Annotated in this window: 54 protein-coding genes and 1 riboswitch (1 of these 55 only partly in view); of the genes, 41 read left to right on the top strand and 13 right to left on the bottom strand. The window is 52.8% G+C overall.

What is annotated here, in order from left to right:
* Window positions 1–74 precede the first annotated feature (74 nt).
* From HRQ63_RS23380 to cyoD, 5 genes are all read left to right on the top strand, one after another.
* A complete protein-coding gene (locus HRQ63_RS23380) occupies window positions 75–1,424 on the top strand; it encodes a GH1 family beta-glucosidase (protein ID WP_172247567.1) in 1,350 nt (449 codons plus the stop codon).
* Window positions 1,425–2,144: 720 nt separating this feature from the next.
* On the top strand, window positions 2,145–3,113 hold the full coding sequence (gene cyoA, locus HRQ63_RS23385) for a ubiquinol oxidase subunit II (RefSeq protein ID WP_172247568.1): 969 nt from the start codon (window positions 2,145–2,147) through the stop codon (window positions 3,111–3,113).
* 62 nt (window positions 3,114–3,175) lie between these two features.
* Complete coding sequence (locus tag HRQ63_RS23390) at window positions 3,176–5,149, top strand: cbb3-type cytochrome c oxidase subunit I (RefSeq protein WP_172247569.1); 1,974 nt, start codon at window positions 3,176–3,178, stop codon at window positions 5,147–5,149.
* Complete coding sequence (locus HRQ63_RS23395; protein ID WP_172247570.1) at window positions 5,149–5,766, top strand: cytochrome (ubi)quinol oxidase subunit III; 618 nt, start codon at window positions 5,149–5,151, stop codon at window positions 5,764–5,766. The genes HRQ63_RS23390 and HRQ63_RS23395 overlap by 1 nt, the downstream gene beginning before the upstream one ends.
* Window position 5,767: 1 nt before the next feature.
* A complete protein-coding gene (gene cyoD / locus HRQ63_RS23400) occupies window positions 5,768–6,112 on the top strand; it encodes a cytochrome o ubiquinol oxidase subunit IV (protein ID WP_172247571.1) in 345 nt (114 codons plus the stop codon).
* A 339-nt stretch (window positions 6,113–6,451) separates the two neighbouring features.
* On the opposite strand, the gene HRQ63_RS23405 is transcribed toward cyoD, so the two are convergent.
* Window positions 6,452–7,951 (bottom strand): glycoside hydrolase family 43 protein, encoded by a 1,500-nt coding sequence (locus HRQ63_RS23405; protein ID WP_172247572.1) that lies wholly within the window; start codon window positions 7,949–7,951, stop codon window positions 6,452–6,454.
* A 173-nt stretch (window positions 7,952–8,124) separates the two neighbouring features.
* Here HRQ63_RS23405 and HRQ63_RS23410 point away from each other — a divergent pair, with 173 nt between their 5' ends.
* Window positions 8,125–9,063, top strand: a complete 939-nt coding sequence (locus HRQ63_RS23410) for an ArsR/SmtB family transcription factor (RefSeq protein WP_172247573.1) — start codon at window positions 8,125–8,127, stop codon at window positions 9,061–9,063.
* The gene (locus HRQ63_RS23415; RefSeq protein WP_172247574.1) at window positions 9,060–10,157 is read left to right on the top strand and encodes an SGNH/GDSL hydrolase family protein; all 1,098 of its coding nucleotides are present in this window, start codon (window positions 9,060–9,062) and stop codon (window positions 10,155–10,157) included. The genes HRQ63_RS23410 and HRQ63_RS23415 overlap by 4 nt, the downstream gene beginning before the upstream one ends.
* A 152-nt stretch (window positions 10,158–10,309) precedes the next feature.
* Here the strand turns inward: HRQ63_RS23415 and HRQ63_RS23420 are convergent, their stop codons facing one another.
* Together HRQ63_RS23420 and HRQ63_RS23425 are read right to left on the bottom strand one after the other, a co-directional pair.
* Window positions 10,310–10,699: a GtrA family protein gene (locus HRQ63_RS23420; RefSeq protein ID WP_172247575.1), complete on the bottom strand. Its 390-nt coding sequence runs from the start codon at window positions 10,697–10,699 to the stop codon at window positions 10,310–10,312.
* 4 nt (window positions 10,700–10,703) lie between these two features.
* A complete protein-coding gene (locus tag HRQ63_RS23425; protein ID WP_172247576.1) occupies window positions 10,704–12,722 on the bottom strand; it encodes a glycosyltransferase family 39 protein in 2,019 nt (672 codons plus the stop codon).
* Between the two features lie 321 nt (window positions 12,723–13,043).
* Between HRQ63_RS23425 and kduI the strand changes: the two genes are divergently transcribed.
* The 8 genes from kduI to HRQ63_RS23465 all read left to right on the top strand — a co-directional run bounded on the left by kduI (window position 13,044) and on the right by HRQ63_RS23465 (window position 20,743).
* A complete protein-coding gene (kduI, locus tag HRQ63_RS23430) occupies window positions 13,044–13,877 on the top strand; it encodes a 5-dehydro-4-deoxy-D-glucuronate isomerase (RefSeq protein ID WP_172247577.1) in 834 nt (277 codons plus the stop codon).
* Between the two features lie 41 nt (window positions 13,878–13,918).
* Window positions 13,919–14,698, top strand: a complete 780-nt coding sequence (locus HRQ63_RS23435; RefSeq protein WP_172247578.1) for a DeoR/GlpR family DNA-binding transcription regulator — start codon at window positions 13,919–13,921, stop codon at window positions 14,696–14,698.
* A gap of 42 nt (window positions 14,699–14,740) precedes the next feature.
* Window positions 14,741–15,493 carry a 2-dehydro-3-deoxy-D-gluconate 5-dehydrogenase KduD gene (kduD, locus tag HRQ63_RS23440; protein ID WP_172247579.1) on the top strand — a complete coding sequence of 251 codons (753 nt, stop codon included), beginning with the start codon at window positions 14,741–14,743 and terminating at the stop codon, window positions 15,491–15,493.
* A 121-nt stretch (window positions 15,494–15,614) separates the two neighbouring features.
* The gene (locus tag HRQ63_RS23445; protein WP_172247580.1) at window positions 15,615–16,475 is read left to right on the top strand and encodes a sugar phosphate isomerase/epimerase family protein; all 861 of its coding nucleotides are present in this window, start codon (window positions 15,615–15,617) and stop codon (window positions 16,473–16,475) included.
* Between the two features lie 132 nt (window positions 16,476–16,607).
* The gene (locus HRQ63_RS23450; RefSeq protein ID WP_172247581.1) at window positions 16,608–17,441 is read left to right on the top strand and encodes an SDR family NAD(P)-dependent oxidoreductase; all 834 of its coding nucleotides are present in this window, start codon (window positions 16,608–16,610) and stop codon (window positions 17,439–17,441) included.
* Between the two features lie 451 nt (window positions 17,442–17,892).
* Entirely contained in the window at window positions 17,893–19,188 is a 1,296-nt protein-coding gene (locus HRQ63_RS23455) for a homocysteine synthase (protein WP_172247582.1), read from the top strand.
* Between the two features lie 263 nt (window positions 19,189–19,451).
* The gene (trxB, locus tag HRQ63_RS23460) at window positions 19,452–20,405 is read left to right on the top strand and encodes a thioredoxin-disulfide reductase (protein WP_172247583.1); all 954 of its coding nucleotides are present in this window, start codon (window positions 19,452–19,454) and stop codon (window positions 20,403–20,405) included.
* A 107-nt stretch (window positions 20,406–20,512) separates the two neighbouring features.
* On the top strand, window positions 20,513–20,743 hold the full coding sequence (locus HRQ63_RS23465) for a glutaredoxin family protein (RefSeq protein WP_037291402.1): 231 nt from the start codon (window positions 20,513–20,515) through the stop codon (window positions 20,741–20,743).
* Between the two features lie 58 nt (window positions 20,744–20,801).
* On the opposite strand, the gene HRQ63_RS23470 is transcribed toward HRQ63_RS23465, so the two are convergent.
* Window positions 20,802–22,043 (bottom strand): ROK family transcriptional regulator, encoded by a 1,242-nt coding sequence (locus HRQ63_RS23470; protein WP_172247584.1) that lies wholly within the window; start codon window positions 22,041–22,043, stop codon window positions 20,802–20,804.
* 703 nt (window positions 22,044–22,746) lie between these two features.
* Between HRQ63_RS23470 and xylA the strand changes: the two genes are divergently transcribed.
* The 3 genes from xylA to HRQ63_RS23485 all read left to right on the top strand — a co-directional run bounded on the left by xylA (window position 22,747) and on the right by HRQ63_RS23485 (window position 27,231).
* The gene (xylA, locus tag HRQ63_RS23475; RefSeq protein WP_172247585.1) at window positions 22,747–24,060 is read left to right on the top strand and encodes a xylose isomerase; all 1,314 of its coding nucleotides are present in this window, start codon (window positions 22,747–22,749) and stop codon (window positions 24,058–24,060) included.
* 286 nt (window positions 24,061–24,346) lie between these two features.
* Window positions 24,347–25,852: a xylulokinase gene (gene xylB, locus HRQ63_RS23480; protein WP_172247586.1), complete on the top strand. Its 1,506-nt coding sequence runs from the start codon at window positions 24,347–24,349 to the stop codon at window positions 25,850–25,852.
* A 257-nt stretch (window positions 25,853–26,109) separates the two neighbouring features.
* Window positions 26,110–27,231 carry a transglutaminase domain-containing protein gene (locus tag HRQ63_RS23485; protein WP_172247587.1) on the top strand — a complete coding sequence of 374 codons (1,122 nt, stop codon included), beginning with the start codon at window positions 26,110–26,112 and terminating at the stop codon, window positions 27,229–27,231.
* Between the two features lie 72 nt (window positions 27,232–27,303).
* Here the strand turns inward: HRQ63_RS23485 and HRQ63_RS23490 are convergent, their stop codons facing one another.
* Entirely contained in the window at window positions 27,304–28,773 is a 1,470-nt protein-coding gene (locus tag HRQ63_RS23490) for an amino acid permease (RefSeq protein WP_172247588.1), read from the bottom strand.
* Between the two features lie 116 nt (window positions 28,774–28,889).
* Window positions 28,890–29,076: riboswitch (Lysine riboswitch) on the bottom strand.
* 178 nt (window positions 29,077–29,254) lie between these two features.
* The gene (locus tag HRQ63_RS23495) at window positions 29,255–30,403 is read right to left on the bottom strand and encodes a conserved virulence factor C family protein (protein ID WP_172247589.1); all 1,149 of its coding nucleotides are present in this window, start codon (window positions 30,401–30,403) and stop codon (window positions 29,255–29,257) included.
* A 320-nt stretch (window positions 30,404–30,723) separates the two neighbouring features.
* Between HRQ63_RS23495 and HRQ63_RS23500 the strand changes: the two genes are divergently transcribed.
* Both HRQ63_RS23500 and HRQ63_RS23505 read left to right on the top strand, forming a co-directional pair.
* Entirely contained in the window at window positions 30,724–31,830 is a 1,107-nt protein-coding gene (locus HRQ63_RS23500) for an MBL fold metallo-hydrolase (protein ID WP_172247590.1), read from the top strand.
* A 224-nt stretch (window positions 31,831–32,054) separates the two neighbouring features.
* Window positions 32,055–33,680 carry an ABC-F family ATP-binding cassette domain-containing protein gene (locus HRQ63_RS23505; RefSeq protein WP_037291390.1) on the top strand — a complete coding sequence of 542 codons (1,626 nt, stop codon included), beginning with the start codon at window positions 32,055–32,057 and terminating at the stop codon, window positions 33,678–33,680.
* Between the two features lie 207 nt (window positions 33,681–33,887).
* On the opposite strand, the gene HRQ63_RS23510 is transcribed toward HRQ63_RS23505, so the two are convergent.
* From HRQ63_RS23510 to HRQ63_RS23520, 3 genes are all read right to left on the bottom strand, one after another.
* A complete protein-coding gene (locus HRQ63_RS23510; protein WP_172247591.1) occupies window positions 33,888–34,070 on the bottom strand; it encodes a hypothetical protein in 183 nt (60 codons plus the stop codon).
* Between the two features lie 174 nt (window positions 34,071–34,244).
* Complete coding sequence (locus HRQ63_RS23515) at window positions 34,245–35,033, bottom strand: hypothetical protein (RefSeq protein WP_172247592.1); 789 nt, start codon at window positions 35,031–35,033, stop codon at window positions 34,245–34,247.
* Between the two features lie 297 nt (window positions 35,034–35,330).
* A complete protein-coding gene (locus tag HRQ63_RS23520; RefSeq protein ID WP_172247593.1) occupies window positions 35,331–35,498 on the bottom strand; it encodes a DUF1328 domain-containing protein in 168 nt (55 codons plus the stop codon).
* A gap of 382 nt (window positions 35,499–35,880) precedes the next feature.
* On the opposite strand from HRQ63_RS23520, the gene HRQ63_RS23525 reads away from it, so the two are divergent.
* The 10 genes from HRQ63_RS23525 to HRQ63_RS23570 all read left to right on the top strand — a co-directional run bounded on the left by HRQ63_RS23525 (window position 35,881) and on the right by HRQ63_RS23570 (window position 46,837).
* Window positions 35,881–36,402 carry a DUF948 domain-containing protein gene (locus HRQ63_RS23525; protein ID WP_172247594.1) on the top strand — a complete coding sequence of 174 codons (522 nt, stop codon included), beginning with the start codon at window positions 35,881–35,883 and terminating at the stop codon, window positions 36,400–36,402.
* Window positions 36,403–36,510: 108 nt separating this feature from the next.
* Entirely contained in the window at window positions 36,511–37,044 is a 534-nt protein-coding gene (locus HRQ63_RS23530) for a hypothetical protein (RefSeq protein ID WP_172247595.1), read from the top strand.
* A gap of 80 nt (window positions 37,045–37,124) precedes the next feature.
* Window positions 37,125–37,472, top strand: coding sequence for a YflT domain-containing protein (locus tag HRQ63_RS23535; protein ID WP_172247596.1), 348 nt, complete (start codon window positions 37,125–37,127; stop codon window positions 37,470–37,472).
* 187 nt (window positions 37,473–37,659) lie between these two features.
* A complete protein-coding gene (locus tag HRQ63_RS23540) occupies window positions 37,660–38,823 on the top strand; it encodes a PP2C family protein-serine/threonine phosphatase (protein ID WP_172247597.1) in 1,164 nt (387 codons plus the stop codon).
* The gene (locus HRQ63_RS23545) at window positions 38,824–42,516 is read left to right on the top strand and encodes a response regulator (RefSeq protein ID WP_172247598.1); all 3,693 of its coding nucleotides are present in this window, start codon (window positions 38,824–38,826) and stop codon (window positions 42,514–42,516) included. It begins immediately after the preceding gene.
* Between the two features lie 74 nt (window positions 42,517–42,590).
* Window positions 42,591–43,460 carry a CheR family methyltransferase gene (locus tag HRQ63_RS23550; protein ID WP_172247599.1) on the top strand — a complete coding sequence of 290 codons (870 nt, stop codon included), beginning with the start codon at window positions 42,591–42,593 and terminating at the stop codon, window positions 43,458–43,460.
* Window positions 43,461–43,478: 18 nt separating this feature from the next.
* Window positions 43,479–45,137 (top strand): response regulator, encoded by a 1,659-nt coding sequence (locus HRQ63_RS23555; RefSeq protein WP_172247600.1) that lies wholly within the window; start codon window positions 43,479–43,481, stop codon window positions 45,135–45,137.
* A 117-nt stretch (window positions 45,138–45,254) separates the two neighbouring features.
* On the top strand, window positions 45,255–45,593 hold the full coding sequence (locus tag HRQ63_RS23560) for an STAS domain-containing protein (protein ID WP_172247601.1): 339 nt from the start codon (window positions 45,255–45,257) through the stop codon (window positions 45,591–45,593).
* Between the two features lie 18 nt (window positions 45,594–45,611).
* On the top strand, window positions 45,612–46,067 hold the full coding sequence (rsbW, locus tag HRQ63_RS23565) for an anti-sigma B factor RsbW (RefSeq protein WP_172247602.1): 456 nt from the start codon (window positions 45,612–45,614) through the stop codon (window positions 46,065–46,067).
* Complete coding sequence (locus tag HRQ63_RS23570; RefSeq protein ID WP_037291373.1) at window positions 46,064–46,837, top strand: sigma-70 family RNA polymerase sigma factor; 774 nt, start codon at window positions 46,064–46,066, stop codon at window positions 46,835–46,837. The genes rsbW and HRQ63_RS23570 overlap by 4 nt, the downstream gene beginning before the upstream one ends.
* Before the next feature lie 93 nt (window positions 46,838–46,930).
* Here the strand turns inward: HRQ63_RS23570 and HRQ63_RS23575 are convergent, their stop codons facing one another.
* From HRQ63_RS23575 to HRQ63_RS23590, 4 genes are all read right to left on the bottom strand, one after another.
* Window positions 46,931–47,350, bottom strand: coding sequence for a DUF5665 domain-containing protein (locus HRQ63_RS23575; RefSeq protein ID WP_229714343.1), 420 nt, complete (start codon window positions 47,348–47,350; stop codon window positions 46,931–46,933).
* Window positions 47,351–47,490: 140 nt separating this feature from the next.
* Window positions 47,491–48,060: a YtxH domain-containing protein gene (locus HRQ63_RS23580; protein WP_172247603.1), complete on the bottom strand. Its 570-nt coding sequence runs from the start codon at window positions 48,058–48,060 to the stop codon at window positions 47,491–47,493.
* Window positions 48,061–48,161: 101 nt separating this feature from the next.
* On the bottom strand, window positions 48,162–48,419 hold the full coding sequence (locus HRQ63_RS23585) for a GlsB/YeaQ/YmgE family stress response membrane protein (RefSeq protein ID WP_172247604.1): 258 nt from the start codon (window positions 48,417–48,419) through the stop codon (window positions 48,162–48,164).
* Window positions 48,420–48,672: 253 nt separating this feature from the next.
* Window positions 48,673–48,897, bottom strand: coding sequence for a DUF1128 domain-containing protein (locus HRQ63_RS23590; protein WP_172247605.1), 225 nt, complete (start codon window positions 48,895–48,897; stop codon window positions 48,673–48,675).
* Window positions 48,898–49,115: 218 nt separating this feature from the next.
* Here HRQ63_RS23590 and yyaC point away from each other — a divergent pair, with 218 nt between their 5' ends.
* The 11 genes from yyaC to gatA all read left to right on the top strand — a co-directional run.
* Window positions 49,116–49,676, top strand: coding sequence for a spore protease YyaC (yyaC, locus tag HRQ63_RS23595; protein ID WP_172247606.1), 561 nt, complete (start codon window positions 49,116–49,118; stop codon window positions 49,674–49,676).
* Window positions 49,677–49,708: 32 nt separating this feature from the next.
* Window positions 49,709–50,494 carry an alpha/beta fold hydrolase gene (locus HRQ63_RS23600; RefSeq protein ID WP_172247607.1) on the top strand — a complete coding sequence of 262 codons (786 nt, stop codon included), beginning with the start codon at window positions 49,709–49,711 and terminating at the stop codon, window positions 50,492–50,494.
* A gap of 30 nt (window positions 50,495–50,524) precedes the next feature.
* The gene (locus HRQ63_RS23605) at window positions 50,525–51,181 is read left to right on the top strand and encodes a DUF6483 family protein (protein ID WP_172247608.1); all 657 of its coding nucleotides are present in this window, start codon (window positions 50,525–50,527) and stop codon (window positions 51,179–51,181) included.
* Window positions 51,182–51,256: 75 nt separating this feature from the next.
* Window positions 51,257–52,435 carry a class I SAM-dependent methyltransferase gene (locus tag HRQ63_RS23610; protein WP_172247609.1) on the top strand — a complete coding sequence of 393 codons (1,179 nt, stop codon included), beginning with the start codon at window positions 51,257–51,259 and terminating at the stop codon, window positions 52,433–52,435.
* Window positions 52,436–52,523: 88 nt separating this feature from the next.
* The gene (gene uptA / locus HRQ63_RS23615) at window positions 52,524–53,138 is read left to right on the top strand and encodes an undecaprenyl phosphate transporter UptA (RefSeq protein ID WP_172247610.1); all 615 of its coding nucleotides are present in this window, start codon (window positions 52,524–52,526) and stop codon (window positions 53,136–53,138) included.
* 48 nt (window positions 53,139–53,186) lie between these two features.
* Window positions 53,187–53,756, top strand: coding sequence for a thioredoxin family protein (locus tag HRQ63_RS23620; protein WP_172247611.1), 570 nt, complete (start codon window positions 53,187–53,189; stop codon window positions 53,754–53,756).
* A gap of 1 nt (window position 53,757) precedes the next feature.
* Window positions 53,758–54,390, top strand: coding sequence for an MBL fold metallo-hydrolase (locus HRQ63_RS23625; RefSeq protein WP_172247612.1), 633 nt, complete (start codon window positions 53,758–53,760; stop codon window positions 54,388–54,390).
* 354 nt (window positions 54,391–54,744) lie between these two features.
* Complete coding sequence (locus tag HRQ63_RS23630) at window positions 54,745–55,005, top strand: hypothetical protein (protein ID WP_172247613.1); 261 nt, start codon at window positions 54,745–54,747, stop codon at window positions 55,003–55,005.
* 200 nt (window positions 55,006–55,205) lie between these two features.
* Window positions 55,206–55,598, top strand: a complete 393-nt coding sequence (locus HRQ63_RS23635) for an ATPase (protein ID WP_172247614.1) — start codon at window positions 55,206–55,208, stop codon at window positions 55,596–55,598.
* A 752-nt stretch (window positions 55,599–56,350) separates the two neighbouring features.
* A complete protein-coding gene (gene gatC, locus HRQ63_RS23640) occupies window positions 56,351–56,638 on the top strand; it encodes an Asp-tRNA(Asn)/Glu-tRNA(Gln) amidotransferase subunit GatC (protein ID WP_172247615.1) in 288 nt (95 codons plus the stop codon).
* 44 nt (window positions 56,639–56,682) lie between these two features.
* Window positions 56,683–57,671 carry the 5' portion of an Asp-tRNA(Asn)/Glu-tRNA(Gln) amidotransferase subunit GatA gene (gatA, locus tag HRQ63_RS23645; protein WP_172247616.1) on the top strand. The gene runs 469 nt beyond the window's last position, so only the first 989 of its 1,458 coding nucleotides appear in the window; its start codon is at window positions 56,683–56,685; its stop codon lies off the right edge, out of view.

Consider the following 57,671-nt stretch of genomic DNA (forward strand, 5'->3'; position numbering starts at 1 on the left):
TAAGCTGGCGAAACTTTCCCGGAGCACCCAGCCGACGGTTTAATAAAACCTAACAAGCCTATGGAGGAACAAACATGACGATTTTTCAATTTCCGAACGACTTCAAATGGGGCACGGCCACGGCTGCCTATCAAATCGAAGGAGCCGCACGGGAAGGCGGACGCGGTCCTTCCATCTGGGATACGTTCTCCCATACGCCCGGCCGGGTCTTTAACGGAGACAACGGCGACGTCGCTTGCGACAGCTACCACCGCTATGAAGAAGACGTAGAGCTGATGAAAGAACTCGGCATCAACACTTACCGTTTCTCTATTTCTTGGTCCCGCATCATTCCGGACGGCGACGGCGAGATCAACCAAGAAGGTCTGGACTATTACCACCGTTTCGTCGATAAGCTGCTGGAAGCAGGCATAGAGCCGTTCTGCACGTTGTATCATTGGGATCTGCCGCAAGCCCTCCAAGATGTAGGAGGCTGGGAAAACCGTCGCAGCATCGACGCTTTCGTTAAGTTCTCCGAAGTCATGTATCGTGAATTCAACGGCAAAATCAGATACTGGCTGACGTTTAACGAGCCTTGGTGCATTGCCTTCCTGTCGAACGTGATCGGCGTGCATGCTCCGGGCAAACAGGATCTGCAAGCCGGGCTGGACGTTGCGCATAACCTGCTCGTGGCGCACGGCAAATCGGTATCCAAGTTCCGCGAAATCGGCGTAGACGGCAAGATCGGCATCGCTCCGAACGTGGCTTGGGCGGTTCCGTATTCCAAAAACGAAGCGGATCAAGGCGCGGCCGACCGCAACATCCAGGTCTTTTCCGACTGGTTCCTTGATCCGATCTATAAAGGAAGCTACCCGCAATCGCTCTACTCGTGGTTCGAGCAATCCGGCCATGTGCCTCCGATCCACGAAGGCGACATGGAAGCGATCGCGCAGCCGATCGACCATATCGGAATCAACTATTACGCGATGAGCGTCAACCGATTCAATCCGGACGGCGGCTATCTGCAAATGGAAGAAGTCGACATGGGTCTGGTCAAGACCGATATCGGCTGGCCGGTGGAATCGAGAGGCCTGTACGAAGTGATCCATTACCTGCAAAAATACGGAAACATCGATATCTACATCACCGAAAACGGCGCTTGCATCAACGACGACATCGTGAACGGCAAAGTGAACGACGTACGCCGCATCTCGTACCTTCAACAGCATATCGCCCAGGTTCACCGCGTGATCCAGGACGGCATCAACCTCAAAGGCTACATGGCCTGGTCGCTGATGGACAACTTCGAGTGGGCAGAAGGCTACCGCATGCGCTTCGGCCTCGTGCACGTCGACTACCGCTCCCTGAAGCGCACGCCGAAAGAAAGCTTTTACTGGTACCAAAACGTAGTAAAAAACGGTTGGATGGAAACCCGCAAGGAGTAGTGAAGCAGCGAAGCGCGGATGGCTTGCGGGAGACCCGCAAGGAATAGTGTAGCTGCGAAGCGCGAACGTTTGCGGGAGACCCGCAAGGAGTAGTGTAGCTGCGAAGCGCGAACGTTTGCATGTGACAAGCAAGGAAGAGCGAAGCCGCGAAACACAGAGAGCTCGCGAGTAATCGGCAAGCGTAATCCGGAGACGATGTCTTGTAAGGGATCGACATGGCGGTCAGAACCTCGATAAAGCTCGAAAAAGAGCCGATCGAGGTTTTTTTGCGAAATCGGAACTCCATCTATGATAAATGTCACAAAAATGTCGGATAAAATGCCAGCTGTATAGGATGTTAACCGGTGCCGTATCCGATAAGATAATAAAGTCATATGAAGGAGGGAAAGTGCGCATAAAAATGTTTAGCAAGGGACCGGAAGACGTTAAAAGCTAGTAGAGCGTATATAGAGGAAGGGAAAATTAAAATTTGAAATAAAGTGAGGGGGCAGTAGAAGATTAGTCGCTTATCGAAGGAAAGCAACTTCATTGCAGGAAGGGTTTTTCAAGGCCCAATATCACTAAACGAAGCCGATAGTTTGACATCTTTGTTAACAAAGTCAAAACTTTTCGAAAAAGCTGTTCATTTCTGGTATCTTTAAGTGTAGAATCAAAGTTGCGTTTTAATGTGTGAAATGCTTATCGAATGACTTGAGCGTTCAACAAGGAGAGGGGATCTACATGAGCAAAAAACCAAGATCGCTCGTTCGTGCAGCTTTCTCGGCCGTTACTCTTGTTATGACGATGCTGCTGCTCTCGGGATGCGGGAACTACATGGTTCTCGATCCGAAAGGACCGATTGCGGAAAAGCAGCTGGACCTGATCATCATCACGGTTATCCTGTGCTCGATTATCATCGTGCCCGTGCTGATCATCACGTTCATTATCGTATGGCGCTACCGTGCCACTAACAAGAAAGCCGATTATAAGCCGGAATGGGCGCACAGCAACCTGCTAGAGACGATCTGGTGGGGAATTCCGATTGTCATCATTATCGTGTTGGCCGTTATCACCGTGCGTTACACGCATGAGCTCGAGCCGGCCAAAGCTCTCGCTTCCGATAAGGAAGAGGTCACCGTCCAGGTCGTGTCTTTGAACTGGAAATGGCTGTTCCTGTATCCGGAAGAAGGAATCGCGACCGTCAATACCCTCACGATTCCGGAAGACCGTCCGGTCCGCTTCGAGATCACGGCGGATTCGCCGATGAACTCGTTCTGGATTCCTGAACTGGGCGGACAGATTTATGCCATGTCCGGCATGTCGATGGCGCTGCATTTGCAGGCCGACGAGCCGGGAACGTACTTCGGTACGGCGGCCAACTTCACGGGCGAACACTTCGAAAACATGAACTTCCAAGTTAATGCGACGAGCGACGCCGAGTACGAGCAGTGGATCCAGGAGGCGAAAAGCTCGCCGAACACGATCACCGACGAATCGTACGAAGAAATGTCGAAGCCGACGGAAAAAGAAGAACCTACGCTGTACTCTTCGTTCCCTGAAGGCATCTACGAGCGCATCGTGACCAAGTACATGCACGACGGCGCCGAGCTTCACCAACACGGAAGCGCGTCTGCCGACGAAACGGACGCGGCGGCAGACACCGCAAACGCGAACTCGGAAGAAGACTCTTCCGCGCACAAAGGCCATTAAGTTCCGGTTCGAACCGGACTTGAAAAAGCCCGAACAATCAATGCAATGAAAGGAGCTCCCTAATGCTCGATAATATCAAAGAGTTCGCATCCGAGTTTTTTGTAACGGGCGATCCGCTGATCTACGGCGCGGACGTGTCCATCGTTCTGGCGACGCTCGGGATCGTGTTCGTACTGACGTACTTCAAAAAATGGGGTTGGCTCTGGAGAGACTGGCTTACGACCGTCGACCATAAAAAAATCGGGATCATGTATATCCTGGCCGCGATCGTAATGCTGTTCCGCGGCGGCGTCGATGCCGTCATGATGCGGACGCAGTTAGCCTTCCCGGATCTGAACTTCCTGGAAGCCGATCACTATAACCAAATCTTCACGACGCACGGCGTCGTCATGATCTTCTTCATGGCCATGCCGCTCATGTTCGGTCTGTTCAACATCGTCGTGCCGCTTCAGATCGGCGCGCGCGACGTCGCATTCCCTTTCCTGAACTCGCTGAGCTTCTGGCTGTTCTTCGCCGGCGCGATGCTGTTCAACCTGTCGTTCGTCATCGGCGGTTCGCCTGACGCCGGATGGCTTGCTTACCCGCCGCTCTCCGGTACGCAGTTCAACCCGGGCGTCGGACAGAACTTCTACATCTGGGGTATCCAGATCTCCGGTATCGGTTCCCTCGCGTCCGGTATCAACTTTATCGTCACGATCCTCAAAATGCGCGCTCCGGGCATGACGATGATGAAAATGCCGATGTTCACTTGGTCGGTATTCGCCGCTTCGACGACGATCATCTTCGCTTTCCCGATCCTGACGATCACGATGCTGCTGTTGTTCCTGGACCGCTTCTTCGGCGCCCACTTCTTCACGCTCGACGGCGGCGGCAACCCGATGATGTACATCAACCTCATCTGGATGTGGGGTCACCCGGAAGTATATATCGTCGTTCTGCCGGCCTTCGGCGTATTCTCCGAAACGGTTGCGACCTTCGCGAGAAAACGGCTGTTCGGTTACGCTTCGATGGTATTCGCCATGGTTATCATCAGTATCATCTCGTTCTTCACTTGGGCTCACCACTTCTTCACGATGGGCTCCGGCGCGAACGTTAACGCCTTCTTCGCGGTCACCACGATGATTATCGCGATTCCGACCGGGGTCAAGATCTTCAACTGGCTGTTCACGATGTATAAAGGCAGGATCACCTTCCCGACTCCTATGATGTGGACGATCGCGTTCATACCGGCATTCGTCGTCGGCGGGATGACGGGGGTCATGCTGTCGGTCGCACCGGCCGACTTCCAGTTCCACAACAGTTACTTCCTGATCGCCCACTTCCACCAAGTGTTGATCGGCGGCGTCGTATTCGGTTACTTCGCGGGCCTTTACTACTGGTGGCCGAAGATGTTCGGCTTCAAGCTCAACGAATACCTCGGCAAATGGGCATTCTGGCTCTGGAATATCGGTTTCTATGTCTGCTTCATGCCGCAATACCTCGTCGGTCTCGACGGCATGACGCGCCGGATCAGCGTATTCAGCGATCCGGATTGGCAAGGGCTGAACGTGGCTTCCACGATCGGCGCTTACATCATGGGCCTCGCGTTCTTGTTCCAAGTGGCGCAGATCGGTTACAGTATCTTCCGTCATGAAAAAGACACGACGGGCGATATCTGGGACGCGCGCACGCTGGAGTTCTCGATTCCTTCGCCGGCGCCGGAATACAACTTCGCGGTTATCCCGCAAGTTCACAGCCGCGACGAGTGGTGGGAAGAGAAAGAACGCCGCGCGAGAGGCGAGAAGCCTTGGCAGCTCGGACCGATCGAACCGATCCATATGCCGAAAAACTCGGCGATCGGACCGATCATGGGAGCTTTCTGGTTCATCGCAGGTTTCGGTCTCGTCTTCCACTGGTTGTGGATGGCTATTCCTGGCCTTCTCGGCGTATTCGTTTGCATGTTTGCTCGTTCGTTCAGCGCTCATAAAGCGGAATACTATATTCCGGTCGAGGAAATCGAACGAACTGAAGCTAAGTTAAGAGGAGGCGCGGTATAATGGCACAGTCTCCGGCACACGGCTCGGACCATCATGATCATCACGCTGCGGGTCATCACGATCCGCAGGATCTGAAACTGCTCGGTTTCTGGATTTTCCTTGTAACCGACGTTATCATGTTCGCGACACTGTTTGCGACATTCATCGTTCTTCGCGGCAATACGGACGGTAGCGTTACCGGCGCCGAACTGTTGGAAATGAACGGGATCATCATTTCGACGTTCCTGCTTTTGACCAGCAGCTTCACGAGCGGCGTGGCCGTCCTGGCCATGCACCAACACAAAATCAAACAGATGATTATCTGGTTGGTGATCACCGGACTGCTCGGTGCAGGCTTCCTGTACCTGGAAGTCAACGAGTTCCTGCACTTGATCCACGAAGGCGCGACGCTGCAAACGAGCGCGTACTGGTCGGCGTTCTTCACGCTGGTCGGCACGCACGGCGTGCACGTTACCGTCGGTCTGTTCTGGATGATCGCGATTATTATCCAGATCGTTCGCCGCGGTCTTACGGACGATACCAAAGGCAAAGTTACGGTATTCAGCTTGTACTGGCACTTCTTGGACGCGGTCTGGATCTTCCTGCTCTCGATCGTGTACCTGATGGAGGTGATGTAAGATGGCGGATCACAATAACGCGCATAACAGCCACGGTGGGGAACGTCACGAGCACGGCTCGCTTAAGTCCTACATCATCGGTTATATTATTTCGATCGTATTGACGATCATCCCGCTGGTCGTTGTATTGAACGACATGATGGGACGTACGGCAACGATCGCGGTCATCATGGTTACCGCGACGCTGCAATTCCTGGTTCAGCTGATCTTCTTCATGCACGTGCGTGACGGAGAACAGCCTCGTTGGAACCTGATCACGCTGATCTTCGGAGTTCTGATCCTGTTGACCGTCGTTATCGGTTCGATCTGGATCATGGGCAACAACCAGATCGGTATGAAAATGTAGTTGGGAAAGGGCTCGCTTCGGCGGGCTCTTTTTTTGTTGGGGTGGTTTTGATTCGGGGCTGGAGCGGGGAGACGCTGCGGGAGAAATTCGGTTCGAACGCTGTCTCACCCGGAAAGCGGCGGGAAGAGAATTCAAGGAGCAGCTTTCCGGGTTCAAAGGCGTTCGGACCTGAATTTCTCCCTCCGCTCCGCTTCAGCCGGAATTTAACCACCCCAACGCAAGAGTCCGGCGAAGCGGGCTGGGAGAAATAGAAGAAAAAGAAAAAGAAAAAGAGGCTGTCCTAAGCTGAATTAGCTTACGGACAGCTCTTTTTTGGTAAAGGGAATAAAGGCTACACTTTTAAAGATACTCGCATTTAAAATTCGTGAATTCGGCTTCCGCGTTTTCGCCGACGGCGTAAAGGCCGATAACGACGCCGGTGAAGCCGCCTGCGACTTCGGAAGAAAGGTAGCGGGTTTGGGCGGTGCCGAGTGCGATTTCTTCGTTGTCTTGGACAAGGAAGAAATGATACCGTTCGTGTCCGGAACGGATCAGAAGTTTGGCTGGGTTTTCGGGATTGATCGGGATTGCTTTTTCGATTGATTTCACGTCGCCGATGTTCAAGCGTTCGACGACTTTGATTGAGCCGTCTTGATCGTTGCGGACGGCGAGGTCATAACGATGGTTTTCGTCCATGTATAACGTGATTCCGGCTTCGCCCTGTTCGCCGGAAAGTTGAACTTCGCAGGAGAGAATTGCATCGAAGTCTTTTTGTCGGATACCGATGAATGTAGGGGAAGCCGGAGCATCCAGAGTGATATCGGTACCTCGTAGTACGGCGCGATCGGTTTCCAGCTTATAATTCTCTGTCGACGGATGACGCAGGTAGCACCAATCCAGGTTCCAGTCGGTATTTTCAAAGGTTACGACCTTTTGTTCTTGCTGCACGACATGATCCGGGATGCGGCCCGTGGTGAAGCTGGTCAGCGTGATGCCGTCATGTCCTGCGGTAAACCAGCCGTCTTCGTCGAACGTGACCGGGGTCAGGAATACTTCGCGGCCCAGATGGTGATAGGTCAGCCAACGTCCGATTTGACGGAAGCCCAGATGCAGCATCCACCAGTTGCCGCCGCCGTCTTGAATCAGATCGCCGTGGCCTACGCCTTGAAGCTCGTAGCCGCCTAGATTCCGGTTGGTGAGCACGGGGTTGGCCGCATACGATTCGAACGGACCCGAAAGCGATTCGCTCCGCGCGTAAATGACCATATGGCCGTATTCGGTTCCGCCTTCGGCGGCCATGAGATAGTAGCGCCCGTCGATTTTGTACATATGCGGACTTTCCAGATATCGGCCGCCCGTGCCTTTCCAGATCGAACGGCTCGGCGAAAGCTTCGCTCCGGTCTCGATGTTCAGTTCGCACTGCACCACGCCGCCTACGCCTTGATCGTCCGTGCCGTTGCTCATGAAGAAAGCCCGTCCGTTTTCGAAATACAAATCCGGATCGATGCCGCCTTGATCCACGAAGACGGGTTCCGACCATTCGCCGTAAATATCGTCCGTCCATACATAGAAGTTTTGGCGTGTCGTATCGTTGGTCGTGGTCATATAAAAACGGCCCTCGTAATGGCGGATCGTCGGAGCGAATACGCCGCCGGAGCTGTTGACGCGACTCAGCTGTACCTGGCTCTCGCGAGTCAGGCAGTGACCGATTTGCGTCCAATTAATCAGATCCTTGCTCTCGAACAGCGGGACGCCGGGGAAGAATTGAAAAGAGCTGCATACCAGATAATACGTGTCGCCTACTTTGCAAACACTGGGATCGGGATAGAAGCCTTTGATAACGGGATTGTTGTATTTCATGCCGCACCTCTTCTTGAATTCACATCGTTGCGAATTGCGTATTTTATTGAATCTAAGCAAATTAAACCGTATTCCGATACCGCTTACAATATGATAGAGTAAGGCGCAGAGATAAAATCTATTCAATGAACATAAATATGATTTCAACATGAGCAAAAGTAGGTGGGGAGTAAATGATCAAAGCGAACGGCGAAGAAAGGTTTATCCCGCTATACGAAGCCTTGGCGAGCGAAGTAAGATGGAAGATGCTGAGATTGCTGGCCGATGCCGAGATGAACGTCAAAGATCTGGCGGCGCAGCTCCATTTGAGCCCTTCCATCGTCACGATGCATATTCGAAAACTGGAGGAAGCCGGGTTAATCGGAAGCCGCAGAGTACGGTTGAACGGCGGCACGCACAAAATCTGTTTTATCAAGGAAAGCAGGGTCGAAATCTTTTTGCCGCAGGCGAGCGAGGAAGCGCGGATTCGGGAACAGTCGATCGCCATCGGCCATTATACGGCTTTCGACGTCTATCCGACTTGCGGCCTCGGCACCTTGGAAAAAGAAATCGGCGTTTGGGACGACCCGCGTTATTTTCTTGATCCGGAACGAGTGCAGGCAGCTATTTTGTGGATGGGACGAGGCTTTGTCGAGTACAAAACGCCGAATTACCTGCTTCCCGAACAGACCGCGGAAGCGATCGAACTTTCGATGGAATTGGCTTCGGAAGCACCGGGGCTTCGCGATGATTGGCCTTCCGATATCGGTTTCGTTTTTAACGGTATTTACTTGGGCAGCTGGACCAGTCCGGCAGACTTCGGTCGCGCCGCAAGAGGGAAATACACGCCGTCTTGGTGGCACCGCAACGTGAACCAGTACGGGCTGCTCAAAACGATTCGAATCGACGCTTCAGGGACTTCCGTTGACGGAGAGCGCATGTCGGACGTGACGATCGAAGACTTACGCTTGGAAGAACCGTTCTGGACGCTGCGTTTTCAAGTAGATGAACAGGCCGAGCATGTAGGGGGCTTAACGCTTTACGGAGCAGGGTTCGGCAACCATGATCAAGATATCGTGATTCGCGTGCATATCGGCGATCGCCAAAACAAAGGGGAAGAGGATGGACAATGAACGAATTCAGAGCGACAGGCCATGAAGTAAAAAAGCTGGGCAGAACGCATGCACATAACGAAACGTTGTGGCTGGCGTTGTCGGGCAGCGGAATCGAGTTTTCGTTTACCGGGAAAAAGGCAGAGGTTACGTTTCGGGGCGATAGTACGGCGCAAGGAACGAATAATTGGGCGCGCGTCGGAATCTGGGTGAACGGAACGCGCGTGGCGGATGCGCAAATCGATCAGGCGAGAAAAACGTATACGGCGTTCGAAAGCGAAACCGACGAGACGGTAGTCGTGCGCATCGTCAAGCTCTCGGAAGCCGCGATGTCGACAGTCGGGGTCGAGCGGATTGCCGTGGACGCCGAAACGGGCATTCAGCCTACTCCGGCAAAGAAACATAAGATCGAGATTATCGGCGATTCGATCACTTGCGGATATGGCATCGACGACGAGCATGCCGAGCATTCCTTTTCCACCGCGACGGAAGACGTGACGAAAGCTTATTCGTATCAAACGGTTCAAGCGCTAGACGCCGACTACAGCATCGTGTCGTACAGCGGCTACGGAATCATTTCGGGTTACACGGATAACGATACCAAGCTGCTCACCCATCTGATCCCGGACTATTATGAAAAATGGGCCAAATCCGAAGGCAGACCGGACGGGACGCTTGATCCTTTATCGGTCGATTGGGATTTTACGCAATTCGTTCCGGATTTGATCGTCGTCAATCTGGGCACCAACGACGACTCGTATACGCAGGATAATCCCGGTAGACAGACGGAGTTCGCCGCGCAATATACCGAGTTTTTGAAAACGGTTCGACGCCGAAATCCGCATGCCGTTATCCTGTGCGCGTTGGGTATTATGGGGGATCGGTTATATCCGTTCGTGGAGCAGGCTGTAAGTCGATATATCGAAGCAACGGGCGACTTCAAAGCGACGACTCTGAAATTCGATGTTCAGCGGGCAGAAGACGGCTACGCCGCCGACTATCACCCGTCTCGAAAAACGCATCGTCAGGCCGCTGAACAGCTGGTCCGACATATTCAGAAGCTGCTGCCCGAATTCAGCGAGAAACCCGCGACCTCTTACCTTGTCAACTCTTAATCAGAGGTTATGTTCGACTGAAATGTACACGCTTTAGGTGCGTTTCCGTTGGAGACTTCGTACACGGGTTAGGTACGAAATCTCAGTCGAACATAACCTTACTTTTAGCGTTGACAAGGTACTCTGTTCCGTCCGTGAATTGAAGATACGCATTAACGATTCGGCGTTTCGGGGCGGAACACCCAGACTTTGCTCAGCATATAATTCAGCGCCATGCCGGGCACGGTCACAAGCGCTTTGGCAGCCCATACGGGCATAAACAGATCAAGAAGCGTCAGCAGAGCGGTAGTCAATAAAGCAACGGTCAGATTGACGATCAGAAAACGCGTCAGTTCGCCTTTTTGCCTCGGTTGATCGGTCTTGAAGGTCCATCGCCGATTCCAATAGTAGCTGTTGGCCGTACCGGCGGCGTAACCCGCGATTTGGGCGATCGGACCGATCAAGCCTTCAAGCAGGAAAAAGACGATAAAATCGACCAGCGTATTAGAGACGCCGACAATGGCGAAGCGCAGCGGCTTGGCAGACACTTTTTTTTGCGGCACGAGTTTAATCCTCCTTATCGGATAGGCTGCTCAAGTCGTACAGCGTGTAGCTGCGATTCAGACCGAGCGTATCGACGACCTGTCCGATCGCTCCGGCGATGCCCTGCGCATCTTGCGAAGAAGGGCCGAATGCTTGCACGCTGCCCTTCTTCATGGCGTTCCAGGACGATTCCGGCACGGGCGTTCCGTTCAACTGTACCCAACGCGCAAGAGCGTCTTGAGTATTGTGCGCGCCGCCGATCAATACATAACGCAGTTCGCCGGATTTCGCCAGCTTTTGCAAACCTGAGATATCGAGTGCCGGATCTACGCCTTTGAAGCCGCCCCATGCGAGTACCGGCAGACCCGTTTGGATAATCAGAGAGTCCGCGCCGCTGTTGGACGAAGGCATGGCGGCCAAATACTTGGCGCTGCCGCGATTGCGGATCAGATAGTCGACCAGCGCCGTATCCAGCGGTTCGCCGTCGCGGCTCCAGCTTCCTCCGCCTTCGGCCAGATGAGGCGAAGCATAAGGCTGGCGAGCGCTCACGCCGTACAGCGAAGGGGTGAGCGACCAATAAGCGGGCGCGGCGAGCAAAGCGGCGAGGGAGAGGATCAACATGAATTTCGGCGCGATCTGCGTTTTCGGCCATAGTCCAAGCAGCGCGAACGTGCCGATGGCTGCGCATGCAAGCCCGATTATCGGGAATCCGTCGTCGTAAGCGATATAAGCCACCGTAACGAAAGCAATCACGGCTCCGGGCACGATCCAAGACAGCTGGCGGGAACGGCATAATTCGGCAATCGCCGCGCCGGCCAATGCCGCGATGCCCGGTGCCAGCATAATGAGATAGTAACGGTGGAAGTATCCGGCCAGACTGAACACGGCAATCATCGGCAGCAGCCACCCCGCCCACAGCAGCACCTCGATCCGACGCTCCGGGCGGCGCATCCACAGCAAGACCGCGCCGAACAGGGCAAAAGGAAGCAGCCATGTGATTTGTCCGGCAAGCTTCGCGTCAAATAGACGCAGCAGTCCTGGAGGGCCGTCTTCGCTGGTCGAACTCATCGCTCCCGCTTCGGCTGCCGGAGCGAAAGAGCGGGTTTCCTGAGTCTCATGGTTTGTCGGCAGACCTGCTTCTCCCAAGCGCGAAGAGTCTATTCCCAACGGAAGAGCCGGCATCAAGACGGCATCTTGGGCCATAATCCGTGCGTTATTTTGCCCGGAAGCAAGGCTGCCGCTCAAGTCGCCTGTCAGACGACCGATGCCGTTGTAGCCGAGCGCCAGCTCCAGCACCGAATTATGCCGACTGCTGCCTACGTAAGGCCGTTGATCCGCGGGCGTAACATCCACGATGATCGCCCAGGACAACGAGACGGCGACCAGAACTCCGGCAGCCGCGGTCAGGTGCCGGAGTGTTTTTTTCCAAGTCGTCTTGCGCATTCGATAGGCCGCCCATACGAATAGAACGAAAGCCGGCAGAACGAGATAGGCTTGGAGCATCTTGGTATTGAACCCTACGCCGACCAACGCAAAAGCTAGGCACAGTTGAAGCAGACTGCTGTTTCGAACGGCTCGGGTTAAAACGTATACAGCCAGCAGCAGGAAAAACACCAATACGCTATCCACGTTGTTGGTCCGGCTGACGGCAGCGGCAATCGGCGTAAAAGTCAGGATTAGAGCTGCCAGACGCGCTGCCGCCAATCCGAACGAATCGCGAACGACCAGATAGAGCAGGATGACAGAACCGGCAAAAGCCAGCGCCGACGGAAGAGCAAGCGTCCACGAGTGCAGGCCCAGCAGCTTAACGCTAATCGCTTGCAGCCAAAAAGCGACCGGGGGTTTATCGATCGAGATAAAGCCGCCGGGATCGAATGAATTGTAGAAAAAGTTGTGGAAGCTTTGCGTCATGCTCGTGACCGCAGCTGTGTAGTAAGCATTTAGATTTCCGGATTTTTGAATATTATACAGCGACAAAAATAGCGCCGCCAGTGCAAGGATCGCCGGAATGGGATCGATTTTTTTCAGTCGTTGTGCGTTCACGTCAGAGTCCTCCGGTCCGTCGAGTTTCCGTTTAGGGCGTGTACGCAAACTTCGAAGGCAGCTAAAGATGCACATCGTTAAGTTTGCGTACACGCCCTAGTCAAGTATTATCTATGATAACCCGAAAACATGAACAAGAAATGAAAGCAAGCTTAGAAAAAGCTGAACGTTCCCGTATTTGCCGGATAAGGCGAAGGCGGGATTTTTCTTTTTAATAAAAAAAGGATGTACAAAGCGAACTTAATGAACTAATATGAACCTATATAAACGTTCGTTTGATGCTTTTTAATTCAAATCCTCCAATTCGAAAGGATGACTATTGTGGAAAATCGCTATGACTCCAATCCGAAAGACGTAAAAGGCTTCGATACGACCCGACTGCGCGAGGAATTCTTGATCGAGACGTTGTTTGCACCGGATGAACTTGTAACCGTTTACTCGCATACGGATCGTTACATCGTCGGCTCGGCCGTACCGGTATCGAAAGAACTCAAGTTGGAAGCGGACTTTAAGCAAATCGGCGCGGATTACTTCCTGGAGCGGCGCGAAGTGGGCATCATTAACGTCGGCGGCGAAGGTTCGGTCACGGCTGACGGCGATACTTACGAGATCGGCGTGAACGAGTGTCTGTACATCGGCCTCGGCGTGAAAGACGTCTTTTTCAAAAGCGCGAACGGAGAGAGTCCGGCCAAGTTCTACCTTGTATCCACGCCGGCGCATAAAGCCTATCCGACGAAAAAAGCGGGCGAAGGTGAAGCGATCAAAGCCAATCTGGGCAGCCTCGACAGCTCGAACGAGCGCACGATCAACAAATACATCCTGCCGGGCGGAATCGAAAGTTGTCAGCTCGTAATGGGCATCACGCATCTGGCGCCGGGCAGCATGTGGAACACGATGCCTTGCCATACGCATAACCGCCGCTCCGAAGTGTATTTGTACTTCAATATGCCGGAAAATGCCGCAGTCTTCCACTTCATGGGCGATCCGCAAGAGACGCGCCACCTGGTCGTACGGAACGAGCAGGCGATCCTGTCCCCGAGCTGGTCGATTCACAGCGGCGTCGGCACGAATAATTACACCTTCTGCTGGGCGATGGGCGGCGAGAATCAACTGTTCGACGATATGGACGGCGTGGATATGAAGGACTTAAAATAGACCCTACACGACTTTTTTCGGAATAGGAGCTATGTCCAACCATGAACGCACTCAAACGGCATGAAAAATTGATGGAAATCCTCATCGAGCGCAAAGAAATCGGCGTCGGCGAATTAAGCTCCATGCTCGAGGTGACCGGCAAAACGATCCGCGAGGATCTGGCGCGCCTGGAGGAAAAAGGGCTGCTCGTTCGCGTGCACGGCGGCGCGATGCTGGCCCAAAACGACCAATTCGGCATTTTATCATCCAAAGGCACCGGGGATAAGCACACGGCGGAAAAAGCGGAAATCGCCGCCCGAGCGCTGCGCTATATCCAGCCGGGCGATATTATCGCGCTCGACGGCGGAGGAACGACGCTCGAAATGGCCCGTCAGCTCGACAATGCGCCGCTGACCGTCGTTACGAACGATTTGTTCATCTTGAGCGAACTGGCGCGCAAAGACAAGATTCGGCTTGTCGTGCCGGGCGGCGAGCGGGTTCGCAACGTGCTGATCGGTCCGGGCAGTGCGCAGTTCGTGGAAGGGCTGAATATCAGCAAAGCATTTTTGTCGGCGACGGCGCTGCATCCCGAACTCGGCGCTTCGATTTATACCGGGGATTTGGTTCCTTACAAGAAGGCATTGGTCAAAACGGCCCGGCAGGCATACGGCGTAGTCGAGCATCAGAAGTTCGGCAAGTTCGCCTTATGGACGTTTGCGGATTGCGGTGAACTGGACGTGATTATTACGGACGGCGGACTGGATGACGGGCAGAAAGCACTTTTTGAACAGAAAAACATACGACTGGACGATGGAAGCGGCGAACAGGAGAATCAGGCATAACGGCTGCGATGGGTCCGGAACCATTATCGGGAGGAAAAAAAGATGAGCATGTTCGATCTTAGCGGCAAAACGGCACTGGTAACGGGGGCGAGCGGCGGATTGGGTCAAGGAATGGCGCTGGCGCTGGCGGAAGCGGGAGCCGATATCATCGCGGTTTCGTTTTCGTCCTGTTCCGATACGGCGGAGAAGGTACAGGCGCTCGGACGTCAGGCGTACGAGATTCAAGCGGATCTCAGCAAAAAAGAAGATCTCGAAGACGTCGTGAAGCAGGCGCTCGCGTTTACCGGACGCATCGATATCCTGATCAACAATGCGGGCATTATCCGTCGTACGCCGATCTCGCAGCACAGCTGGGAAGATTTCGACGACGTGCTGGACATCAACCTCAAAACCGTGTTTTACCTGACCCAGCTCGTCGGCAACCATATGGTCGAGCGCGGCAGCGGCAAAGTGATCAATATCGCGTCGATGCTGTCGTTCCAGGGCGGCATCAACGTTCCGGGTTACACGGCGAGCAAGCATGGCGTAGCCGGTTTGACGAAAGCTTTTGCCAACGAATGGGCTTCGAAAGGGGTTCAGGTCAACGCGATCGCGCCGGGTTATATGTCGACCGACAATACGGCGCCGATCCGCGAGGACAAAGACCGGACAAATTCGATCACGGTACGGATTCCGGCAGCGCGCTGGGGCACGGGAGAAGACGTCGGCGGACCTGCGGTATTCCTGTCTTCGTCCGCGGCGGATTATATCAACGGCCATGTGCTGTGCGTCGACGGCGGTTGGATGATTCGTTAACGGCAGGGTACGGATCGTCTTATATTTTCGATACGGGCCGCGGACGGCGATGGAGGGCATGACCCCGTCCTCGCCGCTTCGCGGTTTTTCTATGCGAAGCGTACAAAAGGAGGAATCGGAAATGAAACTCGGAATTTTGGCACATACGTACGGGAAGCTTCCGGCGGCGGAACTGGCAAGAAAAGTAGCGGAGGAAGGGTTTTCGTCCGTGCAGTTGGCGCTGCTCAAAGCGATCGCGGATATCGACTGCTCGCCGGGCAAGTTGAGTCCGGGGCTTGCGAATCATATCGGCGAGACGTTTCAGCGGGAAGGCGTGCGAATCGCGGTGCTCGGCTGCTATATCGATCCCGTGCATCCCGACAAAGACGTTCGGCGCGCCGAAATCAATCGCTTCAAGGAGCATCTGCGCTTGGCCCGGGATTTCGGCTGCGGCATGGTCGCGACGGAGACCGGATCGATTCGCACTTATGCGGAGTCGCATCCGTCGAATTACGAAGAACACGGCTGGAGCGTACTTCGGGAAACGGTCACTGAATTAGCGGAAGAAGCGGAAAAATGGGGCGTGAAACTGGCGATGGAACCGGTGGCCAGCCATACGCTGAATTCGCTGGATCATGTTCGTCGCTTGATCGAAGAAGTGCCTTCGTCGACGATCGGCCTGCTGTTCGATGCCTGCAATCTGTTAAACGAAGAACGCCTGCCTAAGCAGGACGAGTTAATGAAGGACGCGTTCGCGAACCTTGCCGATCGCATGATTCTTATTCATGCCAAAGACCTGGATTTCGGAGACGGAGGTCATTTTGCCGGCAGCGGACGCCCGCGCCTGGATCGTCCGATCGGAGACGGGCTGCTGAATAAAGATCTGCTGTACCGTTTGCTTAAAGAACATAAGCCGCATATCGATATTTCGCTCGAAGGCGTCACGGCCGATCAGGCAAAACGTTCGGCCGCGGAGCTGCGACGCTTGTATGCGCGGGCGTAATACATGGATCGAATAAGCGCAGGTCTTGCATCCGACTTTTTGCGTAAAGTCTTGCCGCTGCGCTTATACCGGCCGTCGGCCGGGTAATGGGGCGTGTATGTCAGACTTTTCGAAAAAAGGAGCGAACCGACCATGAGCAGCAATGCCCATCCTTCCGAACAGTTTCTCGTCGCGTTAGTCACCGGCGGAGTCAAAGGACTCGGCCGCGGCATCTGTCATGTACTGGCGCAAAAAGGCTACCGGATTGCCTTGACCTACCATTCCAGCTCGGACGATATGGAAGAGATGACCCGAGAGCTGAAGCACATCTACGGCGCAGATCCTTTTGCCGTCCAAAGCGATCTGACCCAGCCCGGCGAACCGAAGCGTGTATCGGAAGCCGTACTGAAGCATTTCGGGCGTATCGACCTGCTCGTCAACAATGCCGGGCAAGGGACCACGAACCCTCTGATCGAACTTGAAGAAGAGGACATCGGCTGGATGATCGATCTGGATTATAAAGCGCCGATCCTGTTGTCCAAATATGTCGCCCGGTCCATGATCGAACGCGAGATTGCAGGCAGCATCCAATTCATCACTTCGTCCCGCGGCGAGCGAGCCTACCCGGGCGACAGCATCTACGGCGGCATGAAAGCCGCGCTCATCCGCTCTTGCGGTTCGTTTGCGTTGGAATGGGCTCCGTACGGTATCCGTACCAACTGCATCGCGCCCGGAGCAACCGTCAACGACCTGGACCAAGATGCCCGAACCGAACCTCTAGGCCGCAAAATCCCGTTAGGCCGTCTAGGCACTCCTTCGGACATCGGCGAAGCCGTAGCCTGGCTGGCCTCCGACCAAGCCGCCTACATCACCGGCATCAACCTGCGCATCGACGGCGGCCTGATCCTCCCCGGCATGCCCGAAGACACGTCGCCGGAAGCCGGCTACGGCTGGGGCGTGGTCTATCCGCCGAAAGAAGAGAAATAGAGAGTTCTGTTCCTTTGCTCTTCTCTACTTACCAAAACAAAGCAGCTTCGCCGTAGTAGAAATCTCAGTCTGTCCTCAAAAGTTACGTGTGCGCGAGAAGGCAGAAGGCTCCGAGACAAATTCGTTCAATCCGCTTTGAACTGAATTTCTCTCTCCGCCTTCTGTCTTCCAAAACGAATTCCCCCAGCCCGGCATTTTGCAAAGCGAATAGGAACTACCCGCCCCCTCTAAAGTTGCCGTTTTCCGCTATACTTCATTATTCATATCGGATTTAAATTTTGCCTCTTTCCATTCCTGACGATCTGTGTAAGAATAAGAGCCAAGCCAAGCACCAAACTATGCAAAAACGGGATTCCGCAATGAATCGTTGACAGCCAGAGTTTGCTTGCACAGGGATGCCGTTCTATTTAACCATCCGGCGCCAAAGCCGGAATTTCGGGAGGAATCGGACATGACGGAAGAAAGAAAGCTTGCTTTTGAAACCCTAGCCGTACACGGCGGACAAGAGATTGATCCGGTGACGGGAGCGCGTGCCGTGCCGCTGTACCAGACGACTTCATACGGCTTCCGGGATACGGAGCATGCGGCCAATTTGTTTGGTTTGAAAGAATTCGGCAATATCTATACCCGTCTTATGAATCCGACCAGCGACGTATTCGAGCAGCGGGTCGCTGCGCTTGAGGGCGGAGCCGGAGCGCTTGCCACGGCCTCCGGCCAGGCGGCCATCACGTACTCTCTGCTCAATATTGCCGGAGCCGGCGACGAGATCGTCTCTTCTGCCAGCCTTTACGGCGGTACATATAACCTGTTCGCGGTCACGCTTCCGAAGCTGGGGATCAAAGTGCATTTCGTCGATTCCAGCGATCCGGAAAACTTCCGCCGCGCGATCAATGATAAAACGAAGGCTGTTTATGCCGAAACGATCGGCAATCCGCGGGGCGACGTGCTGGATATTAGGGCCGTGGCCGACATTGCGCACGAGAACGGCCTTCCGTTGATCGTGGACAATACGTTCCCTAGCCCGTATTTGCTGCGTCCGATCGAGCACGGCGCGGATATCGTGGTCCATTCGGCGACCAAGTTCATCGGGGGTCACGGCACCTCGATCGGCGGAATCATTGTCGACGGCGGCAACTTCGATTGGGCAGCCAGCGGCAAGTTCCCCGGACTGACCGAGCCCGATCCAAGTTATCACGGTCTGGTCTACGCCGAAGCGCTCGGTCCGATCGCGTATATCATCAAAGCTCGCGTGCAGCTTATGCGTGACCTTGGCGCAGCAATTTCCCCATTCAACTCCTGGCTGCTTGTTCAAGGACTGGAAACGTTGCATCTGCGTATGGAACGGCACAGCCAGAATGCGCTGGCCGTCGCGAAGTTCCTCGAAGGACATGAGCGGGTAGAGTGGGTCAATTATTCCGGCCTGCCGAGCCATCCTTCTTATGAACTTGCCCAAAAGTACCTGCCGAAAGGACAGGGAGCCATTCTTACATTCGGGATCAAGGGCGGAATCGAAGCCGGCAAAAAGCTGATCGAAAGCGTCAAATTGTTCTCCCATCTGGCGAATGTCGGCGACTCGAAGAGTTTGATCATTCATCCGGCGAGCACGACGCACCAGCAGCTCGGACCGGAGGAGCAAGAAGCTTCTGGCGTGCTGCCGGGCATGGTTCGATTGTCGATCGGTACCGAGTCGATCGACGACATTCTGCATGATCTGGAACAGGCGATTGCGGCTTCGGCGGAAAGTTAAGCCCGATCTTCAATCCTCATTCGATCTATTCAAAAAGCCTGCTTTTCCCGATAGGGGGAAGGCAGGCTTTCGTTTTGCAACCGGGTATTCCGCGCTGCTTAAAAGAACTGAAATCCATTTGTTCAGGCAAGATAGCAGGTTCATTAAATCTTCATTTTCATGGCAACAAATTCAACTTGACACAATCAATTGGAAGTACCATAATAAGAACTACATTGTAATCATTATAAATTAGGAATGACTGAGAAAGAGGAGGACCTATCATGCATAAATCGATCATCATCGGTACCGGCCCTGCCGGATTGACGGCCGCGATCTATCTGGCTCGCGCGAATATGAGTCCGCTGGTTATTGAAGGACCGCAACCGGGCGGACAATTGACGACAACAACCGAAGTCGAGAACTTCCCTGGCTTCCCTGAAGGTATCATGGGTCCGGAATTGATGGACAATATGCGCAAGCAGGCTGAACGTTTCGGCGCGGAATTCCGTACGGGCTGGGTCGAGAACGTCGATCTGTCACAGCGTCCGTTCAAGCTGAACGTGGAGGGCATGGGCGAATTGGTGACCGATACGCTGATCATCTCCACGGGCGCAAGCGCGAAATACCTCGGCATTCCGGGCGAAGAAGAAAACGTGGGCATGGGCGTCAGCACCTGCGCGACTTGCGACGGATTCTTTTTCCGCGGCAAAGAAATTATCGTCGTGGGCGGCGGCGACTCGGCTCTTGAAGAAGCCAACTTCCTGACTCGTTTCGCGACCAAGGTAACATTGGTACACCGCAGAAACGAAATGCGCGCTTCGAAAATCATGCAGGACCGCGCGCGTCAAAACCCGAAGATCGAATGGGCGCTGGATCGCACTCCGCTTGAAGTGGTCAAAGGCGAAAACGGTCTTCAAGGACTGCTCGTTCGCAACAATGAGACGGGCGAGGATCAATTGATCGAAGCCAGCGGCGTGTTCGTCGCGATCGGTCACCACCCGAATACAGGTTTCCTGAACGGACAAATCACGACGGATGCCAACGGTTATATCGCGGTGACGCCAGGTACGACCGAAACGAATATTCCTGGAGTATTCGCTTGCGGCGACGTTCAAGATACGCGTTACCGTCAGGCAATCACGGCTGCGGGCAGCGGATGCTCGGCTGCCATGGACGCTGAACGCTTCATCGAAAGCTTGGAGTTTGCACAAGCGGCCGCCGAAGCGGTAGTGTAAGAAATCGACTGAATTCCGTCACGGACAAGGCTTTGTACAAGCTGGCCTGACGTTATATAATAAAGAAAGCTAGTTTCAAAAAATACGATAAAGGTGGAGAATTCGATATGACGACAGCAATCGTATACACAAGTACCAACTGCCCGCACTGCAAGCAAGTCAAAGGTTATCTGGACGGCAAAGGCGTGGCTTACGAAGAGCGCAACATCGAGCAAAGCGACGATTTCGCGCAGCAAGTTTGGGATATGGGACTGCGCGCCGTACCGGTTACCGTAATCGGCGAAGCGAAAATCGTAGGCATGAACAAGCTGCAGCTGGAAAAAGCACTGAACGCGTAAATTCGGCTTTTTCATAGAAGCAAGAAAAAGGCGCGCCGAATCGGCAGCGCCTTTTTGCTTACAATGAAACGCGTACGCGGCCGAGGAACTGCGATACGGCCAGGTGGGCTGCGCCCAGCACGGCGGACCGGCTGCCCAATTCCGAGAAGGCAATCGCAAGCTCGCGCCGGTGATAGGGAAGAGCGCGCTCCGCGATCGCAGCGAGCATGGCGGGTTCGATCCACGGCTTAGCCTCGGTTAACGGACCGCCGATCACGATTTTTTCCGGATTGAAGCCATTGACCAGATTAGTGATGCCGATCCCCAGACGTCGACCGACTTCTGCGTACATGGCAACTGTCTTAACATCTCCCTGCCGGGCGTGTTCGATCAACTCGGCTGTCGTAAAAGAGGGAAGACGATTCAAAGCCTCTACGGAATCCAACGTTTTCGAGCTGTTCGCGACCCCATCATCTTCACGGGGTTGTCCATGCTGGCCCGGTAGGGGAGCGTAGGCATAAGCCCGTTCCGACGCATACAATTCCCAACATCCCCGGCTGCCGCAGCTGCAGAGCCGCCCGTCGCTTTCGATCGACATATGCCCGGTTTCGCCCGCGTATCCCCAAGCCCCTTTATAAAGCTGCCCGTCGATGATCATGCCGGAGCCGATTCCCATGCCGGCGCTGACATAAACCAGATGCCGGACATGCCGCCCGGCTCCGTATTCACGCTCGCCCGCCGCGCCTGCATTAGCTTCGTTATCGATCACGACAGGCACACCGAATCGATCTTCCATCCGGGACTTCAAATCCACGCCTTTCCAACCCAAGTTGGGCGCATACAAAATCAAGCCCGATTCATCCACCATGCCCGGTACCCCGATTCCGATCCCCACTGTTCCGTGCGGCGTCTCCGGCGCATCCTGCAATAACGGCTCCATAACCTCGCAGATCACATCAAAAGCCGTATCCGGATCAAGTCCGCCCAGCGACGCGCTGCGTTCGAACAAAATCTCCCCGTTCAAATCCGTCAGCGCCGCCTTAACCAACGTAACCCCCAGTTCAACCCCCACCACGCACCCAGCCGCACCGTTGAAAATCAGCATCAAAGGCTTCCGGCCGCCGCTAGACTGCCCAAGCCCTGTTTCCTCGACCAAATTCTGCTCCAGCAGCTCCAACGTCAAATTCGAAACCGTTGCCTTATTCAACCCCGTCCGCTCCGACACGTCCGTCCTGGACAAAGGTCCTCTCCGCCGAATCGTGTCGAGCACGATCGACTTATTCAACTTCTTCACCAACGCCTGATCCCCGGTCACCCTCATTACAGTTCCTCCATCCGCACCTATACCGTGTCTTCGACTCCGTCAAAGCATGTTTGCCATCGTCTTTCCGAATCGTTAACATTCATCTATTAAAACCAGCCCGAATCTTTTTATCGCTTCACCATTCATTCGAAAGCCCGCACGTCAAAACGCTTATATTCAATCCCGATTCCGTCTACTTTCTATACCCGCACATTTCGACCCCGTCTTTGAACATCTACCTATCTTAATTCAATTCGTTGATAAGCAAAAGAGCGACCTATGATTTTAAAAGATATTTTATATTTTTTAATTGTTTTATTGTTCTTCAGTTCTTCTGCATGCCCTTGGCGCCCCTGTTTCGATGACAGTCCGAAACAGGCAGCCCTCCTCGACTCGCGTCCCGAGCATCGAGGGACGCTGCCCTGCTGCCCAACCCCTGCCCCAAGAATGGGGGAGGCGGCCCCGCACCAACCTACCGCGGCTCGATGTTTTCGGCAGAAGCGACCTTTGGTTTTCCCGCAAGGGAAAACAACCGGAGCGCCTGACGAAAACATCAAGCCCTCCGCACCAAGGGGAAAAGCACCCACGCCGCCTGCCCCCAATTCTACCCCGAAAAAACTTTCTCCGAAAGACTTAGTTTATCCAATAGACAAAGTTTTTCGAATATGCTAGGATATCGATGTAAACGATTTCTGCGAAATAACGAGGAGGCATTTCTTACATGGCTTATTACGAAAATGTCGGTAAAGTGGCTTACGAAGGAAGTCAGTCGCAAAACCCATTCGCTTTTAAATTCTACAATGCGGACGAAGTGGTTATGGGCAAAAAAATGTCCGAGCACCTGAAATTCGCTATGGCTTATTGGCACACGCTCACGGCTGAAGGCAGTGATCCGTTCGGCGCGACGACGGCTGTTCGCCCTTGGCATTCCTACTCGGGAATCGACCTGGCCAAAGCACGCGTTGAAGCCGGATTCGAATTCATGGACAAAATGGGACTGGAATATTTCTGCTTTCACGATATCGATATCACGCCTGAAGGATCTTCGCTCAAAGAGTTTTTCGCGAACATCGACACGATCGTGGATCTGATTGAAAGCAACATGAAATCCAGCGGCAAAAAACTGCTCTGGAACACGGCGAACATGTTCACGAACCCGCGCTTCGTGCACGGCGCGGCGTCCACTTGCAACGCTGACGTATACGCTCATGCAGCGGCTCAAATCAAAAAAGGCCTTGAAGTCGGCAAACGTCTCGGCGGCGAAAACTATGTATTCTGGGGCGGACGCGAAGGTTACATGTCCCTGCTGAACACGGACATGAAGCTCGAGCAGGACAACATCGCCCGCATGTTCCACATGGCTGTCGACTACGCGAAGGAAATCGGCTTCGACGCTCAATTCCTGATCGAGCCGAAACCGAAAGAGCCTACAAAACACCAATACGATTTCGATGCGGCGACGACAATCTCGTTCCTGCAAAAATACGATCTCGCGAAGCACTTCAAACTCAACTTGGAAGCCAACCACGCAACACTGGCCGGCCACACGTTCGAGCACGAACTGCGCGTAGCCCGCATCAACGGCATGCTGGGTTCCCTGGACGCCAACCAAGGCGACATGCTGCTGGGTTGGGATACCGACGAATTCCCGGTTAACGTTTACGATGCGACATTGACATTGTACGAAGTGCTGCAAAACGACGGTCTGGGCAAAGGCGGCATCAACTTCGACGCCAAAGTACGCCGTGATTCCTTCGAAGCCGATGACCTGTTCCTGGCTCACATCGCAGGCATGGACACGTACGCGAAAGGCCTCAAAGTCGCAGCTAAACTGATCGAAGACCGCGCTTTCGAAAAAGTCATCGAAGAACGCTACAGCAGCTTCTCCGAAGGCATCGGCGCCGACGTGGTTGCCGGTAAAACGACGCTGGCTTCCCTGGCCGAGTACGCGATGAACAACGAAACTCCGCGTGCGAACAAATCCGGACGTCAAGAGCATCTTCAATCGATTCTTAACCAATATATTTATGGCTAAGGAATCTTCTACCCCTTCGGGCAAGAAGAATCCTGCACCCCGCGCTAAGCGACATCTTTTAAAGATCGAGATTCACTAATCTCTTGAAGAATCCCGATCCTCGCGCCAAGCGACATCTCTATCTTTCCCAAACCGCTCCAAGTCAGGGTTTCACCAAAAACAGAATCGCAAAAAAGCGATCACCGCACCATAATCGGACGGCTTCCCGCAAGCTCCCTTCGGGGAGGGGAGCCGTCCTTTTACATGCTTCACGCCTTTTAGTTTCCCTATCCGAAGGAGGAAAACCATGAGTTACGTTATCGGCATCGACCTCGGCACAAGTGCCGTCAAATCCGTACTGGTTGACAAAACCGGCACCGTCGTCAGCGAACAGTCCGAAGCTTATCCGCTGTATCAACCGAAACCGGGTTACAGCGAACAGGAAGCGGAAGACTGGGTCGAGAAAACGATCCTTTCCCTCAAAAACCTGCTGGCTTCGTCCGGCGTCAAAGCCGAAGAAATCGAAGGCATCAGCTTCTCCGGTCAAATGCACGGCCTTGTGCTGGTCGGCGAAGACGGCCGCGCATTGCGCCGCGCCATCCTCTGGAACGACACGCGCACGACGCCGCAGTGCCGCAAGATCGAACAGGTCCTCGGCGACAAACTGCTCAAAGTCGCACGCAACCGAGCACTTGAAGGCTTTACGCTGCCGAAAATCCTTTGGGTGCAAGAACACGAACCGGAAATTCTGGAACAAGCTTCGCTATTCCTGCTGCCGAAAGACTACGTGCGCCTGCGCCTGACCGGCAATGCCGCGATGGACTACTCCGATGCGGCCGGCACATTGCTGCTGGACGTCGGCGGCAAAAAATGGAGCGAAGAGATCGGCGAAGCCTTCGGCCTTAAGCCTTCTTTGTTCCCGGAACTCGTCGAGTCGTTTGACGACACCGGTTCGCTGCTGCCCGAGATGCAGGCCGCAACCGGATTGACGGAAAAAACGCGTATCTACGCGGGCGGCGCGGACAATACCTGCGGCGCAATCGGAGCGGGCATCCTGAACGAAGGCCAAACGATGTGCAGCATCGGAACATCCGGCGTGGTTCTGTCGTACGAGACCCGCCGCGATCTGGATTTCGAAGGCAAAGTCCACTTCTTCAACCACGGCGAAAAGGATGCCTTCTATATCATGGGCGTTACGCTGGCAGCGGGTTACAGCATGCAATGGTTCCGCGAGACGTTCGGCGGCGAAGCTTCGTTCGAAGAACTGCTTGCCGGAATCGGCGAAGTATCGCCGGGGGCGAACGGTCTGCTCTTCACGCCGTATATCGTGGGCGAACGTACGCCGCACCCGGATTCCGATATCCGCGGCAGTTTTATCGGCATCGACGCCAGCCATAAACTTCCGCACTTCGCGCGCGCCGTAATGGAAGGCATCACGTTCTCGCTGCGCGAGTCGATCGACATCCTGCGCGCAGCCGGCAAAACCGTCGACAAAGTCGTATCGATCGGCGGCGGCGCGAAAAACCGGGAATGGTTGCAAATGCAAGCAGACGTATTCGGCGCCGACGTCGTGAAGCTGGAAAGCGAACAAGGTCCGGCAATGGGCGCAGCGATGCTGGCGGCATTCGGCAGCGGCTGGTTCGAGAGTCTTCAGGACTGCGCGCGCGAATTCATTCGCGAAGCCAAAACGTATACGCCGGACGCGCAGCGTGCCGAAACGTACAGCAAGCTGTTCGACGTCTACCAAGACGTATACGGTCAAACAGCCGAACTGAACCGCAAGCTGGCGGCGTTCCGCGGCGGCGATCAGTAACAAACAGGATTTATTCGTACTTGATTCGATGCAAAAAGCCGATTTCCCGATTCGGGGAGATCGGCTTTTTGCCGTACCTATGCAGGGAAAGACGGGAGAGGCGGTAAAGTTGCTTTTTGACGGAAGACGTTCATAATAAATAGAGGGGCTTTTTTAATCTTTTTGTAAATCCGTTCGTTGATCCGTTACAGTTCTCCGGTCCGGATGCCGATAAAGGAAATAGAAACTTTCGTCAATAAAGGGGAGAATGCAGGCACATGAAGGGAAATGCAAAAAGGCAGCTATTGAAGATGAGCACCGCACTCGCACTGGTGGCGGGGGGGACGCTCGGAGGGTTCCAGCCGCTGACGGCTACGCCTACGGTCAGCGCGGCAACCGTATCGCAAACCCAGGCGCAGAAACAATTGCAAGCGCAGTTGTTCGAAGCGTTATCGGCCCATAAGGACAGCGTGAAGCTGACTTATGCAGGCGGCATTAATGAACTGAAAAAAGCGATCGAACCCGCGTTGGACGAGGCGATCGCTCAAGATCCTTATATTCATTACACGATGAAAGGCTACGCCTATTCGCTTCGCGGCAACAACTCTTCGGCTGCGGCCGAGGTCAAACTGACGTATCGCGAGACGGCGGAGCAGAGTGCCTATGTGCATAAACAAGTCGCGGCCGCGCTCAAAGAGATCATCACGGACGACATGAACGATCATTTGAAGGTCAAAGCGATTCACGACTGGGTCGTACGCACGCTCAAATACGATACCACGCTTTCAAAATTCACGGCTTACGAAGGGCTCAAGACAGGAAGCACGGTTTGTCAGGGGTATGCGCTGCTCACTTACGATATGCTGACCCAGGCGGGTTTTGAAGCGAACATCGTCGAAGGCTATGTCGGAGATGAAGCGCACGCCTGGAACATGGTGAAGCTGGGCGGCAAATGGTATCAGATCGATACGACCTGGGATGACCCGGTACCGGATCGCGGCGACCGCGTCTCGACCTCGTATTATTTGGTGACGGATACCCAATTGAAACAGGATCACAAGTGGAAAACGGCGAATTACCCGAAAGCCGTGACGCCTTATAACGAAACATTGGATCTGTTGATCGCCAAAGGCGTAAGCGGCGCAAAAGAATTGCGTACGACGCTTGGCTATGCGGGATCGTCCAGCAGCGTCGTATCGACGGCGGCTATCTTGCAGAAGATCGTGCAGGAAGCGGCTCAAGACGGACAAAGCAGCCTGACTTTCCGTTACCAAGGAACGAAGAATAAGTTGAAAAACGATTTATTGACGCTCTATAGCTACGGGGTTTCGCCAATCGGATATACGAGCAAATCGCTCAGCGGATCGAACAATTGGCAAGTTACGCTATATTGGAAATAAAAGAAAAGAGCCTCGGCCGGAAATTCGGAACCGAAGGCTCTTTTTGCTTAACGCTTAGAAAAGAGAAGAAAATTACAGATCGTCCCGACCGCTGACATCGCATTGATCCAGCGGAACGACTTTGGTGCCTTTGGCGCGCTTGTAACCGAACCACAGGATCAGGAACAACGGAACGCTCAGGTAAGTCGCGATCAAGCCCAACCAGTCAACCGTGCCGTTTTCAATCGTGGACAAGCTTTGACCGACGATGACGAACAGACAGAGCACGAAAGCGAACAACGGTCCGAACGGGAACCAACGTGCGCGGTACGGCAATTCGTCGAGACTATGCCCTTGTTTGATAAAAGCTCGACGGAAACGGTAATGGCTGATCGCGATTCCGACCCAGGTGATAAAGCCGCACATGCCGGAAGCGTTCAACAGCCACGTATATACGACGCCGTCGCCGAAGAATGAAGCCAGGAACGCCAGCATGCCGACGGCTGCCGTCACGATCAGCGCGTTGATCGGCACGCCGCCGCGGGTGAGCTTGGCAAGGAACTTCGGCGCTTTGCCTTCGACGGCCAGCGCGTACAGCATCCGGGTCGAGGCGTACATGCCGGAGTTGCCTGCGGACAATACCGACGTCAGAATGATCGCGTTCATGACGGCTGCCGCGAAAGCGAAGCCGGCGCGTTCAAACACGAGTGTAAACGGACTTGTTCCGATTTGATCCAGATCGCTGCTCAGCAGATTCGGATCGGTGTACGGGATCAGCAGGCCGATAACGAAGATCGCCAGAATATAAAAGATCAGAATACGCCAGAATACTTGCTTGATCGCGCGGGGAACGTTGCGTTTCGGATTTTCGCTTTCGCCTGCCGCGACGCCGATCAATTCCGTACCCTGGAACGAGAAGCCCGCGGCCATGAATACGCCCAAGAAGGCGAAAAATCCGCCGTTAAAAGGAGCGGAAGCGACGGTGAAGTTGCTGAATCCGACGGCTTCGCCGCCCATGACGCCGAAGATCATGGCGACGCCGATCACGAGGAACACGATGACGGTAATGATTTTAATGAGAGCAAACCAATACTCGGCTTCGCCGTAAGCCCGCACGGACAGCGCGTTCAGCAGGAACAGGATCGCCAGGAACAATACGCTCCACAGAAACGAAGAACTGTCCGGGAACCAATATTTGATGATCAGCGTTGCGGCTGCGAGTTCCGCCGCGATGGTGACGGCCCAGTTATACCAGTAGTTCCAGCCCATGGCGAAGCCGAAAGCCGGATCGACGTAACGGCCCGCGTAGGCGCTGAACGATCCCGGCTCCGGCGAGTGGGTCGCCAATTCGCCGAGGCTCGTCATCAGGAAATACACCATGATGCCGACCGCCGCATATGCCAGCAGCGCCCCGCCGGGTCCCGCGCTCGAGATCGCGCCGCCGCTGGCGAGGAACAATCCGGTTCCGATCGCGCCGCCGAGGGCGATCATGGTCATATGTCGGGCTTGAAGGCCTTTTTTCAATTCGGTCGTGCTCGGTGCTTTTTGCTGTGAAGCTTTCATGGTGAGTCAACTCTCCTCGTGTGGTTTGGTTATCACGAAAAGAAGGCTACGGCAAAAAGCCGACAGACACGGGTCCGCCGGCATGGCAAATTCCGCATCGCAAACGCGCTTCGTTTCGTGAAGATAGCTCAACACCCGCTCTAAGGCAGGTGACAGTTCCGTTCCTTTCGGAGACGGTCCCAGCACGGGGTTCAGGTCAGAGAACTCCGTGCTTCGGCGGGTGCGCCTTTCCGACCGGGATCATCGGCGCTCTGCTGCGCCTCCTCCGGTGTACTGATCGCCACCGCAACCTCTACCTCATCACCGGTTCGATCTCGGGTGCGATGAGGGAAAACTATTCGGTTAAAGATAAAAGCCCTGCGATCCGCAGGGCGAACAACTTTCACAGTATACGGGATTGTCCATTATGGAGCAACCCTATTTCGCACAATCTTTTAAAAAGGACCGATCTATCAAGAGATGATCAGATTTAAAGTCTTTCTTAAGCGGACTCGATCGGTTTTTGGCGGCTTTTGGCCATCTGCTGCCAGATCGTGCCTGCGGCTTCTTCGCCGGAATCGATCCGTTCCAACGCCATGCGCGCCTGAAGTCCGACTTCGAACTCGGGGTCGTTGGAAGCTGCTTCAAGCGCTTCGCGGGCATCGTCCGTGCCGACCTCGTACAAGAAGCGGGCTGCGCGCCAGCGCACGATTTTGCTGCCGTCGGTCAGAGACTCCAGCATGACCTGCGTAGCGGAAGCGTCGCCGATGTCCGACAACGTATCCCCTGCGGTACGGCGCACGGCCGGAGATCCGTCTTTCATGGCACGGAACAGCAGCTGCATCGCTTCCGGCGTTTTCAGATCGCCGAGGTAGACCACCGCCAAGCGGCGAATTTGCATTTTATCGTCGCTCAATGCCCGTTCGATCAACGGAAGGGTTTCCGCGCTGGCTTCCATCGCTTCCAAAGCGGAATAGCGGCGGCGCCAATCTTCGCTTTTCAGTCCTTCTTCGATCTCGGCCTGCGTCCATTCGCGGCGTTCTTCCACGAATTCTTCGGCTTTGGCTCCGTGCGCGATCGCCTGCTTGATGACGCGTTCCAGGCGTTCCTGCGGGAACGCGGCTTCAAGCTCCTGCTCCACTTCGCGCGCGATGTCCGGCAGATCGCCGTAACGCACGCCGTAATCGGTCAGTTTGCGTTCCTTGATCATCGTCGCGCTCGCGACTTCCGTCACGGCATCGACAAAACGTTTCGCCAAGCCGATCCGCTCTTCCTGCAATCCGGATTTCACCCGGATTTGCATCGGGATGCCGCGGAAAAATTGCACAAAAACTTGGGCTTCGCCGAAGTGTCCGGCCGCGTCTTCGATGTCCGAGTCGATCGGCTGCTCGAAGCGCGTGCCGAATACTTCCTGCACGCCGGAAAGAATCGCGGGCCAATCGGCGCCGCCTTTGCGGTCGATCGCCATAAAATCGGCCGTGTGGAAAACGCTTTTCACGCCTTCAATATGCAGCAGCCGCGCAACGATCGGCGGTGCGGAACGTTCGTTATCGAGCGTATATGTTTTTCGGATTCCCGCTTCCAGCGTTTCGTCCAGATGAAGTTTCATCGTATTCGGGCTGGGAGTCGGTTCGATCAATTTGATTTTCATGAGTCATCCAACCTCCTTCTCTCCTATTTTACACGCTGCAATACGAAATGTCACAATAAGGAGCAGGCAGGTCTACAAAAAAATTGCGCTTTCTTAGTCGATATAAGGATAGAGAGGGTAATGGGATAGAGAGGCAGTCTAAGGCGTGTCTTCAAGCCTGCCAACGTGTATCTTTTACTGCCTTTTCGCCCTCAACTGCGTCACTCTCCCTTGACGTGCCCCGGCACGACTGCGGAAAAGTTCCTTGCCGAGAACGAAAATTCAGTAAAATCTACGTCCGTCGAGGTTTGAAGACACGCCCTTGAGAAGGAGGAACGGATATGCCCAAGGTCAAGTACTTGAACGCAAACAATACCCCGATGGGGAAAACGCTCAAAGAACATCGCGATCGGCATCTGCATCGCAGACGTAAGAAACGCGATTATTCTTATATTATTCCAAGCCAGCCGGCCCGGTTGGATTACCTGACGGATAATCGCGACGATGTGACCATCACCTGGGTGGGTCACTCGACTTTTCTGATTCAATATGCCGGGCTGAACATTCTGACGGATCCGATCTGGGCCAAGCGGATGGGAATCGGCAAACGGTTGACCGAGCCCGGGATTCCGATCGAAAAAGTGCCGCCGATCGATCTGATCCTGATTTCGCATTCCCATTACGACCATATGCATATCGCTTCGATCCGCAAATTGCAAAGCCCCAAGACGCAAATCATCGTACCGGTCGGTTTGAAAAAAAAGCTGGCCCGAAAACAGGTTACCCGCTGCATCGAGCTTTCTTGGTGGGAGGAACTTGTGGTCGAAGGCGTGAAAATCACCTTCGTGCCGACCCAACATTGGACGCGCCGGACTTTGTTTGACGCGAATACGTCGCATTGGGGCGGTTTCGTGCTTGAACCTGCCGATGCCGTGAAAGAAACGGCAGCTACCGTCGTCGGAGAAAACGATAAACCGACGTATGAGCGTCATGCGAACCCTTCTTCGATCGATTCCGCGGGTCAGGCCAAATGCGGGCGCTGGAACGATTCGTTGAATGCCAACGTATCTTCGGACGGAGACCCGCTGCCGCCGACGATTTATTTTGCCGGAGACAGCGGTTATTTCGCAGGGTTTCGGGAGATCGGCGAACGTTTCCGCGTGCATATCACGTTGATGCCGATCGGCGCGTACGAACCCGAGTGGTTTATGGGGCCGCAGCACATGAATCCGGAGCAAGCGCTGCAAGCGTTTCGCGATGTCGGTGCCGAGATCATGATTCCGATGCATTACGGGACGTTCAAGCTTTCCGACGACACCGCCGAAGAAGCGTTGGCGCGTTTGGAAGCCGAAAGGCTGCGTACCGGAACATCCAGGGATTGCATCAAGCTGATGATCCACGGCGAGACGATGATCGTTCACGCGCAGCAGAAGGTTATCGAATCCTGAATAAGATGAAACGATCCGCCTCGGCGCATGCCGGGGCGGATTTTGGCGCGAACGTTCGCGATGAACGAATTTTTACCGGAAAAGCATCAGGGAATGCCTTACGGATGACCTTTTTATGCTATAATAAGCTTTTGAAAAGAACATCAGACTTTCAAGAAGAACCAGGTTTTGCGGCGCTTCATCGGCGTTGAGCAAAAAGTTTATAATAAAGGATGGGAATGCACATGATTAGCACAAGCGGCGTTACGCTTCGCTACGGCAAGCGACCACTTTTCGAAGACGTCAACATTCAGTTCAACCCGGGTAACTGTTACGGCTTGATCGGCGCCAACGGCGCAGGAAAGTCCACCTTCCTCAAGATTCTTTCCGGAGAAATCGAAGCCAACCAAGGCGAAGTTTCGATCACGCCGGGCGAACGTCTGGCCGTACTGAAACAGAACCATTTCGAATACGACGAATATCAAGTGTTGGAGACCGTTATCATGGGTCACAGCCGTCTGTATTCGATCATGAAGGAAAAAGACGCGCTGTACGCGAAAAGCGACTTTTCCGAAGCTGACGGCATCCGTGCCGGCGAACTGGAAGGCGATTTTGCGGAATTGAACGGCTGGGATGCCGAATCCGATGCCGCCGCGCTTCTGATCGGCCTGGGTATCGTACGCGATATGCACGACAAGAAAATGGACGAGTTGAGCGGTAACGAGAAAGTCCGCGTCCTGCTGGCTCAAGCGTTGTTCGGCAATCCGCAGATCCTGCTGCTGGACGAACCTACCAACCACTTGGATATCGAATCGATCAACTGGCTGGAGAACTTCCTGATGGGCTATGAAGGCACCGTCATCGTCGTATCTCACGACCGTCACTTCCTGAACAAAGTCTGCACGCATATCGCGGACATCGACTTCGGCAAAATTCAGCTGTATGTCGGCAACTATGACTTCTGGTACGAGTCGAGTCAACTGGCACTGCGTCTCGTTCGCGACCAGAACAAGAAAAAAGAAGAAAAGATCAAAGAACTGCAAGCGTTCATCCAACGCTTCTCCGCGAACGCTTCGAAATCGAAGCAAGCGACATCGCGTAAAAAGCAGCTCGAAAAGATCTCGCTGGACGATATCCGTCCTTCGAACCGCAAATATCCGTTCATCAACTTCAAGCCGGAGCGCGAGGCAGGCAAGCAGTTGTTGACCGTCGAAAACCTGAGCAAATCGATCGAAGGCGAAAAAGTATTGGATAATTTCAATCTGGTCGTCAACAAAGGCGACAAGATTGCTTTCGTCGGCCCTCACGGCCTGCCGAAATCGACGCTGTTCGATATCGTCATGGGCGAACAGGAAGCGGACGGCGGCGAATACACATGGGGCGTAACGACGACCCAAGCGTATTTCCCGAAAGACAACTCCGAATACTTCGACGGCGTGGACCTGAACCTTGTGGAATGGCTGCGTCAGTATTCCAATGATCAGGACGAGACGTTCCTGCGCGGATTCCTCGGACGCATGCTGTTTGCAGGCGAAGAAGGTCTGAAAAAAGCCAGCGTTCTGTCCGGCGGCGAGAAAGTTCGCTGCATGCTGGCTAAAATGATGCTGAACGGCGCTAACGCGCTGATCATGGACGAGCCTACCAACCACTTGGACTTGGAGTCCATCACGGCGCTGAACAACGGTCTGATCGATTTCGACGGCACGCTGCTGTTCGTTTCCCATGACCATCAGTTCATTCAAACGATCGCGAACCGTATCGTGGAAATTACGCCTAACGGCGTGATCGACCGCGTGATGACGTACGACGAGTATCTGGAAAGCGAAGAAGTAAAAGAGCTTCGCAATCGCATGTACGCGGTACAAGTATAATTTTTTGGCTTCCGTAACGTCGAAAGCCGCCTCGGACAAAGGGTATACCTTGCCGTCCGGGCGGCTTTTTTTGTTTTCGCATGTATCAAAAAATGCGGAAGTCGGATTGGATGCACGTTCTCGACTCTAGGTGCGAATACTGAAAAAGCCCGATATTCGGCATAGGCCGGAATCGGGCTTTTGCTGCTCTGTACTCAAAAGATCGGTTTAAGATCCTCCGGTACGGCGGCGTTGATTATTTGGTTTTTTGTTGTTTTGAGTCGTCAGCTTTTTGGTTTCGTTCCCCTGAAAGCCGCTTTTGTTCGAATTGTTTTGCTGCTTCTTCTGCTCCAGCTTATTGCGGATCGCTTCGGCCAGATCGACTTTCCGGGTTCCTTTTTCTTCGGTCATGCGGAACTCCTCCTCGCTGTCGCAGCCTTATCCGACATTCCCTGAACGAATGCCGTGCGACTGCGGATTTCTTCTTTATATTATCCGCTTTCACGCTGCGGGACAAGATGAAAAAAGAAAAGCTCCGGCATATGCCGGAGCTTCTTGATGTGGAAGTTTCGGGGAAAGAGTCGATTACTCGACTACGATCCAAGCCAGACCCATCCAAGTGTAGATTTCTACCCATTGGCCGCTGGCAGGGTCAGTTTGACCTTTACCTGTCGTATCCAGCTTTTGCGGTCCGAGGTAACCGATCATCGTGCCGCCTGGTGATTTGTAGAACGGCGTCATGCTGGTCAACTGGATGTTAGGAGTCGGGTTTGTCGATACTTTAGATGGATCATCAGTTGATACGACTGGTCCGCTTGGCAGGGTTCCTGTAGCAGGGTTAACCATGAAACCTTGCAGGGCTCCACTGTTTGTGCTTTGCAGCAGTTCGTTGAATGCATTTTGATCAGCTGCAGACGTAGCAGGGAATGGATTGCTAGCTACTTTAGAAAGCACGTAGATTGTTCCGCCAGTTGTATTCAGCGGAGTACCCAGCGTTTCTTTGTTAGTCAAGCCATTCCATACAGAACTGTCATAACCGCGGATTGTTGCGAAAACTACCGGAGTCGCATTGCTGTCAGTTGGTTTGTATGTAAAGTTGACCATGTAGTTCGCTGCTGTTTCTCCCATTTCCGTCAATGCAGTTCCTGTATATTCTTGGCTGCTTACGCGCTCATTCCAAGCTGTAGGATTAGTGAAGCTGAACGCTTTGTTGTTTCCGACAAACTTTGTTGTACCGGTTACTACAGTTCCTGTAGTAGGCGAAGTGTAAGTAGCATCTGTAACGGTTGCCGAAGTTTCAGCTGCAGAAACCGCTGTTGCCAGGCTGCCCATCAGCAGAGCCGAAGCTGTGAGTGTAGTGACTAATTTTTTCATAAAGTAATCCTCCTCTTTGTTTGGGAGCTTGTTTGCTCCGTCCTGCTATAAAAATAAACCCTAGTTCGAGTAATGAACCAACCTTGCTAAAAAAAATAACAGAATCGTAACTTGTCTCATAGAAGTAAGAGATTAGGTCAAACTACGTAAAGTTGTTATAATCGTTGTAGCAGCAATGGTTGCTCGCTTTTTTTCAAGCAATCGTTATTCGCAACCTTACATAAAAAAGGAGTGAAAATAAAAATAAAAAACCGCCCCCGAAGGAGCGGCCAGGAAACAAAACCTTGTTTTCGTTTGTTACCGCGTAGATCGTCCGCGGCCGAAGAACAAAGAAATAACGAACAGAGCCAAAAATACCCAGAACAAAACTTTGAAAATCGCTGCTGCTGCTTCGATGATGCCGACGAATCCGAAAATTCCCAGCACGACCGCGATGACAAGCAATACCAAAGACCATTTCAACATGAGTGTCACCTTCCTTTTTCAAATTTTTAAAAACGGGAAACGCCACGATTCAATTGAAGCCGATGCAGAAACGAACAGCCTATGTGCCTTCGCAGCAAGTTTTCTTCCCCTATGAGAATGAAAAGAGCAAAGAAGTTTTGAATATCCTTGGCATTATATTAATAATAGAAGGAATTCGTCACGCGTTCGGTTTTCGTTTCCGTTGTCTCGTAGACTCCAATTAACCTGGCGTTTTCATGTTGAAACAATGCTTACTCGGATGGTAACGCATGCATTTTCTCTTTTGTTTCGTGCAAAAAAGCTCAGGGTAACTATGCAGTAAAGCAAGAGAAGTTTCGAAGGCAAACAAAATAACGGGTGTAGAGAAAGCGAGGTTTTACATGTGGTTTGGCAATGGGCTTTGGTGATTGTAGCGGTGGCTTTTGCGGTGCTTGTCATTTTCTTGATCAAAACACTGCAGGCCGGAACCAAGACGCTGGAAAATACGGCGCAGACGTTGAAAGAAGTACAGAAAACGATGGACGAGTTGACTTACGAAGTGAAGCAGATCATTCGTCATACCAACGATATTACGTTGGACGCGAACCACAAGCTGAAGCAGTTGGATCCGGTCATGGAATCGGTTAAAAACCTGGGGCAGCTTCTGAATGAAGTTACGCTGGTCAGCCAACAATATTCGCATCGCATGATCGAAAAAGCCAAACATCATCGCGAAAACAAAGAAAAGCAAAAGCGGGAAAACGGAGGCGCGGCATTGCTTCCGGAATCCGAAGAAAGCCCGGCAGTTCAAAGCTATAAAGCGACCTATGGAACGGAAGGGCGCGGCGGAGAAGGCGTAGGCGTGCAAAAGGTTGTGAAATGGATCGACACAGGCGCCGCGGTATGGCAGAAATTCCGCCGTTAAACTTGCGTAATTCCATTTGAAATAAGGAACAATCGTCGTTTGTGCGTCACTGGACCGCGTAAAGTTAGGCTGCCGGAGTCCTTGAAGCGGAACGAAAGGATGAGAACAATGTTTACGATCATGATGCTGCTAACCGGAATGTTATCTTCTTTTTCGACGCCGGACCTTGCTCCTTCTCATGCCGCGGCTGCGGTGAACGCGCCGACGATTGTTACATCCGCTTTTACGGCTTCCGAGCCGTCTTCGTTTTCTGTCTATCCGTCCCGATCAGGTTTGGAGACGCTGAACGGACTCACTCTTCAAGACCGTATCCAAGATGCAAATCGCCTGTACGGTGAAGCTTCCGATAAAACTTCCGCCTATATGGCCGGAGACGAGTACAGTTACGGCGATTTGAAAGTCGGAGCTTATCAAGATTGGATTTACTACGTATCGGTTCCGGGCAGCGCGGGCAGCTTTAATCTTAACGGTCAGGAACTGCCCATGGACGGCGCTCAAATTCGAGAACGATTGGGTACTCCGGATTTTACCGCGGATGACGGTTTCGGTTATGAACACGGCGGGCAGGCAATCAAAGTGTTTATCGATCCTCGGAGCGGCGAAATTCGCAGCGTAGATTTATTTGATAGTACTTCGGTATAATATGATTCAAACTACGGCTAAACGGGTAAAAATTTATTTGTGCCCGTTGTAAAGCCATTTGCAAAGGAGCGTGCGCGAATATGGATGCTGCCAATGCCAAAGCTTACGCAAAAGTCGTGGAAAACGGCACTCAAGCGGTCGAAACGATCCGAGAACTTCGGATGACGGGTTATACCGGCGATCAATTGTTTGTCCTTGCTTACGATGATGGGCATACGGAGCTGACGGCCGAAGCCGCAGGAGCCCGTCCCATTCTTTCCGATTCGGACGAACCTGATCTGAAAGGAACGAAAATCTTCAGATCAAGTGCCCAAGAATTGCGCGAACGCATTGCCGGCATGGGATTTTCCGAAGAAGAATCTGCATATTATGAAGACCAACTGGAGACAGGGAAGGTTTTGGTTGTCGCTCTGACACCGGCGATCTGAAGCACAGAAGCGCCTCCCTTATCGATTTGCCGCCTTTTGGCGGATTCGAGGTATAGATAAGGAATGGGAACCCTGCGTCCCATTCCTTATCTATGTTTATGGAATCTTTTACAAGATGTTGATAAACAGGTTGGATAAGGTTAGAAATCCAGTATCATAACGCGGTTAACGCAAGAGGGAGAGGATTATGAAGATTCTAGTTGTCGACGACAATCCTACCAATGTCATTATCATTCGAGAAATTTTAAAAAAAGAAGAATATCGAAATATTGAGATCGCAGCTTCTGCTCGGGAAATGTTCGCTATTCTTGGAGTACCCGATCTCGACCCGCAGGTAAAAACGAAACATTCGGACATCGATCTGATTTTGCTGGACATGATGATGCCGGAGATGGACGGAATCGAAGCCTGCCGTATTGTTCAAACGTATGAGCATTTACGCGATATTCCTATTATTATGGTGACCGCCGTAGGCGATTCCAAAAAATTGGCCGAAGCTCTCGATGCCGGGGCAGGCGATTATGTGACCAAACCTATCAATAAAGTTGAGCTGATGGCCCGTATTCGCCTTGCCTTGCGTCTGAAGCAGGAAAAAGATTGGCACAAGGAGCGCGATCAGCGTATTCAAGATGAGCTTAAGCTTGCGGCAATGGTTCAAAACGCCGTATTAAGCCTTCCCGTCAATGACCGGAATATTGAAATCGATGCTCTGTACAAACCTTCGTTTGAGTTGGCGGGAGACTTATATGCGTGGTATCCGCTGGGCGACGGCCGTTACGGCATTATTTTGCTGGATATGATGGGACATGGTATCTCTTCGTCTTTGTTTACCATGTTCATCGCTTCCGTACTGAAAGATACGGTCGTAACCTACGTGGACCCGGAAAAAGTCATTCAGGAGCTGAACCGTCGCTTTAATCAATTGCATATCGAAAATCAATTGATTCAGTATTACTTCACCGCCATTTATATGGTCGTCGATACTCGTTTCAAGCGAATCGATTATGTAAACGCGGGACATCCTCCGGGACTGTTGTTCCGCGGCGAAGAAGTGGTCAAATTGGAGCGTTCTTCCCACCCGGTAGGGTTGTTCGATCGCATCGATGCGGAGCCGCAAACGGTCTCTTACGAAGACGAAAGCCATTTGGTCCTTTACACCGACGGATTGCTTGAAGCGGTAGACGGCGAACAGGAAGATCAGCTGGCGTTTCTTGTTTCTCATCTTAAAGGAGATCACGCCTTCGATAAACCTCGAATGGAAGAGACGTTTTTCGTGGGCGAACCTGATGCCGAGCAAGATGACGATAAATGCCTGGTATGGATCTCATTGAAAGAAGGAGCGGCTGAGTAAATGAAAATAAAGGCCAAGCTGGTCATCGGTTTTTCTGCGCTTCTTCTCATTATGTTATCGTTATCGTTAGCGAGCTATGACCGAATGAGTTACATGAACGATCAGATCGACCGCGTGTATCAGGAACGTTATTTGAAAGTACGTTATAGCAGCGGGATGCGGGGCGAGATCAACAGCATCGCCACGGAGCTGGCCGGGCAGCTGTTGGGCGGGCAAGCATCGAATCTCTCGGAAAGCCGGCTGTTTATCGAAAGTTCCAAAGAACGCGCCGAACGTTATTGGGATTCGATTACGTCGGAGACGGGGTCGGCGGAAGAAAGGCGCCTCGTGCAAAATGTGGGAACGAGCTGGGAAAATTTCTCCAAGTACGAAGCCAATCTGATGCAACTGCTTGAAAACGGAGAGGCGACGGAAGCTTTGGCTTATCGGAACTCCACCGGCATCGAACTGCAGCGGACGGCATTGAGCACCATCAACGAATTGGCCAACTATCAGGATCTGCAGGTCGAGTCGGAGGTCGATGCGGTCAAAGAAGCTTATACGCGATCCACGCAGATCACGACGGCATTTCTTGCGGTAGGCCTCCTTCTCGGATTGGGCATCATGATGTGGATCATTCCTAGCGTGACCCGAGGGCTGAATACCGTTTCCATGATGATTTCAAGCTTCGGAAAAGGTCGTTTGAAGGCCATCCGCCGCATTAAAGTCAAGTCCAAAGACGAGATCGGCAGCGTTGCGCTCGTATTCCAGCAGATGGCCGAGGATATCGAAGAAAAGCAGGCGATCGAACGGGCATACGCGGAAGCGCAAAACAATCAAGCCTGGATCAACTCGAATATGGCCCGGATAACCGACGTGTTGAAAGGAATCATGTCGCTCGAAAAAGTGTCGCAAACTTTCGTCAGCGAGTTCACGCCCGTGTTGGGAGCCGAATACGGAGCTTTGTATCTGGCCGACGTGACAAATCCGAACGAATTGAATTTGTACGGCACGTACGCGTTTTCGGATAAACAAACGTCCAAATCCAAATCTTCGTTCGAAGTAGGCGAAGGGCTGCTGGGGCAAAGCGCGGCGGATCGCCGGATCATCGTGCTGGAAGAAGCGTCCCAGCAGTACATTCATATTCATTCCGCGCTCGGCGAAAGCCGGTCCGCCCAAATCCTGATTCATCCGATTTTGGCGGAAGGCGAACTCATCGGCGTGTTCGAGATCGCTTCCCTCACGCCGTTCAACGAACTTCAGCGCCAATTGCTTGATCAGTTGATGACTAACCTGGGCGTCATTTTGAATAACATCAACGGACGCCTGCGCGTCGAAGAATTGCTGCGCGAATCGCAGGCGCTGACCGAAGAACTTCAGTGTCAATCGGAAGAGCTTCAGACGCAGCAGGAAGAATTGAAACGTTCGAACGAAAGCCTCGAATCGCAAACCGATGCGCTTAAACGATCCGAAGAACTGCTCCAGCGTCAGCAAGAAGAACTCGAACATTTCAATACCGAGTTGATCGCCAAGACCCGGGCTTTGGAAGAACAAGTGCACGAGACGGAAGAAAAGAATCGCGAAGTCGAGCATGCTCGGGTACAATTGGAGCGTCAGACGATGCAGTTGGCGGTATCAAGCAAATACAAATCCGAGTTTTTGGCCAATATGTCGCACGAGCTTCGCACGCCGCTAAATAGTTTGCTGATTTTGTCGCAGCTGCTTGCGGAAAACAAACAAGGCAACCTCGAACCGAAGCAAGTGGAATACGCGCAGACGATCTATATGTCGGGTGCGGATTTGCTCAAAATGATCGACGAAATTCTGGATCTGTCCAAAGTGGACGCAGGCAAAATGGAATTGAACCGAGAACCGGTAGAGTTTGACGAGGTCACCACGTTCGTGGTCAACAACTTCTCGGCGGTCGCGGAGAAAAAAGGCATCGATCTGAACATCGAAGTCGATACGGCCCATTTGCCGAACGCGCTGCTGACCGACGGGCATCGACTCAAACAAGTGCTGCGCAACTTACTGTCCAACGCGTTCAAATTCACGTCCGAGGGCTCGGTCACCTTCCAAGTTCAAGAAGCGAAGCCCGAAAATTTGCCGGAGTATTTGGAGAAAAAGCGGAAATTCATCGAATTTTCTGTTATCGATACCGGCATCGGCATCCCGCAGGATAAAACGGATATCGTATTCGAAGCTTTCCAACAAGTCGACGGCACGACCAGCCGCAAATACGGCGGCACCGGTCTGGGACTTTCGATCAGCCGCGAACTGGCGAAGCTGCTCGGAGGCGGTATCGAGCTTGAAAGCGAGGACGGCCGAGGCAGCCGCTTCACGCTTTACGTGCCGAAGTTGACCACTTACGCGTCCGGGGAAGATTCGGGCGATAAAATAAGCGCCGCGATGCAGGTTCTTCAATCGGATGCAGACGAACGATTGATTTCGAAGCGGGGCAAGCCGGCGGCGGTCGAACCGATCGCGCCGAAGCCGAACCGTCCGGAAATCGAAGACGATCGCGATAGCGTGAACCCGCATGACAAAGTGCTGCTGATCATCGAAGACGATCCGAAATTTGCCGTCATTCTGCGCGACATGGCACGCGGCAACGGCTACAAAGCGATCGTCGAGGTACAAGGCGATACCGGTCTCGAAACGGCGCGCAGCCGGATGCCGGATGCGATCATCCTCGATATCCAACTTCCGGTAATCGACGGTTGGACGATCTTGAGCGAGCTGAAAAGCAGCTCCGAGACGCGTCATATTCCGGTCCATGTCGTATCCGTCGTCGATGACGTGAAGCAGGGACTGATGATGGGCGCAATCGCTTATCTGAAAAAACCGGCCGACAAAGAAGGGCTGGAACGGGCCTTTTCCTCCATTGGTTCGTACGCGGACAAAGGACTTAAGCATCTGCTGATCGTCGAGGACGACGACGTGCAGCGCCATGCCATCATCGAGTTGATCGGACACGACGACGTGGCGATCAAAGCCGTGGCGACCGGAACGCAAGCGCTGGAAGAATTGCAGCGTCACCATTACGACTGCATGGTATTGGACCTGATGCTGTCGGATATGACCGGGTTCGAGATGCTGGATCGCATTCGCGAGGACGAACGTCTGCGCGATCTGCCGATCATCATTTATACCGGCAAAGACCTCGACGCCAAAGAAGAAACCAAGCTGCGGCAGTACGCGGAATCCATTATCGTCAAAGACGTCAAATCTCCGGAACGTTTGCTCGACGAGACGACTTTGTTCCTGCATCGCGTCGAAGCCGACCTGCCGGAAGACAAGCGGAAAATCCTGCAAAAGCTGCATAACAAAGAGACGCTGTTCGAAGGCAAGAAAATTCTGCTCGTCGATGACGACGTGCGAAACGTATTCGCGTTATCGAGCGTGCTCGAAGGCTATCGGATGGATGTGACCTTTGCCGAGAACGGGCGCGAAGCGCTTGAAGTTCTCGAAAATCATCAAGATTTTGACTTGATTTTGATGGATATGATGATGCCGGAGATGGACGGTTACGAAGCGATGCGCCGGATTCGGCAGCTGCCCGAGTTCGAGCGGATTCCGATCATTGCATTGACGGCAAAGGCGATGAAAGAAGATCGAAGCAAGTGTATCGAGGCCGGAGCATCCGATTATGTCAAAAAACCGATACAGACGGAACAGCTTCTTTCATTAATGCGCGTTTGGTTGTATTCGTAGGCAAGATATTTGGGTAATATACAAAGATTAAACTCGATTCTAAAGATTTTTTCAGATAAGCTGAGGTTGAACCTATGACATTCAATGGATTTCAAGAAACGACTACATCGGAAAACGGTTCAGATTTAAACGAGCGCGAGACCATTGAAGCGGATCTTCTGCTTGAAGGGGTTCATCGGTTATACGGATACGATTTTCGGAATTACGCCAAGCCGTCGCTCATGCGTCGGATTTGGCATCATGTACACGCGGAGAACCTCGATACGATCTCCCAGCTTCAAAATAAAGTGCTGCACGATCGATCCTGTTTCGAGCGCATGGTGCAGAGCCTTTCGATTCCGGTCACCGAAATGTTTCGCGATCCGGAATTGTTCCGTACGTTTCGCCGCGAAGTCGTTCCGATCCTGCGAACTTATCCGTACATCCGAATCTGGCATGCCGGTTGTTCGACGGGAGAAGAAGTCTATTCCATGGCGATTCTGCTGCATGAAGAGGGATTGTACGACAAGGCGCGCATTTATGCCACCGACATGAACGATCGCTCGCTTAAGCAGGCTAAAGAAGGGATTTACGGGATCGAGAAAATGAAGCTGTACACGAAAAATTACTTGGAAGCCGGGGGTACGCAGTCTTTTTCCGACTATTACACCGCCAAGTACAATTCGGTCATGCTTCAACCTTATCTGCGTAAAAACATTATCTTTGCCGAGCATAATCTGGCAACCGACCGTTCTTTCAATGAATTTAACGTTATCTTTTGCCGGAACGTTATGATTTATTTTAATGATACGCTCCGGGATCAGGTACATGGACTTTTTTATGAGAGCCTCAGCCGTTTCGGCATTCTTGTTCTGGGTTCGAAAGAGTCTATTCATTTCACCCAATTCAGTGACTGCTATGAGCCGCTGGACCGGGTCGAAAAGATCTACCGGAAGATTAAATAGAAAGCGTAGGGGGATTCCATGGTGGTTCAAGAGCCCATTCATATCCTGTTGGTCGACGACCGTCCGGAGAACTTGCTCGCTTTGGAAGCCGTTTTGGGTAGTGAGCGCTATACGCTTGTGAAGGCGACTTCGGGCGAAGAAGCGCTTCGCTGCCTGCTGAAAGACGAATTTGCAGTTATCGTACTCGATGTGCAGATGCCCGGCATGGATGGTATCGAGACTGCAAAGCTCGTCAAGGCCAGAGAAAAAACGAAAGATATTCCGATTATCTTTATCTCGGCCAACAGCAAGGAATCCGAGCATTTGTTTGCGGGTTACTCCGCGGGCGCGATCGATTATATGGTAAAACCGTTCATCCCCCAAATTTTGAAATCAAAAATTGAGGGGTTCGTCAGCATGTATTTGGCCAATAAGCGTCTGAAGGATCAGACCACGCTCCTGCATCAGAAGACGCAGGAATTGGAGAAGATCAATGAAGAGCTGGTCAAGGCGAAAGAAGCGGCCGAGATCGCAGCCAAGGCGAAAACGGAGTTCCTGGCCATGATGAGCCATGAAATCCGCACGCCGATGAATGGGGTTATCGGTATGATCGACTTGTTGATGGAGACAGAACTGAAGCCGGAGCAAAAGGAGTACACGGAGATTATCCGCGGCAGCGCGGATGCACTCGTAACGGTCATCAACGATATCTTGGACTTCACCAAAATGGAATCCGGCAAGATGGAGCTTGAAGAGCATCCTTTTGAACTGAAAACATGTATTAGCGAAGTTTTTAATCTGTTTACGATGGAAACGACTCGAAAGAACTTAGAGATGGTATACTTTACAGAGGAATCGGTGCCGGAGCTGTTATACGGCGATATGACCCGTTTGCGGCAGGTGCTGATTAACCTAGTGGCGAATGCCGTGAAGTTTACCGATCAAGGCGGCATTTACCTGGTCGTATCCAAACGAGCGGAAGAAGACGGCCGATTGACGCTGGAATTTGCGGTTAAGGATACGGGAATCGGCATTTCGCCGGAAAAGATCCATCGCTTGTTCCAACCGTTCTCTCAGCTCGATTCTTCCATGACTCGAAAGTATGGAGGTACGGGACTTGGCTTGGCCATTTGCAAAACGTTGGTGGAAATGATGGGCGGCGATATTTCTGTCGAGGCTATGGACGAAGGAGGAGCTACATTCGTCTTCACGATCCAGGTTCAAGCTTTTCAACCCGAAGAGCCCAGTCCGTTTCGAAACGAAACCTTAAACGTACTGCATGAGGACACGGCGATTCCCGCATCCGTATTGATTGTGGACGATCACCCCGTTAACCGAAAGCTAATGCTTAGCATGTTAGGCAAGATGGATGTGTCTGCCGCAGCCGCGGAAGACGGGGAACAAGCTCTTCAGATGTTAGGCGACCGGTCTTATGATTATGTATTCATGGATCTGCAAATGCCTGTGATGGATGGCATCGAGGCAACGAAAAGAATTCGGGAACGGTTCCCTGCGGGAGCAGGTCCCGTGATCGTGGCGATGACGGCGAATGTGATGAATGACATCCAGTCGCGCTGCCTTGAAGCCGGGATGGACGATTATATCAGCAAACCGGTCAAGATGGCCGGAATCAAGCAGGTGATTGCGCGTCACTTGTCCGCATACCGTGGTTATCCGATAAAAAAAGCCGCTCATTAAAACGTTGCAAGTTTCTTTTCGGGCTGCGGTTTGCGGGAATGGATCTGTCGGCTTTCGTTTCAATCGCTTGGTTTATGTTTAATAAGCTTAGAAAACATTTTTTTAGGGAGAATGTCTATGACCACAAATAAAAACGACAAGTTCAACGCTAGAACGGTTTCTGAAGAAGGAAAAAATACGGTATACCTGAGTGGGGAACTTGATTTATCCGTAGCACCGGATTTTCGTCTTGTCATGGAGCCGCTAGTAGGGGATTCCGAGGTCGACTTGGCCATCAATTTGAAAGAATTGAAGTATATCGACAGTACGGGGATTGGGATTCTGTTGTCCATTTTGAAAGCACGGCATTCCGCGAACGCTTCGTTCAGCGTAGAAGAAGTGCCGACACAAATTCAAAAGCTGTTCGACATGACAGGCATCGCCAAATTTTTTGAACCCCAAGAGAATTCCCAATAGGAAAGGATCGAACAACGCATGAAAGCAGATCAAACCGTTACCCTCAACTTACCGGCTACCGCCGACTACGTGGATATTGTACGGCTGAACCTGTACGGCATCGCGTCCAAGATGGGCTTTTCCTATGAAGACATCGAGGATATGAAAGTTGCCGTTTCGGAAGCTTGCAATAACTCAGTTTTATATGCGTATGGACAGGAAGGAGGATTAGTGGAAGTTGTCTTTGGCGTTACCAGAGAAGAACTTACGATTACCGTCAAGGATGAAGGCGTAAGCTTCTCGTTGCCGGGCAACGAACCTTCCGATACTGCCCCTACGTTGCACGACAAAGATTTGCATGATGTGGAAATCGGCGGTCTTGGTTTCTATCTGATGCAAGCTCTTATGGACGACGTTAAAGTTGCCAGCGAGAGCGGAAAAGGAACGCAGGTCGTTTTGACCAAGCGTCTCACCAGGAGTGAGGAGAAAGTATGAATGATAAAGTGACCCCGCCTGAATCCATGTCCGAAGCGGTGTCCTTGATTTGGGAATATCAGCAGACCAAGGACAACGAAATCGCCACGGTACTGATCAAAAAGTATGAACCGATGGTGAAGATGGCCGCAGGCAAGATTGCCAGAAATCGGCCTGATCTTTACGAAGACTTGTATCAGGTTGGTCAAATGGCATTGATTCGCCTGCTTCAACAGTATGACATTCAATTGGGGATTCCTTTTGAACCCTATGCGATGAAAAGCATGATCGGGCACATGAAAAACTTTTTGCGAGACAAATCATGGTACATACAGGTGCCGAGACGAATCAAGGAAAAAGGAGCGCTGGTTCAGCAGGCGATCGACGAATTGACGGTTCGTCTGGAGCGTTCACCCGATGTCAAAGAAATCGCGCAATATCTTGATTTGAGCGTCGAAGAAACCGTGGAAGTGTTGGCCGGACGCGAATGCTACCATTACGTTTCTCTCGATTCTCCGCTTTCTCAAGAGGAAAGCGCGGCAACGCTCGGCGAGTTGATTAGTTCGGACGTCAACGACTACGATACTGTCGAACGGCGCATGGACCTTCAACAGGCACTTAGCCAGTTGAAGGAGCAGGAGCAGAAAGTTCTGCTGCTCGCCTTCCAGGAAGGTCAGTCGCAGCGTGCCATCGCGCAAAAGCTTGGCGTTTCCCAAATGAGCGTATCCCGAATTCAAAAACGGGCCACAGAAAAGCTCAAGCAAATCATGTCTAATTCTTCCTCGTTATGAAGATAACGATCCAAGTTCATCATAAAATGGCCGGGCCCACTCTTCTTTAGAAGAAGATAGCCCGGCTATTTTGCGTTTGGTCATAAATCGGAATCAAGAACCTCCGCTACGGCCTTCCTGAATCAAGTTTCCGACATAATCGAAGAAATCGCTGACATAAGGAACGCCGAGACTCGCCATGACAGAAGCGATCCAAGTCAATAAGGCGATAACGACTACAGTGCCGACCGATAAGCCGAGGCCTCTGGCAATACCGGCTGTAAAGTTGGAGATAATGCGTCTTTTCCAGTCGGTATAATTTTCGACAAGGTCTTTGAAGTCTCCCTTTTTCAGAGCGACCGAGATATCCTCCAGCTGCTTATTCAAACGGGACACTTCATGACGAAGTTCGAAAGGGTGATCTTTGGACAAGTCTTGCGGACGAAGCGTGCCGTCATTCGTTCGTTCGTTTTGGTCAATCGTTGCGCTGGCGAAACGATCGCCCGAATTGGGCCTGGTTTCGGTCTGTGACATGGAAATCCCCGCTTTCGTTTATGTGGTCTGGATGTGCTTTCGTTTCGCGGCATTCGGATCGAGTTGCGTAAAAGAAAAAGATAAGAGTTCGATAAAAAAAGCCGGCTGAAACAGCCGGCTTTTAGCGAGATTCCGTAGAATTACAGAACAGGTTTTTCGCCTGTTGGCGATCCGGAGTTCAACGATTTGACTTCGTTCTTCGTTTCTTCCGCCTTCTCAGCCGTTTCCTTCATGATTTCCTTATCCGCTTTTGCGGCTTCGTTCGCCACGTCCGCGGAAGCGGATTTCACCGTCTCGCCGACATCGGCGGAAGCGTCTTTCACGGATTCGGCAACGTCGGCACCGTTTTTGCGTACCGATTGCACGACATTGGAAGTCTTTTCGGATACCGATTGAGCCAGCGTCGTCGCTTTGTCGCTTACGACTTCGGCTGCGGCCTTCGCTTTATCGCTAACTGCCGCAGTGGCCGTTTTGGCTTTTTCGCTTACCACCGTAGCCGTGTCTTTGGCTTTGAGGCCGATCGTGCTTGCCGCGCCTTTTGTTTTGTCCGTAGCGGCACCGATTTGATCGGAAATATCGCTGCGAAGGTCGCGTCCCGGTTTAGGAGCGAACAGCAGGGCTGCCGCCGCGCCGATCAAACCGCCGATCAACAAGCCTTTCGTGAAAGTGGAACCGCTTTGCATCGGATACTCTTTTTCTGCTTCGTTCATGAATAATCACTCCTTAAATTAGTCGTAAAATCAATATTGGGTCGTGCGGCCGGTTACAGGTACGGGCCGAATCGTTCCAAGATGTTTTGAAGATCTTGCTTCTAAGCTGCGCGTCTGAACAATCTGGAGACAAGTCCGAGAACCAGAACGAAAATCGCGGTACCGAGTACGGCGGGGATAATGGCAAAATCCGCGATCGTCGGTCCGAAACCGCCGAATAACGAATTTCCGATCCATGAACCCGCGAAGCCGGCAACTGCTGCACCTATGATTCCGCCCGGCATCATGTTATCCGCCAGCGCGTTTCCGATAAATCCGATAACGATCGCCATGATCAGGCTGATGACCAGCCCCCACATCCCGCTCACCTCCGTTCCAATGCTTTCCGCGTGCGAACTGCGTGTATCCGGATGACTGCGCCGCCGCTCTTAATTGCTATATAAACGTCACCTTTCCCGCTGAAACAGGAAAGCAGGCACGTCATAGAGCGGATTAACGTCGAACCGGCAGTTTGCGCAAAAGCAAAAGCCCGGACTTTTGCTCAAAAACGAGCACAAAAGGCCGGGCTTGACGAAAGATGCGGATTCTAAGAAGTTTAGGGCACTTTCACGCTTATTTCCTACGCAGACGACCCAGTTCGGAAGCGATTGCTTCAACTTCGGAAATACTGAGAGAAGGTTTGTTCATGATCAAATCATATACGTCAAAAATATCATCGTACTGGTCGACCGAAAACGAAGACGGCTGCATTGCCGATCCGGACGCCATGCGAAGCTTATTTTTGATTTCTTCGATCATGTACTCCACATTTTCCTGAGTTTTGTTGGACAAATCCATGTGTAATCTCCTTCCGGCAGACAATTCGTCGAGGAGACTGTGCGCTTTCTTTACCTTGGAGATCGGAAAAAATACGCGGCTTCGACGGCTCATGATTCCTCATTGTAGCACGAACCGACTGCCGACTCATCCTTTTTTGCAGAAACCCCTACAAGTGCGATAAAATCGAAGTGCGATCTTTATGTAAGGGAAGACAGTGTAAGAGGTGAGAATGAATAGTGAGCATCAGCGAATCGGTATGGGCTCAAACCGGCGAGGAAAGACGGGGTGATCGTTTTGCGGATTTCCGTGAGCTCTTCGCGGAAATCGCAGCATGTTATCGCCCGGACGAACTTCTATTTTTATGTATAGGTACGGACCGTTCCAGCGGCGATGCTTTCGGTCCGCTTTTGGGCAGCCGACTCAAAGCCGCAGGATTTCCGAATGTCGTGGGCACATTGGAAAAACTTTGCGACGCGAACAATCTGGAGGAACTCGTATCTTCGCTGCCGGACGGTTTGACGATCGTCGCTTGCGACGCCTGTCTGGGAAAACCGGGATCGGTCGGGAAACTATTGGCGACCCGAACGGCATTGACGCCGGCAGGGTCGATGAAAGGCTCGTTTGCTCCGGTAGGCGACTACAGCATCGCGGCGGTCGTTAACAGTCATGGTCCTAAGCCTTATCAAGCGTTGCAAACGGCATCGCTAGGACTGGTTTTACAGCTTGTCGAACAGACCGCGGAGGCCGCGAAACGATCATTCGGCATGAATCCGCGGATTGAAATTTCGGAAGCGTAAGCGGATAAACGATAAAGAAAGAAGGCGTTGATATGCAACGAAAGCAACAGACGGGTCTTCCGATTCGTTACGCGGATCGGGGAGAAGGCCCTGTGTTGGTGCTGCTGCACGGTTTTGTGGGCAGCGCGGATTACTGGGAGAGAGTCGTGCCGATGCTGGAAGGACATTTTCGCTGCATCGTGCCGGATTTGCTGGGCCACGGCGAATCGGAAGCTCCGACAGGTCCTTATACGATTGAGCAGTTGGCAGACGGAGTATTGAAGCTGCTCGACGGGCTCGACATCGAACAAGCGGTATTGCTGGGCCATTCCATGGGCGGCTACACGGCATTATCGTTTGCGGAGCGTTACCTGGAACGGCTGCGGGCCTTCGGATTGGTACACTCTATGCCGTTACCCGATGACGAGGCCGGAAAAGAAAAGCGTACAGCGGTTGCCGAACGCGTGCTGCGTGAAGGCACGAAACCTTTTGTCGAACAATCCGCGCCTAATTGGTTTGCTCCGAACGCCGCGGCGCGCATGCCTGCCGAGCTGGATCGCGTCCTGCAAATCGGTTATGACACCAAGCCCGAAGGTGCGGCCGGTGCCGCGCTTGCGATGCGGGAACGGCCGGATCGCGGACACGTCATTCGCGAATCGCAGCTCCCGATCCTTTTGATTGCGGGCAGCGAAGACGGGATCGCGCCGCCGGAAAAAGCGTTTGCCGCCGAAAATGCTCATACCTCCAAATTCGTGATCGAAGGTTCGGGGCACATGAGCTTGTTTGAAGCGCCGCAGGAATTAGCCCGCCACATTGCTTCATTTGCCGAAAGTTTGTAGGACGTTGTCTAACCTAAAGGTGGGATCGGATTGTTAAGAAAAGACTATTTAACCCGCATGATCGAGGAAATGACCGAAGCCGTAGGAGCAATGCTGGGCTTGCGCCGCGAGCAAAAAAACGAGCAGGCATTGGAAAAACTCGACGGCTTGCTGAAGCGCAACTTCCGCATGAGCGAGCAAATGCTGCGGTCCTTACCGCCCGAGGAATTGATTCAGTTATTCCGTCAACGCGAGGGCGTGGACGCCGAGAGTCTTCAGCTCGTGGCGCGCATGCTGCAAGAAAACGGAGAAATCCGCGAAAACATGGGCGATGAACAAGAAGCCGCGGCTTCCCGAATCAAAGCGCTGCATTTGTACATGTACGCGGCACTCAACGGGGGCAGTCGGGAACTTGTCGATTATCCGACACGAATTACGGAGCTGTCTGCCTTACTGGAACGTTACCGTTTGCCTGCGGATGCCGAGCGGCTTGTCATGCTGTACGAAGAACGCGAAGGCCGCTATGTACAGGCCGAAGACGCGATGTACCGCATGCTGAACGCCAGTCCCGAAAATGACCCGAACGCGCTGGAAGAAGGAAGAATGTTTTACGCCAGACTGTCCGGGCTTGAAGCGGATATTCTTCAGGCTGGCGGCTTAACCCGTGAAGAACTGGAAGAAGGCATTGAAGCGCTCCAGGATGAATAGACGCATGCAGCCCCAAGTCGGGAAGACACACCGAGAGGATCCCGCGACCATGCCCGAGAGGATGAGAATCACCCTATGCAAAACATGAACGAACTGCTGAACGCCGTGCTGCCGGAAGGCAAACTGATTACGGCGACCCTCAGCCAACCGCGGCGAAAAGATGACGAAACGTACAGCAAAGTCGCCGTCAAGCCGCTTATGCTGAAGAATGAACTGCATTACCAACTGGCTTATCATTACGAGAAAAAAGTCACGCATGAAAATTTGACGCTTGAACAAGCGTTGCCGCGCATCTCGCTGCTGTTGGAACAGGAAATGCGACAAGGATTGTTCTGCACGCTGGAAGCCGATTATCAGGTGCTGGTCAGCAAAAAAGGCAAGCTCGGCATTTTGAAAAAAGCGCCGACCAAAAAGCAGGTCGCCAATTTGGCGCACAACCGCAAAAAAACGTATGTGCTGGAGGAGGGCGAAGCCGTTCCTTTCCTGGTCGAGTTGGGGGTCATGAACGACAAAGGCCGCGTGCTCGCCGCCAAATACGACAAGTTCCGGCAGATCAACCGATTCCTTGAGATGGTAAGGGACATTTTGCCCGCCCTGCCGAAAGACCGCAAACTGACCATCGTCGACTTCGGCTGCGGCAAATCATATCTCACCTTCGCGCTGTATCATTATTTGGCCGTGCAGGAAAAGTTCGAGCTGAACGTAGTGGGACTCGACCTGAAAGCAGACGTTATCGAGCATTGCGAATCGCTAGCCCGGACGCTGAACTATGACGGTTTGCATTTCCGCATCGGCGATATCGCCGATTACGACGAGTTCGAAGCCGTGGATATGGTGATCACTTTGCATGCCTGCGACACCGCGACCGACGCGGCTTTGGAAAAAGCGGTACGTTGGGGCGCTTCCGCGATTCTGTCCGTCCCATGCTGTCAGCATGAGCTTTTTTCGCAGGTGCAAAACGATCTGCTGGAGCCGTTGTTATCGCATGGCATCCTGAAAGAACGTTTTTCGGCGCTCGCGACCGACGCAATCCGCGCCAAGCTGCTCGATATCGTCGGGTACAAAACGCAGCTGCTCGAATTTATCGATATGGAGCATACGCCGAAAAACATCCTGATCCGCGCGGTCAAATCGGACGGTCAGGATACGGCGGCCCTATGGCGCGAGTACGAAGCGTTCCGCGCCTTCCTCGGTGCTTCTCCGTATTTGGAGAAAGCGCTAAGCGATCGTTTGCCTGCTCCTTCGAAGGTCTGAAAGTCGTCCGTCAGTAAAAGTTAAGCCTGCGCGCCGCCGTCCGGATTTTTTGCGTTCGGCGCGATAAGCAGAGGAAAGAGGGAACACGGTGAGTTTTATTTCGGATATCGTTTCGCAGCTTTTTGCATGGATTCAAGGGTTGGGTTACTTCGGCATCATGTTCGGCTTGATGGTCGAAGTCATTCCCAGCGAGATCGTTTTGGCTTACGGAGGATTTCTGGTCTACTCGGGAGATATCAACTTCTGGGGAGCCGTATTGTTCGGGACGATCGGCGGCGTGTTTGCCCAGTTGTTCATTTATTGGATCAGCCGTTACGGCGGTCGTCCTGTATTGAATCGGTTCGGCAAATACATTTTTATCAAAGAATCGCACATCGATCATGCGGAGTCATGGTTTAATAAGTACGGAGCCGGCATTATCTTCAGCGGTCGTTTTATCCCGGTTGTTCGGCATGCGATCTCTATTCCCGCGGGCTTGGCCAAGATGCCTACCTGGCGCTTTACGGTTCTGACGACATTGGCCGTTATTCCATGGTCTATCTTGTTTGTGTTCTTGGGCTATCAGCTTGGCGGACAATGGGAGCATATCGACGAAAAAGCGGCGCCTTATGTGGTACCGATCATTTTGGGAGCCGTATTCCTGATGTTGGTGTATCTGATCGTCAAAGCGGTCCTGACCCGTCGAAAAAAAGCCAGAGTTTAATCCGCGTCCTTGACCGATACCCATACAATAAAGAAAAGAGGGAACCATATGAGCAAATCGAATTTGAAATCCCGATTCGGAACAGGATTGACCCCGCAAGGCTTTATCGACTCCATGGAGAAAAACAAAGAAACGTTCGAAGCGGGCTACCGCGATTTTACTTGGAAAAAGGACGAGGACCGACTCTTCTTCGAAAGTTTGCGCTCGCGCACCGATCTGAGAACGATCATTTTGGCGGCTGACTGGTGCGGCGACGTCGCGCGCAACGTGCCTGTCGTGTTCCGGGTTTTGGAGACTGGCGATATTCCCGTGGACGTTTTGATTTTGGAACAGAACTTCGATCTGATGGACGAATATCTGACGATGGGCGGCCGCTCCGTGCCGATCGTAATCTTCGCGAATGAAGAAGGCGAACCTTTGCTGCAATGGGGACCGCGTCCGGAGAAAGTTCAAGAGCTGATGCGCAAGTTCAAAGCAGAGAATCCGGACCGCGAAGCTGCGGACTATGCGGATAACATGAAAGTCGTCCGCGAGCAGATGATGGAGCGTTACGGGGAAGGCACGTCCATTCATGAAGTGATCGTGCACGAACTGCGTACGCTTCTGTCGGAGGTCTAACATGCTGAGAGTCGAGACATTCAATCTGGGACCGCTGCAAACCAACGCCTATCTGCTGCGCGGCGAAGATGATCTGAAAGCCGTCGTGATCGATCCCGGCATGAACCCGGCCGCGTTGATGCGCCGAGTGGAGCATCTGCATGTGGAAGCGATCCTGCTCACCCATGCCCATTTCGATCATATGGGCGGCGTCGAAGAGCTCCGTAAAGCGAAAGGTTGCCCGGTCTATCTGCATGACCTGGAAGCCGATTGGTTGACCGATGCCAAACATAACGGTTCCGCCATGTGGTCCGATCTTGGCGGTCCCATCACTACCGACCCTGCCGAGTTTGCGCTGGCACAAGGACAGACTTTGAGCTTGATCGGCAACGAGTTCAAAGTGCTGCATACACCGGGTCACTCGCCGGGCAGCGTAAGCTTCCTGTGCGGCAAAGACTTGTTCGCCGGCGATGTCCTGTTTCGCGAAGGCGTAGGCCGTACGGATCTGTACGGCGGCCGCCAAGGGGATTTGGTCGATTCGATTCGTTTGAAGCTGTACAAGTTGCCGGATGAAACGGTCGTCTATCCCGGTCACGGGCCGCGTACGAAAATCGGTTACGAGAAGGCGAATAACCCGTTCGTTCCCGCTTTTTAAAATTAGAGCGCTTGCGCCTAAAAAGCTGGACAAGGCGATGCAGCGATAGTAAGATACACCTATTGAACGTCCGTCCTGACACAAGATGCTGGGAGAAGATGCTCTCAAAGCCTACTCGCCATTACCTTGCTTCTCGATAGGATGTAAGTGAATACGCGTTAGTGGCGGACATGGCCGTTGGCTAGTTTGGGGTCCGTTATACGCATTATGCCTGCGAAGCACGCAAGCTGAGGATTCAATCCCGGTTTGCGTGCTTTTTTTTGCTTTTTGACGATTAAATTGGCAATCAGATGACCGAAGTGCGCGTTTAATCCAATATGGATGGATGTACATCCGGTAACATTCAAGGGGGATATGAGCAAAGTGGACAGAGCCAAGCCTTTTGACACGGAGAAAAGGGAAAAGCCGAGACTCGTAGCGGAACGGCGAACAGAGCCGGAACCGATCGCGGAGACAAAACGGATGGAAGTTCGAGAAGAAAAGCCGACGTATCGACATGAAAACGGCGGGGTTTTTGTACGCGCCTGGAATTCGGCCAAGCTTCAAGACGGACGCGTGAACCAGCCTTGGCATGAACGTTTGAGCCGGATCCGGAACGGGGAAGACCCGCGATAAACTCCGATCGGGAAAATTCGACTCGATTTTTGTATAAAACCTACATAAAGTGAGCCGTTGGCGTGGACAGCAAAACCTTTTTTTAGTACGATATAAGCTAAGTATTTGCATTACATTCATTTTCACGAGTGAGTGGACCATGAAGCCGGAAAGACCCGGGAGGGCCAGGCTTTGTAGATGACGACCGAGGGGGAGAAACAATGCTTCATCTGGGAGAAAAAATCGTGATCGTCGCGGATGTCTTCGAGCAGAATCTCCCTGTGGGAGAATACGGCTACTTGATCGCTTATGACCGTAATCCGGATAACGCTTTCGATTATATCGTTAGAATCCCGCAGGCTAACCGCAACTTTTTCGTAACGGAAAAAGATATCGAGCCGGAAGAAAACGTGCTGCGTTTCGAGGCCGATCAGGTCGAACGCGCCGCATTGATTGATTATGCGTTGGCGACGCACAATGAGAAGCTGTTTTATCAAGTGATGAACGGCGAAGAAGAAGGCGGAGAAACGCTTGAAGCGGATGCTGAAGCGTCGGCAGAGCCGATGACGCAGGCGGAGTTTATCAAGCGGATTAATTTACGGGCATGGATTTGATGTCGGCTGCTGCCGGCTTTTAATTGCCGGGAAGGTCCTGTTCGTAAGGCAAGGCTTAGGGGCGCCGGAGTCATTTCGTTTCGGTCGCGTGTTGAAATCGGGAAATTTGAATTGGATTAAAGTTGGGATTTCCCGATTTCAAAGGCGAACGCTGCGGCATACGCCGCAACTCCTGCACTGAAATGACTCCTCTGCCGAGCAGCCTTTTACGAACCTGAATTTCCCTACATATGAAGCCGGCTGCTGCCGGCTTTTTTCTTTATTAAGGCTGTGCGAACTTGGTTTCGCACAGCGCAAAAGCTTGGGGAAGCGGCTTTGCCGACTTCGTGAGGGGCTAGTGCTCTGTGCCCAATGAAGGTAAGGTTACATTTGGTCAAGCGTAAATCTACTATTTGAGACGATACAGAGCACCAGTACCTTTTGCCTTTAATGCTGATAAAGTATAGGACGTACGCGCCCTCAAAGTGTCGAGAAAGCCTAACGTAGCTGGAAGCGAGAAGACGAAGAGAGAAATTCAGTGAAAGACGCCTTTGAACTCGGAAAGATTCCGCTAAAATTTTAATCGACGTTTCCGAGTGAGACAGCGGATTGAACGAATTTCTCTCGGAGTCTTCTCGCTTCCCCACGCACACGTAACTTTCGAGGGCAGCCTGAGGGCGTACACGCCCTAGATTTTTGCGGGTTGCTAACCTATAATGGGGACGTTGAGGAGTTTCGGCACTTTAACCCTTTAAACGATAGGAGAACTTAACATGAAAATTACGGTGGAACAGGTCGAGCACGTGGCCAAGTTGGCGCGGTTGAATGTAAGCGACGAAGAAAAAGAATTGTTCGCCGAGCAGCTCAGCGCGATTCTGCAATATGCGGAAAAGCTGGACGAGCTGGATACGGAAGGCGTGGAACCGACAACGCACGTGCTGCCGCTGCATAGCGTCATGCGCGAAGACAAGGTACATGAAAGTCTGCCGATCGAGAAGGTGCTGCATAACGCGCCTGAAGACGAAGACGGGCAGTTCCTTGTACCGGCTGTACTGGACTGACTCGGCAATAACGAATAGCTAATGATCAACGCGGAGGTGCGATAGTGACATTGTTCGATTTGGGACTTCGGGAGATTCAAAGTCGGCTGCAAGCCGGCGAACTGTCCGTGACCGAGCTGGTTAAGGATTCCCTGCAAAAAGTAGGGGAACGGGACGAGAAAGTAAAAGCATTTTTGACCGTCGATGAAGAAGGCGCTCTTGCTTCTGCGGCAAAGCTGGATCGGAAATTGGCAGCCGGCGAAAAGCGCGGACTGCTATTCGGCCTGCCTGCGGGCATCAAGGACAATATCGTGACGGAAGGCCTGCGCACCACCTGCGCCAGCCAATTCCTGCGCAATTTCGATCCGGTCTATGACGCGACGGTCGTCAAAAAACTGCGTGCGGAAGACAGCGTAACGATCGGCAAACTGAACATGGACGAGTTCGCGATGGGCGGCTCGAACGAGAACTCCAGCTTCTATCCGGTGCGCAATCCGTGGAACCTGGATCGCGTTCCGGGCGGTTCGAGCGGCGGTTCGGCGGCAGCGGTCGCGGCGGGCGAAGTTTACTTCACGCTCGGTTCGGATACGGGCGGTTCGATTCGTCAGCCTGCTTCGTACTGCGGCGTTGTCGGTTTAAAACCGACTTACGGCCTCGTATCGCGCTTCGGCCTGGTTGCTTTTGCATCCTCGCTGGATCAGATCGGTCCGGTTACGCGTACCGTCGAAGATTCGGCGTACGTGCTTCAAGCGATCGCCGGACATGACGACCGCGATTCGACATCGGCCAACGTGGACGTGCCGGACTATGCGTCCGCACTGACAGGCGATATCAAAGGACTTCGTATTGCCGTACCGAAAGAGTACATGGGCGAAGGCGTCGATCCGCAGGTCAAGGAGTCCGTATTGGCCGCGATCAAGCAGCTTGAAGCTTTGGGCGCGACATGGGAAGAAGTTTCGCTGCCGCATACGGAATACGCGCTGGCTGCTTACTATCTGCTGTCTTCTTCGGAAGCTTCGTCCAACCTGGCTCGTTTCGACGGCGTTCGCTATGG

Origin of the sequence: Saccharibacillus endophyticus (genome assembly GCF_013185185.1) — a bacterium.
Classification (GTDB): Bacteria; Bacillota; Bacilli; order Paenibacillales; family Paenibacillaceae; genus Saccharibacillus; species Saccharibacillus endophyticus.

Excerpts from the sequence above, each read along its gene's own strand:
- HRQ63_RS23630 (WP_172247613.1), top strand. The coding sequence starts at position 54,745 with ATGAGCAAAGTGGACAGAGCCAAGCCTTTTGACACGGAGAAAAGGGAA.
- HRQ63_RS23485 (WP_172247587.1), top strand. The coding sequence starts at position 26,110 with ATGAAGGGAAATGCAAAAAGGCAGCTATTGAAGATGAGCACCGCACTC.
- HRQ63_RS23540 (WP_172247597.1), top strand. The coding sequence starts at position 37,660 with ATGAAGATTCTAGTTGTCGACGACAATCCTACCAATGTCATTATCATT.
- HRQ63_RS23470 (WP_172247584.1), bottom strand. The coding sequence starts at position 22,043 with ATGAGGGTGACCGGGGATCAGGCGTTGGTGAAGAAGTTGAATAAGTCG.
- HRQ63_RS23465 (WP_037291402.1), top strand. The coding sequence starts at position 20,513 with ATGACGACAGCAATCGTATACACAAGTACCAACTGCCCGCACTGCAAG.
- HRQ63_RS23545 (WP_172247598.1), top strand. The coding sequence starts at position 38,824 with ATGAAAATAAAGGCCAAGCTGGTCATCGGTTTTTCTGCGCTTCTTCTC.
- xylB (WP_172247586.1), top strand. The coding sequence starts at position 24,347 with ATGAGTTACGTTATCGGCATCGACCTCGGCACAAGTGCCGTCAAATCC.
- HRQ63_RS23380 (WP_172247567.1), top strand. The coding sequence starts at position 75 with ATGACGATTTTTCAATTTCCGAACGACTTCAAATGGGGCACGGCCACG.
- HRQ63_RS23515 (WP_172247592.1), bottom strand. The coding sequence starts at position 35,033 with ATGAAAAAATTAGTCACTACACTCACAGCTTCGGCTCTGCTGATGGGC.
- HRQ63_RS23455 (WP_172247582.1), top strand. The coding sequence starts at position 17,893 with ATGACGGAAGAAAGAAAGCTTGCTTTTGAAACCCTAGCCGTACACGGC.
- HRQ63_RS23520 (WP_172247593.1), bottom strand. The coding sequence starts at position 35,498 with ATGTTGAAATGGTCTTTGGTATTGCTTGTCATCGCGGTCGTGCTGGGA.
- HRQ63_RS23625 (WP_172247612.1), top strand. The coding sequence starts at position 53,758 with ATGCTGAGAGTCGAGACATTCAATCTGGGACCGCTGCAAACCAACGCC.
- HRQ63_RS23530 (WP_172247595.1), top strand. The coding sequence starts at position 36,511 with ATGTTTACGATCATGATGCTGCTAACCGGAATGTTATCTTCTTTTTCG.
- HRQ63_RS23590 (WP_172247605.1), bottom strand. The coding sequence starts at position 48,897 with ATGGATTTGTCCAACAAAACTCAGGAAAATGTGGAGTACATGATCGAA.
- HRQ63_RS23620 (WP_172247611.1), top strand. The coding sequence starts at position 53,187 with ATGAGCAAATCGAATTTGAAATCCCGATTCGGAACAGGATTGACCCCG.
- HRQ63_RS23635 (WP_172247614.1), top strand. The coding sequence starts at position 55,206 with ATGCTTCATCTGGGAGAAAAAATCGTGATCGTCGCGGATGTCTTCGAG.
- HRQ63_RS23490 (WP_172247588.1), bottom strand. The coding sequence starts at position 28,773 with ATGAAAGCTTCACAGCAAAAAGCACCGAGCACGACCGAATTGAAAAAA.
- HRQ63_RS23505 (WP_037291390.1), top strand. The coding sequence starts at position 32,055 with ATGATTAGCACAAGCGGCGTTACGCTTCGCTACGGCAAGCGACCACTT.
- HRQ63_RS23510 (WP_172247591.1), bottom strand. The coding sequence starts at position 34,070 with ATGACCGAAGAAAAAGGAACCCGGAAAGTCGATCTGGCCGAAGCGATC.
- gatC (WP_172247615.1), top strand. The coding sequence starts at position 56,351 with ATGAAAATTACGGTGGAACAGGTCGAGCACGTGGCCAAGTTGGCGCGG.
- HRQ63_RS23390 (WP_172247569.1), top strand. The coding sequence starts at position 3,176 with ATGCTCGATAATATCAAAGAGTTCGCATCCGAGTTTTTTGTAACGGGC.
- HRQ63_RS23415 (WP_172247574.1), top strand. The coding sequence starts at position 9,060 with ATGAACGAATTCAGAGCGACAGGCCATGAAGTAAAAAAGCTGGGCAGA.
- trxB (WP_172247583.1), top strand. The coding sequence starts at position 19,452 with ATGCATAAATCGATCATCATCGGTACCGGCCCTGCCGGATTGACGGCC.
- HRQ63_RS23585 (WP_172247604.1), bottom strand. The coding sequence starts at position 48,419 with ATGTGGGGGCTGGTCATCAGCCTGATCATGGCGATCGTTATCGGATTT.
- HRQ63_RS23560 (WP_172247601.1), top strand. The coding sequence starts at position 45,255 with ATGACCACAAATAAAAACGACAAGTTCAACGCTAGAACGGTTTCTGAA.
- HRQ63_RS23535 (WP_172247596.1), top strand. The coding sequence starts at position 37,125 with ATGGATGCTGCCAATGCCAAAGCTTACGCAAAAGTCGTGGAAAACGGC.
- HRQ63_RS23600 (WP_172247607.1), top strand. The coding sequence starts at position 49,709 with ATGCAACGAAAGCAACAGACGGGTCTTCCGATTCGTTACGCGGATCGG.
- HRQ63_RS23435 (WP_172247578.1), top strand. The coding sequence starts at position 13,919 with ATGAACGCACTCAAACGGCATGAAAAATTGATGGAAATCCTCATCGAG.
- HRQ63_RS23580 (WP_172247603.1), bottom strand. The coding sequence starts at position 48,060 with ATGAACGAAGCAGAAAAAGAGTATCCGATGCAAAGCGGTTCCACTTTC.
- HRQ63_RS23500 (WP_172247590.1), top strand. The coding sequence starts at position 30,724 with ATGCCCAAGGTCAAGTACTTGAACGCAAACAATACCCCGATGGGGAAA.
- HRQ63_RS23395 (WP_172247570.1), top strand. The coding sequence starts at position 5,149 with ATGGCACAGTCTCCGGCACACGGCTCGGACCATCATGATCATCACGCT.
- HRQ63_RS23410 (WP_172247573.1), top strand. The coding sequence starts at position 8,125 with ATGATCAAAGCGAACGGCGAAGAAAGGTTTATCCCGCTATACGAAGCC.
- HRQ63_RS23445 (WP_172247580.1), top strand. The coding sequence starts at position 15,615 with ATGAAACTCGGAATTTTGGCACATACGTACGGGAAGCTTCCGGCGGCG.
- HRQ63_RS23405 (WP_172247572.1), bottom strand. The coding sequence starts at position 7,951 with ATGAAATACAACAATCCCGTTATCAAAGGCTTCTATCCCGATCCCAGT.
- HRQ63_RS23575 (WP_229714343.1), bottom strand. The coding sequence starts at position 47,350 with ATGTCACAGACCGAAACCAGGCCCAATTCGGGCGATCGTTTCGCCAGC.
- HRQ63_RS23555 (WP_172247600.1), top strand. The coding sequence starts at position 43,479 with ATGGTGGTTCAAGAGCCCATTCATATCCTGTTGGTCGACGACCGTCCG.
- rsbW (WP_172247602.1), top strand. The coding sequence starts at position 45,612 with ATGAAAGCAGATCAAACCGTTACCCTCAACTTACCGGCTACCGCCGAC.
- HRQ63_RS23550 (WP_172247599.1), top strand. The coding sequence starts at position 42,591 with ATGACATTCAATGGATTTCAAGAAACGACTACATCGGAAAACGGTTCA.
- kduD (WP_172247579.1), top strand. The coding sequence starts at position 14,741 with ATGAGCATGTTCGATCTTAGCGGCAAAACGGCACTGGTAACGGGGGCG.
- cyoA (WP_172247568.1), top strand. The coding sequence starts at position 2,145 with ATGAGCAAAAAACCAAGATCGCTCGTTCGTGCAGCTTTCTCGGCCGTT.
- HRQ63_RS23450 (WP_172247581.1), top strand. The coding sequence starts at position 16,608 with ATGAGCAGCAATGCCCATCCTTCCGAACAGTTTCTCGTCGCGTTAGTC.
- HRQ63_RS23610 (WP_172247609.1), top strand. The coding sequence starts at position 51,257 with ATGCAAAACATGAACGAACTGCTGAACGCCGTGCTGCCGGAAGGCAAA.
- HRQ63_RS23495 (WP_172247589.1), bottom strand. The coding sequence starts at position 30,403 with ATGAAAATCAAATTGATCGAACCGACTCCCAGCCCGAATACGATGAAA.
- cyoD (WP_172247571.1), top strand. The coding sequence starts at position 5,768 with ATGGCGGATCACAATAACGCGCATAACAGCCACGGTGGGGAACGTCAC.
- HRQ63_RS23570 (WP_037291373.1), top strand. The coding sequence starts at position 46,064 with ATGAATGATAAAGTGACCCCGCCTGAATCCATGTCCGAAGCGGTGTCC.
- xylA (WP_172247585.1), top strand. The coding sequence starts at position 22,747 with ATGGCTTATTACGAAAATGTCGGTAAAGTGGCTTACGAAGGAAGTCAG.